The organism is Shewanella sp. MBTL60-112-B2 (assembly GCF_019655055.1).
Classification (GTDB): domain Bacteria; phylum Pseudomonadota; class Gammaproteobacteria; order Enterobacterales; family Shewanellaceae; genus Shewanella.
The window spans coordinates 1-57,671 of record NZ_BPFA01000020.1; the positions used below are offsets into that span (position 1 = coordinate 1).

Genomic DNA, 57,671 nt, shown 5'->3' on the forward strand with positions numbered 1-57,671 from the left:
TATATCTTGAAGCACTACAATACAAAACGGGGTCATAGTTATAATAATTACATGACACCAACAGCGGCCGAAATGGCTGCGTAAATACGCATCCCCTGTTGGTGTACAGTTTTAGTTGACCACATCAAAGGGGCGAAGCGCCACGACGTTAATTGTTAGACGAAGTCTAACTTGATGATGTTAGTCAGGCTCAGCCTTACATGTGCCAACAGCACAAAGAAAAATGTAACCAGCCTTCATTCCAAGGCTGCTACTTCATTGTGACCTTACCACCTATCATCTTAAACGCAGGAGCGCCGCGGATCAGCGTATCGCGTGCAAAAATTTGCTGGCAGCTCGGGCATTGGCAGGGCGTTTGGGTGTAATCATCAACAATGCGTTCCTTAAAGCACTTAACTAGTGCGCCTTTGCCACCTTTTCGGTACTTAAATAGTTGGGCTTTACATTTGGCGCAGAAGATCTCGACTGTTTGGGTCGGTCCTTTCTTATTGGGTTTAGCCATCTTACTCCTAGCATGTCGTAGCTACCTAGATTTAGTAACTGCACTGTTTGTCACAGAAGCTATTTGTAATAGCCGCTCTTAAAGCTGTGCCAGTTGTAACTTAGGTTTATCAGTATTTACTGTGAGGCTTAATACAATTATTAGGGCGCTAGACTAGCACAATCCACTGAATTGCTATGACACGAATATAAAATTCAAATGACTGTTTAACATTTTTGCAACCCAGTTTATGATGCACTAGGTTAAATTTTTAGCGCAGGGACAGCTGAAACGATGCATAAAATAATAAAAATAGCACTCATTGGTACCTCGTCAGTTGCTGTGACAATTGCAGGTGGTTTGTACTTATCCGTATCTTTGAGCCTGCCGGCTCTTGATAAAAACCTAACGAGCGAAAACGTTAAACAACAAGTCACTCTTGAGAGAGATAGACTTGGCACCGCAATTATTAACGCTACTGACCGACAAGATGCAGCCTATGGTCTAGGTTACGCTCATGGTCAGGACAGATTCTTTCAAATGGATCTATTACGGCGCAACTCAGCTGGAGAGCTAGCGGAGATCTTTGGCGAAAAAGCATTAGACTTAGATAAGAGTCGCCGTTTTCATCAACTTCGCAAACGCGCCGAGCGCATAATCACTACACTGGATGCTGCACACTTAAAGGTGCTAATGACTTATGCTCAAGGGGTAAATGACGCACTTGCAGCGCAGACTTTGTCATCGCTTGAGTACATAGTGACTGGAGCCGAGCCTAAGCTTTGGCAGCCTGCAGATAGCTTGCTGGTGATCTATAGCATGTATCTAGATTTGCAGGGCAACACCATTAAGCGTGATTTAGCGCTCACTCAAGTTCAGGCTCTTTTTGGCGAACAGATGGTTGATTTTCTTATTCAGCCAAGCCAGTACCAAGCTTCGCTCGATGGCAGTGAACTAAGCTTAGCGACACAGCCAATCCCTCAACTGACACCAAACTTGCTCGCACAGGCTCAAACCAGAGAAATTGCTGAACCACTGGATATAGGCAGCAACAACTGGGCGGTTACCGGAGAGTTAACTGCCAATGGTAAGGCGATGTTATCCGATGATATGCATCTGTCTTTTGCTGTGCCAATTATTTGGTATCGCGCCCAATTGAATTATCAAAAAGACGATCAAGACGTCCAAGTTACTGGTGTTTCATTACCTGGAGCGCCGGCTATTGTGGTCGGCAGTAATGGGGATGTGGCTTGGGGCTTCACCAATGCCTATATCGATACTGCCGATTGGGTCGCAATCGATAAGCAAACGCCAATCTACTTTGAGCATGAAACCATAGCGTTACCTGATTCTGAGGTCAGCTACACCATAGAAATGTCGCCTTTCGGTCCAGTTAAAGAGGTTGGTGGTAAAAGCTATGCGCTATCTTGGGTTGGTCATAGCGATTATGCGGTGGATATGCAGTTAATTGAGCTAGATACTATCGCCAATGTTGAGCAAGGTATTGTTGTTGCTGAAACAATGGGGATCCCGGTGCAAAACTTGTTACTGGTGGACCGAGATGGAAATGCAGCTTGGAAGCCCGCTGGCGCTTACCCGTCGAGAACCAATCCAAGTGATGTTGCTATGGCAGCAACAGAGTTTCAGAGTGTCAATTGGCTGCATGATAAAGCTGATTTACCACAGGTGATTAATCCGCAAAGTAATCGTTTATGGACTGGGAATTCGCGGGTTGTATCGGTGGAAGAGCATAAGCAACTAGGCGATGGCGGTTATGCATTAGGGGCTCGTAGTATGCAAATACGCGATAGGCTATTCGAATCCGATAGTTTCACTACCAAGGATTTTTATCAGCTACAGCTAGATAATGAGGCTCGCTTTTTGGTGGACTGGCAGCAGTTGCTACTCAAACAATTATATCAGCAGCCTGAGCGCTTTAATGATGATATTGGCTACATAGAGTCATGGCAAGCCTGTGCTTGCAGCGACTCTGTAGGCTATACATTAGTGCGACACTTTAGAAGCATGGTGATTGATACTACCTTTGCACCGATTGAAACTGAGCTGGCAAAATATCAACTTAGTCTGTCGCCGATCAAGCGTTATTTGGAACCAGGGATCTGGCAGCTGATTAATGCACAAGATCGAGATTGGTTACCTATAGATGAAGTGAGTTGGTCCGGACATCTATTGCAGATGTATCTTAATGCAAAACAAATGAGCCTAGAAAAATACAGTGACAATCATGATATGGCTGATCTGGCTTGGGGCAAGGTGAATCAACTTAAGATCCAACATCCTTTTTCTAAACAAATCCCTGCATTGAGCAAGCTGCTCGATATGCCAATAGTTGATGGTTTTGGTGATAGTTTTATGCCAGCGGTACAAGGTGCGTCGTTTGGTGCGTCGCAACGTTTTATTGTGCAGCCGGGCGATGAAGCTAATGCAATCATGACGATACCGGGTGGTCAGTCGGGCAATCCGTTATCAGATTTTTATCGAGCGGGTTTCGATGAGTACGCGACTCAGCAAAGCACCCCGTTTCTGCCAGGTGAGGCTATTTACAGATTGGAGATCTCTCCCGTCACTAATTAGCCATTGAAATATAATTAACAGTATCGGCTATGGTTTAGTTATTAACTGAACGATTAGAGGCGACTATCAGGCGGAGTCGCTTCTAAAGTTGCAATCTCAGCGACTGAAATTGTGACCTTGGCGTATTGATTGCGGCCGGATTTTTTGGCTTGATAAAGCGCATGATCTGCCATTAATGCTGCTTGTTGACCTATGATGTTTGCAGTCCCTTTAAATTCAAACTCTTCGACCGCCTGAACACGGCAGACCCCAAGACTCACTGTGATATGTCCAGCAGAACTAGAGCTTGGATGGGGGAAGGCTAAATCATCGAATGCCTGGATAATACCATCGAGCTTTCTAAGCAATGGCTCATCAGGGATATCTCTAAGTAACATAATAAATTCTTCACCACCGAAGCGTGCGCATATGTCGTCAGCACGGTAAAATTGCTGACTCAGGGTTTCAGCGACTTTAATTAACGCTTCATCACCCGCTAAGTGACCTAGGGTGTCGTTATACTCTTTGAAGTGATCGACATCGGCAATAATCAGCGTAAAACCTATCTGCTGTCTTGCAAGAAGTTGGCAATACGTTTCTAGCCTTTGCTCAAAGCCGCGGCGATTAGGAATGTTGGTCAACTTATCAATATAAACTTGTTCGTTAAGCTGCTTAGTTTGCTCTTGAATCGTGCCCATAAGTGCGTTGAAGTGAGTCGCAACATTTACTAGCTCCGTGATTGGGTAGCGGTGTTTGAGCTTTCTAATCTCTCGGCTCTTATCCATCTCTTCAATATCAATCGCAAGCTTTCTGACTGGTTGTACTAAGAAATACGAATACAAGAAGTAGGCTAAAAATAACAACACAGACATTTCTGCAAGAAGGATATAAATACCGCTACCTAATATTGCAGGCGGCTCTGTATTGGTATGATACAAGGTAAACTTTATCAATGGCTGGCCGTCAATATTACGCACAAGACGTTCTGTTGTTGCCTGCAGTTTGTCTAAATGAATACCTGCGCCTAAATAGGGGATTTGTGTAATATCGTCAGAGGCGGTTACCTGACTCATCTCAACTCCAGCGGCAGTATATTTAGAGAGCTCAGCCATAAACTCTTCATCAATCAGCCGAATAAACACAATGTAGCCCATTATTGGCCCAGCGCGATTAGACTGTAAAATACTACTGGAATTGTATAGGGCTGGCCCGTATTTAGTGGCGATAAGCCCACTTTTTGTCGGTACACTGCTTGGGTGAGTATAAGGCTGCTCCTGAGGCGGAAAAGCGATTTTATTCAAAGGTGATAGCAGCTTATTTTCAGGGGACTTTGCAAAGTCTACCAAATCAAATTGCAGCTTTTCGTTATCACTATTGTGGCGAAAGCCCTTATTAAAGACGATATGGTTTTCATTATCGAAAATAAATACGCCGTCGACCTTCAGACTTTTAAAGGTGTCATCAGGGTATTCGTGCTGCTCATAATATCGCTTAGCCGCCACACTTTTCGATCTCATATAGCTGTAGGTTCGATCCCAAACGGCATAGTCGTAATTGATGGTATGCAGAGGCCTACTCATTTGTTCGAAAGCAAAGTTTAATGCGACTAATTCCTGCTCGGACACTTTTATTAATGAGCGTTCAATAGCGGGAGATTGTACCCAGATCCGGTAGGCAAACACGGCGCTAGCGAATAAGATAAAAATAGCGAGTGAAATCTTAAGTTGCAGCTGATTAAAGGTTTGAGATTTTAGTTGGATGATAATTAGAAACCTTTCAAAACAGAGTATTACTCTAGTAAAGCTTAATAATTGACGACTATCCAGATTTTTACAAGAGGTCGGCTTACTTAAGGGCTTATTATAGAGTGTGTTTATATCGTACACATTGCTTGGTCATCTTTTCCGTGACATGGCAGCGGGTTCTGATAAAGAAAAGTAAAAAAGCCACTAATGAAAATTAGTGGCTTTGTCTGTTTAGTTAGGCAGTTTGTTACGCCATTCTTTGAGTTGGTCTCCAGCGGAGTAGCTCTGTCGGCAGCTTCACACCTTGTGATGTGAGACAGTTAACGCGGTTAAGATATGCAGCGCCATACATTAAGTGTTTGGCGACATCGACGGCGTTACGGTCTTGGTAGCTATCTAAGTAACTGCCTTTAGCCCACTGGTTGAAAGCTCCAAGAGCAGGGCCTGCCCAAATTTGATAATCCATCTCACGGCCTACTTCGCCAGAATTTGACCAGCGGCTTGAAAGGCCTAAATACCAGCGGAAAATCAGTGCCATTTTACGCTTAGGATTACCCTCTGCACGTTCAATTTGCTTAGGATCTCGTTCATTAAAGTGGGCAACAGTCCCGGCCCAGATATCATCAAGGCTTGAACGGAATACTTGCTTCTCAAGTTTTTCACGTTCATCAGCAGGAATTGCTTCAATAGAGTCGTAACGAGTATAGATCTCATAAAGCTTGTTGGCGCGCATAGGGAAAAGCGTACCGCGTTTTACCACCTGCAGTTTAACGCCCATCTCGAACATATCGGCAGCAGGTGCCATGGTCACATCGGCCATTTCAGTACTGGCAAGCAGCTTGCGAGTATGCTCACTGGCGCCCGCTTCAACACAAGCTTGGTTCACTGAGCCGGTAACAATATATGCTGCGCCCATGTTAAAGGTAGCAAGAGCTGCATCTGGCGTTCCTACACCGCCGCCACAACCGACGCGGATTGGGGTCGGGTAGTTGAACTTAGCTTGGATCTCGTCCTTTAGAGCCAAAATAGTCGGCAGCAGTGTCACTAGTGGTCGGTTATCGGTGTGACCACCTGAATCGGCTTCTGCAGTAATGTCATCCGCCATAGGCACAAGTTGCGCTAGCTCCATCTGCTCAGCGGTGATTGAACCATCATCCACAAGTTTTTGTAGCATTTTAGCAGGCGCAGGCATCATGAACTTTTCAGCCACTTCGGTGCGGCTTACTTTAGCAATCACCTTATTACCTATAACCACGTTGCCCTTATTATCTCGGCTTAAGCCGGCAGCGCGGTAATAGACGATTTGCGGCGTTAAGCCTAAGAAAGCCGAGGCTTCAACAGTGCGAACCTTATGCTTTAAAAATAGTTCAACGCTGCCACGCTCTAGTGCTGGCTCGCTTGGGCTATGGATAAGGTTAAACATGTATGGGCCGTTTGGTAGTGCTGATTGAATGCGATTAATCGCTTCTTCCACTCGGCTAGGGATAAGACCTGCTGCCCCAAACGAACATAGAATGCCAGCTTTACCTAGTGCGATAACCAGCTCTTCAGATGAAATACCATTCGCCATAGCGCCGGCGTAATAGGCGTATTTAACGCCGTGGACGCGGCGGAAATTACTGTCGCCTAGGCTTTCAGTGCCAAGGGCAGGCGCAAAGGCGCTAACTGGCAAATCTGTGGTGTTTGCAGCATGCTCAGACACGATGTTTGCAGACTGGGCGATACCAACACCATTCTCGCTGTGATTTACCACGTAGCAGCCGCGGCTAAAGTCTTTTAACTGCTGCTGCATCACTTGTACGTCAAAGCTAATATTTGACTCAGTCACAGCCCATGGCCAAGGTGAAAGCATTTCGCTAGTTGTAGTAGGATTCATTATTTGTAGACCCTTAATTATTTATTCTTTTAGTTCAATGTGAAGCCGTTTATCAGTCTCTTTCACATTAAATAATCTTGAATTCTTGTGCTTATAAGGTAGTTAATGACTAAAGTGTTGTTCTTTAGTCATTAACTTAGGCTTAAAACTTCGTTTTAAGCCTCTTCGATACAGATGGCTATATCGAATACTTCGTATATGCGCAGACCATCTTTACTTAGGCTGGCATTACCTGTGATGACTTTCTTACCGTCTTCATCTTTGACAGAGGTAATGCTCACATCCATAGACATCTGCTTGTTCAGCGGATTAATTTGACCGCGATACTTCCACTTGATGTTAGATAGAATTTGACCAAACTTAGGGTTTTTAAACCCTGCACCTAAGTCTTTTGAAATAGCATAAGTCTGCATGGTTTCAATAATCGCTTCAACACCGAGTGAACCTGGCATTACCGGGTCTTGGTGGAAGTGGAATTGGAAGAACCAATCACTTGGGTCAATGGTGCGCTCAGCGTACAAGTAACCTAGGCCTTCGGTGCCGCCATTATCAACAATTTCAACGCTGTCGATAAAGTTCAGCTGACCACCTGCTAAACGATAATGCGGTTGGTTAGCTGGCGCGTTAAAGTGACGGCCGCTCTTATCAAGCAGGTTCACTTTAGTGGTTGCTGCAACGCCGTTAGCCACATGCCAAGGCTGAGTCACTTTGCCGTTATCTAGACCAAGCTGATCTTTAAGCGCATCACCCTTGAAGTAGCCAAATACCGCCGTACCGCGATAGAAAGGCTCATTATCAACGCTTAGCTCGAAGCTAAAGCTTTGAATGATGTTAGTGCCAGCCATAACGGTTGATAACAAGCGCGAGTCGTTACGAATAGTTTTACCGCGCAAATCAACATCACGCAGTAGCTCACCGCTACCATCTAAGTTACGGAAGAACAGTTCAAGGCCTGGGAAGCCAAGGGTTGTGCCCATGTAACCTGAGATAAAGCCGTTAGGCTGCAGTGAGATCTCCATCAAAATCGAGTATGGCATCACTGCGCCATGGCTGTTTTTGTCGAAATACCATGCATCTGCAGGCACTTCATATTCAGCGATACACGATGATGGCTTTTTAAAGTCGCCGCGCTTACCGTTAACTTCGATAACACGGGTGGTCACCTGTAAGTCACCACATGGTGTACGTGGTGGGATCATGCCGCGATAGATTGAGAACTCAGGGCCGAAGCAGTTTTCGATATTACCGGTGGCAAACTCAAACATGTGATACGGCGTAAACGGTACGGTATCAGGTATGCGGTTGGGGTAGTCCGGCGTAATTGGCGCTTCAACGTGGGAAATCGGAATGACGCCCTTGTTTGGCTCTTTGGTTAGATCAGGGATTTGCGCCATTAATGGAGCGTTTACAGATGCTGGCTGGTATTCTGTATTGCGAGACGCCACAGGCGCTTGAGCAGTCTTTGCTGTCCCTGTTGTGTTAGCCGAGTTGGTCAAAAGCGGATAACGAGTACACTCATCTTCCTCTTTAATCATCACACCTAGGTTTTGGAAATCCACTACCGCTTTGCCGTTGAGCAAAATATCGATGTTAGCTTTAGCATATGGGCGCGGACTGAAACCTATTTCAGTCACTTCCATACGGTAAGTCAGTACGCCAGATTGTGGTAGCACTTGGCCGCGACAACGTACTTGCTGTGAGGCATTTTCATGTGGCTGGAAACGGCCGTTTTTAGTTTGGGTGTGCATACCAAGGTGCAGCATATAGAACTGCAGTAATTGACCACAACCTTCAGCCATTAACGAGCCAGCCATCACTTGGTCGCCCTTGAAATGACACGGGAAGTACCAGTGGTCTGCTTCAAGTTGTTTATGACCTTCGATTAAACCTAGACCCCAAGTACCGCCTGTGCGATCAACCTTGCTGACTTGTTCAATCATCAAGAATTTTTCAGATGCGAAGCAAAGAGACGGCTGGTGGGCGCCGCTGTGGCTTGGGCCGAAACAACCTGCAATATCAGCAGTTAATAGCTTATGAATATCGCCATAGCTAAACTGAGTTTTAGGGCAATCAAGTAGTGGGTTAAAGCGCTGCTTTTGCACTAGGCTGCGAGCTTTAATCTCTTCTTCAGTGCGAATCACACCTTTACCGTCGGCAAGCTCTTCATCAGTGAAGAAGCCAGCGCAGCCGCCATCCATCTTGAGGATCATCTTATCGCCAACAAAACACTCATACGAGAAGAAGAACAACAAGGTTTCGCCATTACGGGCATAGTTGTTGATCTTAATGTCGTAACGCAGTGTGTCGCCGCCACGTGGCAAGTCACCCAAGAAGGTAAGGGTACAATCGAGTAGTCGATAAACCCGCTCGCCTTTGTTCTCAAAGTCGATACCTAGATAGCTAATAAGCATCAAGTCACATTGGCCTGATTCTACTGCTACCGCCCAAGGGATTTGTCCGTCTACTAAGTATGGCGCATCAACAGGGATGTCGTACTCAGTGGTCATTGAGCATGGCTTAAACTGATTTATGGTCGCATCAAGTTTGGTGACGCGCGATACTAGGAGATAGTCTGTGGTTGGTAGACGTACGCGGCGTGAGTAACTGTCGATGATCGCATAATCACTGCCAAATACCTTAGCGATATCGCCCTCTGCGTACTCAACTAAATCGGCGTAGTTCCAGATACACGGTTTTAGTGCAGGCACTGGTGCGATATATGGCGGCACGTTAGCGTGATCTGGCTTTAACTCCACAACACTGCTTTGCACTGGTGCAGCTTGCGTTGGAGTATGAGTTGCAGCAAGTGTTGCAGTTTGAGCATCGATGGCTTGAATATCGACGGCCTGAGTATCGACGGCTTGAATATCGAGGACTTGGCCGGTTACTTGCGCTAGCTGCTGTTTTAGCAGAGCATCAGCCACCTTCATACCTGCATTGCGGCTCTCTAGAAAAGCTAAGTGAGCTTGCTGAGTGAGCTGTTGATTGTGTTGAAAACTGGCGAGATCACCTGAGCCAATTTCGCCAGCAACAGTATTCCCTATAGCAGTATCAAGAGTCTTGTTTGTATTGTTTGCTGTATTAGCAATGGTATTTGTTGTCATTGGTGGGGTACCTAATTCACGTTTGGGTGCCTGAGCGGTGACGCCAATGTTTGCAGTCTGTTGTGCTGCAATTGTTATTTGTGGATCTACTGAGCCAGCCGTTTCGAATGAGCTTGCCGTTTCGACTGCATTAGTGGCCTTAATCGGTTTAACTTGGCTTACCAAGGTCGATGCTGTCGCTTGCGCCAACTTTTGCGTAATCGCTTCAAGGCTTGCAAGTGGCGTATCAACAATATGCTGGTAGATATCGCGGCCACCTAAGGTGACTTGCTTAACCAACTGGTGTTTAGCATCCGATTTAAGCTCACTGCTTAAACGGGCGGTTAATGCTTGTTGCTCGCTAGCGGTTTGGCTAATCAATAGCTGTGATAATTGGTTTTCACTGATATTGTTGATGAGCGCGCAATTGGCTTTATTGGTTTGGGCTACAGCATTTAAGTTAAGTAAACCATGTAATAGGCTTGCCATTCCCGCAGCGGCAAAGCAGTGACCAATACGCTGCTCTGCAGCGGTATGAGTAACCTGCGGTGTAGCCATTGGCGCCAATTGAATTTGGCTTGCAGGTGCAGCCATAGTTTCAATTACTTTAACGGCATTAAAGTCAGTAGCAGTTTGGCTAAGTAATCTGTCGGTGGCCAAAGCGGTTTCGGCAGTTTTAGCAAATCCAAGCGCATCTATTTGGCCGTATGAGCAGCCAGATGTCGCTTCATCTTTGACTAATACGATAGCACCAGCACCTTCACCTACATTCCATGATGTAGAAGTTGAATTGAGATTGGCGTCGAGTTTAGGCTCGATTGCCACTGGTGAAATAGCGTTTTTGAGAATGACTTGCTCAAAGCTACCAGAGAGATCAACCGCTGCAATAACTACTGCATCTAGGTTATCTTCCATGATGAGGTTTTGCGCGACATCAATACAGCGACTCACCGATTGCTCTGCAGCAGAAATAGTGAAGGCTGGGCCATTAAAGTCCCATAATGACGCCACGCGTGACGCCATAATATTACCAATAAAGCTGGTGTACTGATTCAGCTTAGCTGCATCAAGCACACTGTCCATGGCGATAGCTTCAAGCGCTTGGTATTCATCAGTTGATAAACTGACGCCCATGGCTGCAAGGCTTTGAGCTAGCTGAGTATGCAAGTTAACGCGGCCGCGGAACTGATGCAGTTCAAGCTCGGTTTCCATTGCGACTAATACTGCCACTTTCTGCCCAGGCTCTAGCTTGGCATCACGAATGGCTTCGTCTGTCACTCGCATTAACATTAACTGCTGTGAGATCAAACGGTCATCTTCGTTTGGCGGCAGTTTAAAGCGTAAAAAGTCTAACTCGAAGTTATCGACATAGGCACCTTTTGGTGCAGATGCTAATCCAAACTCAGCCAGTAATTCACTGTGCTTTTCAAGGCCTTTCCAACGCTTTTTAGGCAGTTCGATAAAGCCGTTACCGTTTTGAGTCACAGCATTATTAAGCGCATTGATACTGCTAAGCGGACCAAAGTGTGAGGCAAGGCCAACCACTTTTAGCGGCTCAGCTTGACGCGCGGCTTGAGTGGGCTTTGTCTTTACAGTCCCTTTGCCATTGTATGATTCAAGCAATAGGTGAGCATTACAACCACCAAAGCCAAAAACCGATACGCCAGCGTGACGACTTCTCACACCAAAATGATTATTCGATGGTTTATCTGGCCAGCCTTGAACCATGCTAGGCAGGGTTGGTTTACCAAACAGTTTTTTCGGTGAAGAGATTGCATCACTGATATTGATACTTGGCGGCAGGTAACCTTCTTTCATGGCGAAGATCATTTTCATGATCCCCGGCATGCCGGCTGCGGTTAATAGGTGGCCTAAGTTAGACTTGGCTGAACCAATTAACGGTGCATCAGTACCTTGCAGCTTGTCTTCAAAGAAGGTTTCCATTGAAGTGAGCTCAATCTTATCACCCAGCGGCGTACCTGTTGCGTGGCACTCAATCACTTCAATGTCTTTTGGCTCAATATCACTGGCGGCATAGGCACGTTCAAAGGCTTTTACCTGACCTTTAGGGTTCGGGCTTAATACAAACTGGCCTTTACCGTCGTTTGATAGACCTACGCCACTAACAACCGCATAGATCTTGTCATTGTCGCGCTCTGCATCTTCAAGCCGTTTAAGCACTAATACGCCAGCGCCTTCGCCGGCAAACAAGCCTTTACTGCTGCCATCAAACGGCACTGAAATACCATGGTCTGGGTAGGCGTGGAAGATTGAGAATCCCATGTTGATAAAGAAAGGATCTGCGCCAGAGACTGCTCCAGCCAACATGATATCGGCCTTGCCAGTGCTTAAGTAATCACAAGCAAGCTTTAATGAGTAAACCGAACTTGCACAGGCGGCATCAAGGCTTAGCTGTGCGCCGCCAAGACCTAACGCATCGGCAACCACTTTTGAGCTGTTATGGGCAATGGCACCATTGGCTGCGTTTAGGTTGCATTCATTTACCGCTCGCGCGGTATGGGCATTAGTTGGGCTTAACTTAAATGCTTTTGCGCCGAGTTTATCCTGCAGGGCTTTCTCAACCGCGCTGTGATAAATCGGCAAAAACAGATCGTTGGAGCGGGTAGTTGGGAACGATAAAGCGCCCATTACTACACCTGTGCGGCTTAAGTCTGCACAGGTGATATCAATTCCGGCATCCGTTAACGCATTGCGGCTGGTGTCTAGTGCCCAAAGAAAGCTGTCATCTAAACCAGTTAAGCTTTGCTCTGACAGCTTGTAGCCCGCAGGGTTAAATTGAAAGTTTTCAATATAGCCGCCTTTATTACAATAAAAGCGGTCGGACTGACCTTGTACACCTTGATAATCTTGGCTGTTAGCACCGAGTTTTTCGTTGGTTAAGGTGCTGCGAGAGTCGCGTTTATCCAGCAGGTTCTGCCAAAATTCTTGCGGGGTTTTAGCATCTGGATACAGAGTGGCTAAACCGACAATGGCGATTTTGCTTTGTTTACTGGTTTTACTTGCGTTAGTCGCGCCTTTTCCACTTTGGGAAAGAGGGTTAGAAGCATTGTCTGGTAATGACATTAGACTTCCCCTTGAAGTAAATGGTCTTGGTTAGACTCAATCGCAGTTGACTGCTTTGCCGCCGAGTGGGCGATTAATTGGCAATGCGCTAGCTCGCGCTTGAGTCCATCAATAAATGGTTGCAGCGATAACGGCACGTTATGGCTAATTAATTGGCCTATAGCCTTAATCACGCTGGTAATGTCTTGGCTACCCTTAGCGTTCATTGGCACAGTGCAACAAGGCTGATGTTTTGCACTGCTGGCACTATCTTGTTTAGCAATCTTGTCGATCAAGGTGCAGTTTTGTCTATCTGCACCGATTTCAACAAACAGCTTAGCGCCTTGATGTTGGGCGTGATGTACTAGCGCGGTAAAGTCCAAGGTTTGGCAGAAGGTGTCGGCAATAGATTGAGCAACGACTAGGCTGCTAAGTGCTTGCTCACTCACCGTTTGCTTAGCGGTTAAATCTGCGGCGCTGATAAAACCTATTTCACTAGGAAGCTCAGCTTTTAACGGTTGCAGATAAAAATCCATCACATTTTGATGCTCTTGCATCGCAGGTTGCGTATGCATTGCTGTTACGCGATTGGCTGCAATACCGCGTTTGCCCAGTGCAGCAAGCAGTGCTTTGCACTGGGTTTCACAGCCAGCGATTACGCAGGTGTCACCTTGAATAATCGCAAGGTAAGCGTGTGGATAATCTTTTAGTAATGCCTCAAGTGGCGCTGCTTCACTTCTAACCACAAAGCTATTCCACTGGATCTCTGCGGCGGTGTCATCGAGCTGCCAAGCCTGTCTAACAGCGGTTAATTTGCCGGAAATAGCCGAAGTGAAAAGCGGGTCGGTTTGGGTTTTGCTAATCAGCGCATGCGGGTTTTGCCATACGCCTAAGCTTGCCCACATTGATGCTTCACCCATTGAGTAACCTAAAGCAAAATTAGGCTTAATATTAAACTCATTGGTTAGCAGCTGAGTTAACAAGTAGCTGCTACCCACGCCAGCAATGGCTAAGTCACCTAAGCTCATCTTGGCGGCATGTTTAGGGTCAAGATGATAGATATCTTCTGCTTGTAGCATCGACTTTAAATCGCCTTCCCGCTCAAGTTTGGCGTAAAGAGCAGGGAAGTACTGATGCAATTCATTAAGCATATCGGCATAAACCGTACCCACACCTGGATAGACAAAAGCGAGCCCCGCTTGGGCGTCGTTATCGCTATTACCAAGCGGTGTTAGGGTCAAATAACTACCCGCAGGGGTTTTATATTGACTTAAGCTACTATGACTTAAATTAGCGTTTGTTTGCTCAGCAAAAAGCGCTGCTAGTGCATCGTTCAGTGCATTTAATTCTTGTTTAGCTGCGACGAATGAGCTCGCTTGAATAACAGCCTGATAAGCGGGCTTATTATGGCTACTAAACAGTCTCGCAGCGTTAACAAAATTGTCATGCATTGTGCTGAGCAGCACTTGTTGATGCTGTAGAGAAAGCTCATTAGTATCTGCTACCTGCAAGCTGGCTAATTGCTGTATTAGCTTAGCTATCGATGCTGCAATATCTTGCTCACTATTGCCGGGCAAGATAAACATTAATCTTTGGCTGCTTAGCATTGACTTAGGCGCTAACGAGCCTGTGCCTTGGGTTAGCACATAGCTGGTTGCTTGTTGGCCATTAACAAAGTTTATGGCTGCAACACGGTTTTGATGAAATTCGCTAAACCAATAGTGGCTTTTGGCCTGTTTAGCACCCAGTTTTACACCTTGATGAACAGCTTTTCTTACATGGGTGCGGCTAGCAAGTTGCTGAATAAGGGAATAAACCTCTGTGAACTGCTGTTCACTATTGAGGTTTTCAAAACACTCATTCACGCTGACATCAGTTAAGCTACGTTTGGCTTGTATAAGAGACTGGCTTAGCGCATTAGATGGTATTCCATCTTGACTTATTGGCGTCGATTCAGCTTGCTGCATAGCTGCAAGCTGCGCATGAGGATGGATCCGCATTTGCGCCGCTTTTAATGCAGGTAGCATTAACAAAGCGTGAGTTGCTGTAGCAAGCTTGACGATATAGCCATTGTTAATCGCGTTGGTCGCAGCATTTAGCTGCGACTCAAAGCTGTTTGCATCGCTGTCATCTGAGATAGTGATGCTGAGCATTTCAGGTGACGGTGCACTGTTAAGCAGGGCATTTAGCTCTGGCTGCACTGTTTGATAGCTCGCTAAAACCGACTGGTCGACAGTGTTAATATCAAACTGCGGCGTTGGCAGTAAGATAAGTGCGATGCGAAGTGGCATCACACTGGTATTAGGCGTTTGTTCCACTATTTCGCCTCACTGTCGTTTGCTAGCACAGCAGGTAAAAATGCGGGGTTTAAGCTTTTGCTAATAGTGATTTTAGCCGACTTAAACATGGCACTTAACTCGCCGTTAGCTCGGTATAGCGCAACATTGGCTTCAAGTGAGCGTTTGTTATGCTTAATGACTTCAAGCTCAATGATACCGGTTTCACCAAAGGCCATTGGTTGGTTTGAGATAAACTCACCAATGCTTGATGGCAAACTCGCCGCGCCAGTTTTAAGTCTTGCCCAAACGAGCATGGCTTGTAGCAGTAGGTCTTCAGCAAAAGGCTGACTACCACCCACATGAGCTTGCGGCAAGAACTCACCACAATCGCTAAGCTTTACCTGCGGTAATGAAACGTTGGCAATTAATCTTTGCTCATCAAACTGCACCACAGATTGGATCCCTTGTAGACGCGGCCCGTGGAACAAGGTGCCGTTACTATAAAGTTCCTTCGCTGTGGTAATCACCTTAGCTGCGCTTAAGTTAAACTGCTTGCTAGCGTACTCAGTGGTTATGTTACCTACAAGTGTTGCTTGATATTGTGGGCGACCATTACTGCTGATCAACGCATTCAGTGTTGCATCTTCACCTGTTGGCGTTAGCTCAAGAGTTAACTCTTGAGCTGCATCGGTTTCAAATACAATCCCTTTTAGCAGTTTGTAATTTATGACTTTTACCTGAGAGCCGAGCATATCGCTCGCCGCTTCACGCATCCAGTCGATAGCACATACCGTTGGCAGCACGCTGTTACCGCCAATGCGGTGATCTTCAATGAAGACCATGGCACTAGGGGTTAACAGACGCGTTGCAGTGACAGCTTGTAGTGGTGTTTTTTGTGCACCAGCACGCGGATGCGATGTTGTTAGCACCTCACCCGCATTAAGCTTTTTTACAGAAGCAGTCTCAGTTGCTTTTGTGTCGCTTCCGCCTTGCATTGATGTACCAATTAGCAACTGTACGCCTGTTTCACCTAATAGCTGAGTCGCAAATAGCTCTGCACCTGCTTTTAGTGGAATGACGTATACACCACGGTCGGTAAACATCTTTTTAAGCGCAGGGTTAACCATGCCGCCATCCCAAGGGCCCCAGTTAAAGCTCATGACTTTAGCTTGTGGGTTACGTGCAGTGAACTGCAACGCTGCCTTGTTAAGAATGTCGTTTGACATCGCATAATCGCTTTGACCTGTGTTGCCGTAAAAACCTGCAGCAGATGAGAACATAGCAAGTAACTTAATCTTACTTGGCTCAAGTGCCGCGAGTAGCGCTTTTAGGCCGTTAACTTTAGTGCCATAAACACGTGCAAGTTCAGCAAGAGTCTTGTCTTGAATATGCTTGTCTGCTAGTACGCCTGCGCCGTGAATAAGACCGGTGATCTCATTTGAGCGACCGTTAAGTGCTGCTGTGATTGCTGCGCTGTCGGTGACGTCCATGCTCACGTATTCGGCAGATGCTCCAACCTCGCTAAAGGCGGCTAGGGCTGCATTAATCTCAATGCTGCTTTGTACTGGCCACACAGCGGCTTCAACTTGCTTTGGCGTTGGCTTTTGACCTGTAGAGATAATATGAGCGATTGCCGCTGACTTTAGCTCGCTGGTTTGCTTACCTGCAGCCCAGCTTGGCAAAGCTTGTAATTCACTACGGCCAGCTAAGATAAAGTGCGACTGAGTGCGTTTAGCCAGTGCTAGTGCACATTCGAAGGTTACGCCTTTTGCGCCCCCGGTCACCAGTATTTTATCTGTACTGTTAAGCTCAGCTTTTGCTGTTTTGTCTGCAGCTTCTCCGGCAACTAAGGTCACTCGAGTTAGCTCATCTTTTTTACCGAAAGAGATACCCACTTCAGGAAGTTGAGCGTTGCTATCAAATAGTTCGCTAGTGATCGCATCGGCTAAATGAGTTGCATCAACATCTGTTGCAATATCGAGTGCACGACAAAAAACCTGTGGCCATTCATGACTTAGGGTTTTAGTTAACCCTGCTAATGCAGCTTGGTTAAGTTCTGCACCTTTTAGTGCATCAGTATTTAAGTAACCAAAGCCACCGTCGATGCGGCTTACTGTCACAAAACAGCGGCGAGCGTCTGATCCTGCAACTAATTTTGGTTGCAACAATTTAGCCCATAAGAACGCATTACTCACGTGAGTAAAGCTTTGCCCATCGAGGTTTACTGCACTTTGCTGCGCAGCATTCGTTTCTGGTTGCAAGTGGATAAAGCCACCAATAGTGCCAACCTGAGTTTCAATCTGCGCGATAACTGCAGCGATACTTGTCTCTAGCTCAGACTCATCGCTTGAGGTAAGTTCAAAGCTGGCAACGTCACTTGAAAGTGGCGATTGTGGCTGACCAGCAGCAAGACGCACAACGGCAACTTTAAGACCTTGTTTAATTAGTTTCTCAGCTAAAACACCTGCGTTGTGACCATCATCGTTGATCACAACACTTGCGTCTGCGGCGAAACAATTTTCTAGCTTGTCCGCCGCATTAAGCTTTTTTAGCGCTACCTCGCTATGAGGAGGAAGCTCTACACTTGGTTCTGCCGAAATTGCTGCTGGCTTTGAAGCATTTGCAGCACTTTTATCAGCAGAGCCTTCAGCCGCACTTGTATTAGTAGAGCCATCAGCTGCACTTGTAGAAAGTTTAGAGTTCATATAGGCCACGATTTCGCCAAGCGTACGGCACTCTGCTAAATCTTCAGGATTTAGCTCAGGTAGACCCGGTAGCTCATCTTGAACTGTGCCAAGAATTTCTACACGCTTAATTGAATCGATACCTAAATCGGCTTCCATATCCATGCCAAGTTCAAGCATTTCAGTTGGGTAGCCAGTCTTTTCTGCAACTACAGACATCATAGTCGCCTGTACCTTGTCAGCAGAAAGACCATTCGCTGCAGGAGTCGCAGCTGCGGCACTTGTAGATAGCTGATAGTTCATAGAGCCTTCAGCCGGCAGTTTAGAGCCGTCAGTCAGCTTAGAGTTCATGTAGCTAACGATTTCGCCTAGCGTACGACACTCTGCTAGATCTTCTGGATTAAGCTCAGGTAAACCTGGTAGCTCATCTTGTACTGTGCCAAGAATTTCAACGCGTTTAATTGAGTCGATGCCTAAATCGGCTTCCATATCCATGCTAAGTTCTAGCATTTCAGTTGGGTAGCCAGTCTTTTCGGCAACTACTGACATCATAGTAGCCTGTACTTTGTCAGCACTTACACCGTTTGCAGCTGGTGCAATAGCAGCATATGAAAGAGGAGAGCCTTCAGCTGCACTTGTAGACAGCTTTGAGTTCATGTAGCTAACGATTTCGCCCAGTGTACGACACTCAGCTAGATCTTCTGGGTTAAGCTCAGGTAAACCCGGTAGCTCATCTTGTACTGTGCCAAGAATTTCAACGCGCTTGATAGAGTCGATACCCAAATCGGCTTCCATATCCATGCTTAGTTCAAGCATTTCAGTTGGGTAGCCAGTCTTCTCGGCAACTACAGACATCATGGTCGCTTGTACCTTTTGCGCGCTTAGACCGTTTGCAGCTGGTGCAATAGTCGCAGATGAAAGAGCAGAGCCTTCAGCCGCACTTGTAGACAGCTGAGAGTTCATAGAGCCTTCAGCTGGCAGTTTACTGCCCATATAGTCGACGATTTCACCCAGTGTGCGACACTCGGCTAAATCTTCAGGATTAAGCTCAGGTAAACCCGGTAGCTCGTCTTGTACTGTACCTAGAATTTCAACGCGCTTGATAGAATCGATACCTAAATCGGCTTCCATATCCATTTCAAGCTCTAACATTTCAGTTGGGTAGCCAGTCTTTTCGGCAACCACTGACATCATAGTGCTTTGTACTTTTGCTGTGCTCAAGGCTGTACCGCTCGCAGCTGGTGCAGTGGCCAATTGAGACACTTGCGCCGCAGCGGCACTTGTATTAGCAGAGCCGTCAGCTGGTAGTTTACTGCCCATATAGTCGACGATTTCACCAAGCGTACGACACTCAGCCAAATCTTCAGGGCTAAGCTCAGGTAAACCTGGTAGCTCATCTTGTACAGTGCCAAGAATCTCAACGCGTTTAATTGAGTCGATACCTAAATCGGCTTCCATATCCATGCCAAGCTCAAGCATTTCAGTTGGGTAACCGGTTTTTTCAGCAACCACAGACATCATAGTGCTTTGCACTTTTGCAGCGCTCAAGGCTGTTTGCGTGCTCAGGGCTGTTTCAGCGCTCAGACCGTTTGCCGCTGGTGCAACAGTCGCAGCTGCTGTAACAGGTGAAAGCTGAGAGTTCATAGAGCCGTCAGCTGGCAGTTTACTGCCCATATAGTCGACGATTTCGCCTAGTGTACGACACTCAGCTAAATCTTCAGGGCTAAGCTCTGGTAAACCCGGTAGCTCATCTTGTACTGTGCCAAGAATTTCTACACGCTTGATTGAATCGATGCCTAAGTCGGCTTCCATATCCATTTCAAGCTCTAGCATTTCAGTTGGGTAACCGGTTTTCTCGGCAACCACTTCAAGCATGGTGGCTTGGACTTTTGCTGCGCTCAAGGCTGAAGGCATTGTAGTCACAACACTTGTATGAGTTGGAACAACAGTTTGGGCAGGCGCAGCTTGACGAGCAACTTGTACTGGAGCCGTTTGAACAGGAGCTGTTACCGGTGCAGGCTGTGCTTGTGGAGCTTGAGTAGGCTGCACTGGCGTAGTGATAATTGGCGCTGCAATCGCAGCTTGAGCAACAACTTGGCTTTGAACCACTTGACTCTGAATTACTTCGGTTTGAATTCCTTCATTGTGAATGACAGGAGCGTAAGTTGCTTGGCTGCCATTTAGCAGGTTCAATGCGGCAATATTGCTGCCCGCTTGCATTTCAAGGAATTGCGTGTGGCTTTGTAGTGTTTGCGCTTGTAGCTGGTGGAACTGCTCCATTGAGCGTTGTAAGCTCTCTGGGATCGCAATTCCAGAACCTGCCAGCTTAGCTTGCTCTGTCATCAATGTGGTGAACGTCTCACCATATTGCTGTGGAATAGCTAAGAATTGCTGATGTAGCTGAGCTGTTTGCTGCTGGGCGGCAAAAAAGTTGCTGAGTGCATCGCTGCTAATATTATGCGCTGCTGGCTTACTATTTTTAGACACGACTTGATTCTCTTGAGCTGAATGAGCTTCAACTGGGGTTGCATTGGTTGAATGATAAGTGGCTTGCTCGTTACCTGATGTAACTGCTGCAACTTCAACAATCTTTTCGACTTCTACGATTTTTTCTACGAGCTTCTCTACTTCAACCAACTTCTCAACTTCAACGATTTTTTCTTCGATCACATGTTCGATTTGTGAAGTGACGATGCCAGTCTCTAAAGATTTGGCCATCTTAGCGCGAGTCGCTTTGCTGATATGGTTAGCAGCGTTTAGCGAAATACTCATAGGTGACTTTTTAGCTGGAGCGGCAATATCGGCTTGGTATGGGTCGATTTCGCTTAATACAACACCGGTAACGGCCAGTTGCATTGCTGCTTGCTTAAGCTGCAGATCACTATCACCTTTAGGATTAGGGTTTATAGAGATTGTGCAAACTTCATTTTCAGTGTTAGCAAGCGTGCCTTGAACAAGCTTTTGTAAGATGTTCTTCGGACCAAACTCAACAAATACGCGTGCACCGGCGTCATACATAGCTTCTAGCTGGCTAGTAAAGCGGACTGATTGAAGCATATGTTTCTTAAACGAGGCTTTAATCTTTGCAGCAGTGCTTTCATAAAGTCCGCCAGTTGCATTTGAGTAAAGTGCTCGGCTAGCTTTAGTAAACTTGGCTGCATCAATCGCTTTAGCAAATGGCGCTTGGGCGTGACCAACAAGTTCAGTGTGGAATGCACCTGATACTGGCAGGTTAATCGCTTTGTAACCAAGCTCACTTAGCGCCTTAGCCGCATCAGCGGTACTTGCTGTTGGACCTGCAATCACAGATTGAGTTGGCGCGTTATAGTTAGCGACTTTCACCCCATCAAATTTAGCAATGGTTGTTTCAACGGCTTCAAGGTCTGCAGCGCTCTTGGTGATGATTGCATACATGCTACCTGCATCAGCTTCAACGCCATCTTTGGCTTCAGCTTTAGTCGCCATGGCATCGCCACGGGCAAAGGCCAGCTTGTAGTAATCATCAGAGCTGACAACACCTGCCGCGCACAGTGCGCTTAATTCACCAAAACTATGACCGGCTACCATATCGGCATTAAAGCCTGCTGCAGTGAACAGTTCATATTGACCCATTGAAATGGCACCAATTGCGCTTTGAGCATTGGCGGTATTAGTCAAAATGGCTTCTTGAGCCTTTAAGTCATCTTTATTAAATACAGGCTTTGGATACAGAGTTTGAGAAAGCGGTGTCTTATCATTTGCGGCAAATACCTTATCAGCCATCACAAATTGCTGACGCATCTCTGGATAATAACAAGCAAGGTCGCGACCCATATTTAGGTATTGTGAACCTTGGCCAGCAAACAGTGCGGCAACTTTACCGTCGATTGCTGCGGCGCGATAACTTGTGCCGCCAGGTAGTTGCCATGCGTTATCATCGCTTGCAGACAGCTTTGCAATTGCTTGCTTAATTAGGCCTGCTAATTCATCAGCAGTGTTTGCAACTAAACCAATACGTGGCGCTTTTTTATCAAGTTCACGGACAGAGTAGTTTGCCGCTGCATCTTTGAGGATAAATTCTGCTTGGTTTGCAGATGCTGCTAGTGTGTTTAGCTCGTTAATTAACGCAGCTTTATCGTTTGCGCTTATTAGGAAGCTTTGTGCGACTTGGCGTTGACGATATTTGGCTTTTTCGCTGTCAGTACGGCTGTGTTCTTGGTTGTACTCTTCTAGTACAAAGTGGAAGTTAGTACCACCAAAACCAAATGAGCTAATACCCGCGCGGCGTGGCGTACCATCAACACGCGGTAACCATGGACGTGTCTCAGTGTTTAAATAAAATGGTGAGTTTTCAATATCAAGCTTAGGGCTTGGCTGGCTGACGTTAATCGTTGCTGGTAGCACTTTGTGATGCAGTGCAAGGGCCGCTTTGATTAAACCTGCAGTACCCGCTGTTGATTTAGTATGACCAATTTGTGATTTAACCGAGCCAAGTGCGATGTGCTGCTTGGTATCGTTGCCATCAGCAAATACAGAGCAAAGTCCGGCAAATTCTGCAGCATCACCAGCTGCTGTGCCAGTACCGTGAGCTTCAATTAGACCTAAAGTGTGCGGCGCAAAGCCTGCGTCATCATAAGCGCGGTTTAGTGCTTTAGCTTGGCCCGATGGGCGAGGGGCGTAGATAGATTTAAACTTACCATCAGATGATGCACCCACACCTTTAATCACAGAGTAAATGCGGTCGCCATCGCGCTCGGCATCTTCAAGACGCTTGAGCGCCACCATACCGATACCTTCACCAATCATCATGCCTTTAGAATCAATATCAAATGGCTGAATGGTTTCGTTAGTGGTAAAAGCAGGTGTTTTTGAGAAACTCATATACATAGACGGTGAGTTATCGGTACACACACCACCGGTGATCATCATTTCAGAGCGACCTTCGGTTAGCTCTGTCAGTGCCATGCGCATTGCCGCAAGTGATCCTGCACAGGCTGCATCGACCACACAGTTCATGCCACCAAAGTCAAAACGGTTGGCGATACGACCAGCAATCACGTTACCTAAAGATCCCGGGAATGAGTTTTCTTCCCAGTGTACGTATTGGTCTTGGAATTTCTTGATCAGCATTTCGCTGTCGGTGTCGCTAATACCGCTATTGGCGAACACTTTCTTTAGCACTGGGTATTGCAGACGTGCTGTTAGGCTGTGGCTGATTTTTTGACCGCCGCCGACACCTAAAGTAATACCGATTTTATCTCGGTCGTAACCTTCAGGCAGGTTCGCGTCGGCCAATACTTCTTTAGCAACAATCAGTGATAACAGTTGTGATGAATCTGTTAGCTCTAGGATATTTGGCGGCAGGCCAAACTCCATTGGGTTGAAGTCCACATCTGGCAGGAAACCACCACGCTTACAGTAACTCTTATCGGCTACGGTTTTATCGGCGTCGTAATACTCTTCTGGTTGCCAGTGAGTCGATGGTAATTCAGTAATCGCATCGATTTTCTCGCTGATTAAGTCCCAAAACTTATTTAAATAGCGAGAATTTGCAAAGATGCTTGCCATGCCAACGATGGCAATAGGCATATCTTTAAGGCGCTTATTTAAGCGTGAATCAGCTTGTGAGTCTTGTGCTTGCTCAGTCGCTTTAGCTGACTTTGTAGGTTTAGAGGTCTGGCTCATTATGAGTCTCCGCTGGGTGCCTGAGAGTCAGGCGTCTTGTTGTTTGTTGTATGCGTTTCTTTTGAGGTGTGGCGATTTGGCGTCGCACCAGGAAAGCGCTGCAAAAAGGTGTGATAGTTACGCACGAGTAACTTTCGTAAATGGAATGGCCCATGTTTGAGTACGTAGGCCATATATCGATTTGTGGCTTGAGTATTGCCATCTTGATAAATGTCGAGATAGATCCAGTCGCTGTGAGGATCGATGCCGAGCAAAATTGAACTGGGTATTTCTTCGGTCAATTGCGGTGGAATGGTGAGTGAAACCACTTGCACTACGTTGTCGCCGTCGTTGCTTGGCAGGGCTAAGGTCTTAGCCAGTGTTTCATAGTGCAAGGTATAGGTTTGCACATCGCTACCTTGAGTTACCGGGATTTGATTAAAGTAACGCATCGGCACATTAGGGCTTTGTATGTCGCTGACTCGAGATACGCCATATCGCTTTAAGCACCTTGCTAACCCAGAACGTGACACATTTGGATTAATAAACTTTTGTGTTGCTTTTAATAAGGTGTCTAGCGGCATCTTCAATTGGTAACGCAAACCGACCACCACATACTCTTGTAGCGGGGTTAACGTAGTATTGAGGTGATGTGGAGTATTGGGGCAGTTTTCGACAGAGTCGCGTTTGCGCCATTTACGCACGGTGGCTTCACTGATATTTAATATTTTAGAAAGTTGACTGACACTGAGATCCGTCTCTTGTATGAATCGACGCATCTCGGGTGTAGTAGTGGCATTGCGATGCCTAGCTTCATGTTCTATTTGCGTACACTTATTCGAACTAATATTGGCTTCTTCTAAGTGTTCACTATTTGTTTTTGCCATCAGTTTAGCGGGTATCCGTTAATAATCTGTTGGGACTTAATAACGGCAGTGATAAACGCGTGCTTAGCGCTAAGCCACAACCTACCGTTATTTAATCAATGTTATTGAGCTAATGGCAGAGCAGACTACCTGAGCTAGTGAGTCAATACAATCACCTGGGACTGATTAATTACAGATACGACCAGCTTGAGTGAACACTTGTAAGCTAAGTTGGTATTTTTACTGAAGAATCAGTAAGTGAGGTAATATGTGATCTTTGTCGTGCGTTGCTGAGTTTTTGCTGCAAGATTGCCGTTCGGTTATCTAATGGTGGTTTGGTTGTTGCTTTTGGCTGTGCTTAGCAATGCGAGAGTTATAGCTGGCTATTGTAAAAATTGAGGTCTGTAGATAAAAAAATGCAACCTCCTAAGGAGATTGCATTTTTTATTGCATTACTATTTTATAATTTACATAGCCACCTTGATACCTAGGAACGCGCGGCGACCAACTAGGTCATACAGTGCGTCATTTGTATATCCTGGTGGAAGTGCGTCAAACACATTACGTACACCAGCATTAATCATAAAGTTCTCTGTGATGTAGTATGTCGCGCTCAAGTCATGCGTTGTCATTGAGCCGATGTGACCTGGTGATAGATCCTCTGGTGAACCACCGTTTTCAGATACATCGTAAGTCACTACGCTATCAATATAACGCGTGTTCCAGCTAACACTTAGATCATCTAGACGGTAATCGATGCCTAGGCGGAACTGCAGCTCTGGATCGCCGACTTCGCCTTTTTCATCGTTAATCTCATCAGGACGATTTTGGAATTCAAGACGTTCTAGTTCAAGTAATTGGTTTCCTAATAGGTTGAAGCGTAGTTCACCTGGCGCGTTGAAAGACTCAAGATCTAATGAGTATGCTGCTTGAAATTCAATACCTTTGGTATTCAATGCCGCGGCATTTAGATATCCAGAGCGAACAAGTTCGATATCATAGGTCGTTGGGTTACGATCAACTTGATTACAGAAGTCTGTGTCAGGTCCGCCAGTTGAGTCAACACAGTTATCAGCCACAGTTTGGGTGGCTACTGACAAAATGGCATCTTCAATTTGAATATCATAGTAATCAACAGTGAATGATAGATTGTCAGCAAATGTTGGTGTCCAAACAAGGCCGCCTGTAAAGGATGTTGATGTTTCAGGTTTTAGATCTGGATTACCACCAGAGATAGTGTCGACACTGACGTTATCGTTAGCTTGGAACCCAGGTGGGATCCCTAGTGCCGCACAGTTTGATACGCGATCTGGATCGTCATTAATGTTGTCTGCATCACATGGATCAGATACTCGACCAAAACCTGGTGAACGAGGGCTAAAGGCTTCTGCAATGTTTGGTGCTCGTACTGCTTCACCAACCGTACCACGTAGAGCAAGTTGTTCTAATGGTGAGTAGAACATGCCTACTTTCCATGCTTCAGTCTTACCTGCATGTGAGTAATCAGCATTACGGTATGCACCGTCAAAGCTTAACTCATGTGCAAAAGGTAATTCTTTTAGTACTGGAACGTTCACCTCAACAAAATATTCAGTTACATCATATTCACCATATGAGTCAGGTGTCGCTGCACTGGTTAAGAAACCTGCTTTAGTAAATTCATCGGTCGTTGAACCAGACGTTTCTTCACGGTATTCAAAACCTACAACCATAGCGATCGCACCACCTTGAAGCTCAAATAACTCTTCAGAGTCGGTACCGAGAGTACCACCAATCACTTGTTGAGTTATTTTATCTTCACGAGTCACATCGGCAGAAACCCAGTCGCGGGCTTCAGCTGACGCTTGACCCATACCAAATGGGTTATAAGCAACACAGTCGCTACCATTTACAGATGCAGGGTCGGTATAGTCATCGCCTTGAGCGCTTGCTACCTGTGAGCGACATGCCGCTAGGCCTGTATCTGGGTCAATAACAGAGTCAACAGCTGCTACAAAGTTATCTGGGATTAGATCATTTAGTGTTTTACGACGGTTATTGGTTTCGCCATAAACATAGTAAAGGTCGTAATCAAACATGGTTTCGCTGATATCGAAACCACCTTTAAAACCACCAACATAACGGAATAGTTCACGACGGTTTTCTGCTGAGCGGTTACCTAATTCATCGAAGAACTTCGCAAAAGAGGCATTGGTTTGGCCTGCATCGAGCATCTGCTGGCGTAAATCGTCATTTAAAAAGGCGTTATCTTCAACATTGATATTAATGTTGCCAAAACGGAACGAAGGCTGGAACTGTTGCTGAATATCTGATTTTACATATCTAAAGTCAGTATAGAATTGAATGTTATCGGTAAAATCGAAGTTAAATGATGAGCCTACGTTAATTCTATCTACTGCAGGGATATAGTTTTCGTAAGCTTCCGTGTTGAAACATGTGTCACAACCATCAGGGAATGAACCAAATGCAAAGCTGTTAGTCCCGTCACGTTCTTGTTGTGCAATAGGGTTGCCGTTACTGTCAAAGGTTGAGCGACCAATTCCACCACCAAACGCATTGATAACACCGGTAGCATTAATCATTTCAGAATAAACTCGTGGTACACGTAGTCTATCTGGAATGCCATCATCCTCACCACCATCGGCTTCGTTTTTAATTGTTCCCCAAGCGTCGAATTGACGAATATCGGTAGCCATGACTTCTTTTGTACGCTCATAACCTGCGTAGAAAGTCACATTACCACGGCCATCTGCAACGTTTGCACCACCAAGAACATCAAATGAATGCTCTTTTGTACCAACACTTTCAGTCGAACCGCTAGTACGTGCGTTAAACTCAAAACCTTCAAAGTCTTCTTTAAGGATAACGTTGATAACACCCGATACAGCGTCTGAACCATAAATTGCTGAAGCACCACCGGTTACAATTTCAACGCGCGAAATCATGCTAGTTGGGATAGTTGATAAATCAACCTGAGCAGAGCCCGGTTGGCCGGCAACGTAGCGCTTACCGTTGACTAATACTAAGGTTCTGTTAGCACCTAGACGACGCAAGTCAGCAGAGCTAACACCTGCGCTTGAGTTGCTATTGTTATTTCCAATAATGGTATTTGTTGCGCCGATAGCAGGTAACTCAGATAGGATGCTACCTAAATCTTGATTACCAAATTTTGCTAGCTCTTCAGCTGAAAGGCTGACGACTGGAGCTGGTTGAGTTAGTTCTGCTTTAGCGATTCGCGATCCTGTTACTGCGACTCTTTCTATTTGTTCTTCAGCAGCAGTTTCTTCTGCAAATACAGGCATAGCCAGTGATGCGGTCAAACCTACTGACATAGCCAGTTTTACTGAGCGTGCGAGTTTAGAATTCGAAAACATATTATTCCCTTAAAATAAAACGTTGATACAAATTGCAACAGCAGACTAACCCGCTATGACTTGGGTGTGATACGTAAGTTGTATTTTTGTTAACTTATGGGTATATCTTTTCAAGTTGATAACAGTTGTAAGGGCTGCAAATCTCTAGATGTGTAGTTTATGTTGCTAGGTGGTTGTTTTTTGGTGGTGGATTGCGCTGCAAGTGGTTTTGCTGGTAAATTCGTTTAGATTGAATTATGTATACATTATTATGTATTACATTATTTATTATGTTGATTTTTAAGGTTTTTATTTTGTCTTTGCTTGTGTTGTATTTTAAGTCACGCGGGCTTTGGAGGAACAATTTTAGATTTGTAACTTTTAATTTACGCAGTGAATTATCTTTTTACTTGTTTAGCTGTTGGCAAATAGCATTAATGGTGTTTATGGCCGGGAAATAACAGACAATTGCACCTAGATAGCAGATATTATTTGTCTGATTTTCTATGAGTATAAAAGAAAATAACTTAATACTGTGAATACTCAGACTTGGGCAAGTCGTAAAAGTTCAAATAAACAAAAGCCCATGTAGAACACAAGCCTGCAGGTTGCTAATCGTGCTGTCAGTAGGACTATTTATTTATAGCTAAACAAGCCACAATAGTGCATCCACTCACGCTTTGAATTTGAGAGCCTCTTGCTAGAACGTCCACAGATCACTTTATATTTTTGCCACTTGATTGAGGCCGAACTGACTGAAGCAACAAAAGCTATTCTCCAGTCATGGTTACCGCAAGATGAAACCGATAAGGTTAATCGCTACATAAAGCAAAGTGCAAAAGAACAAGGCTTGCTCGTTAGAGGCTTCCTGCGTGCACTATTATCAAAACAAGTTTCACATCTGTTATCGCAACAGGCTAATTTACAGCCCGATGAATGGCGCTTCAAATACGGTGAGAAGGGAAAGCCTAGATTAAGCGATGAGCAGTTTTTGCAAACGGGTCTTCACTTTAATTTGAGCCATAGTGGTGATTGGTTAGTCGTTGGGATCTGTGAGCTGCAAGGTTTAGCTGCGCACTCGTTAGAGTTTGGGGTAGATATTGAGCGTTGCCGCAGCAGCACCAATATTCATTCGATTCTTAGTCATTACTTCTCAGAGCCTGAACAGGCCGCTCTTTTAGCTCTGCCACAAGAGTTGCAACGGGCACGGTTCTTTGATTTATGGGCGCTTAAAGAATCTTATATTAAAGCAAAGGGCTCAGGTTTGGCTCTATCACTCAAATCATTCGCCTTTGATTTTTCTTCTTTAATTGAAACGTCCATCGAACTTGATGTGACCCAAAGCCTTAATTATACAGCGGCAAGTAAAGGTAGATCCGATATTCAGCAGCTTCCTTGTAAACACAATATCGGTCTTTCGCTACAACAAGCGAGTGATGATAAACAAGCTGGAAATGATCCGCTGCCACAATTAATGCGGCCTGCTAAGGATTGGCATTGCTGGCTTGGGGATCTGGATGACAGTTATCGTTTTGCGGTAAGTGTTGGTCAGTGTCAGCAAGCAAGTATCAAAGCTAAGCTGATAAACCTGCCGAGTTTGTTAGCAAGCTTATAGCCTTTCACTATAGAGCAGCAAAGTAATAGTTTAAGCTCTCGTTAAAGTGCGCGTTAAAGAACGGGTTAATACCGTCATCTTCAGCAGCAGTATAAATGAGGCGCTAATGCGCCTCATTTTTGTTTACTGAGATTTAGCGTTAGCTAGTTGACTGGAGTTGGGACAATCTCAAAGTCTGGCTCAAACTCGACCATGCTATCGGCAATTTTACTAAAGGCCGTTTTATCTCCTGTGAGCTTGGCATCGCCGCTTGCTAGCAGCTCTTTTAAGGTTACCTGTCCGAGTAGAATGCGGTTGACATCAGCTTTGTTGACTATAAGGTTCGCATCTGCCTGTTGCTCTTTATCGACCACAGCATTGCTTAAGTTACCGTTACTCAGCTCTATGTAGAGGATGTCTTTAGTATCAGGCGTAATGACGTTCATCTTCACTAAGCCGTGCTTAGCTGCTAGTTGGCTGTCAATTTTAACCGCTAGGAAGTCAAACAGTGTTGGCATATCCATTTCACTGATAACATCTGCAGATGCTGTTTTGGGCGCGCCCGCTTGAATACCCACTCTGAGCTCTTGTGCACCAGTCAGATAGATGTTTCTCCAGCCAGCACCTTCAGATTGGTAGCCAAGCTGCTCATAAGTGTCTGCTAGTAATTGACGCGCTTCATCATTTTCTGGTTCGGCCATTACTACCTTGTTTAATGCTGTCGCTACAAAGCGATATTCACCCTGTGCGTAGTCATTCTTAGCGCGTTTAACCGCTGCATCGGCACCGCCCATGTATTCCACAAACTTGGCAGATTCAAGCTTGGTAGGCAGCGGATTAAGGTTGGCAGGGTTCATATCAAAGTAACCTAAGTACTTGTTGTACACCGCCTTGGCGTTATGGCTATATGTGCCGTGGTAACCGTTGGTGTGCCATGTCTTATAGATAGACTCTGGGATGGTATCTTGAATAGCATCGCCAATATCTTGAATGCCTACGCCATCATTTGCCAGCCTCAAGGTCTGGTTGTGCACTAAGCCATAGTTGTCACGTTGGAGACGTAGGAACTCATTGATTTCTTGGTTGCCCCAAACCGGCGCCGAGTGCGAGGCAAACAGCACTTCTGCATCTTGGCCGAAGGCATTAATCATCTCATTTATGTCTTTCGACCATTTCAGCGCATCACGTACTTTGGCGCCGCGCAAAGTGTAGATATTATGCATGCCTTGGTAAGTCAGCTCTCCTGTCCAAAGTGCCTTTTTAGAGGGAATATAGGTGATCATTTCAGATTCAGCTTCTGTACCCGAAGCATCCATAAACACCATTTCTAGACCATCAATCGTTAGAGTTTCCCACTTACCTTCACCATTTAAGGTGTAGTCAGGAGCAACGTAGGTAATTTCACCTTTTGATAAGCCTTTGCCTAACGCGGCATCGACAATACCGTGGTCATGCTTACCCAGTGTTGCACCATATTGATAAGCGGCGCGGCGGCTCATGGCGTTACCGGCAAGCACGTTCTCATCAACAATCTCTTTGGTGATGTTATCTGAGCCGTAGACTTTGACGTTAGGAAACATCTCTTGAATACCCCGAGAGCCGCCAAAATGATCGGCGTGGCTATGGGAGTAAATCATAGCTACAACGGGCAAGTCGCCATCTTGCGGCAGATTTTTTAATGCAAATTGAAGTGATGCTTTAGCCGCTTCCTTGGTTAATAGCACATCGTAAGCTATCCAACCATTGTCACTGCGGATAAGCGTTAGATTAGATAAGTCGGTACCGCGCACTTGGTAAATACCGTCGCTGACTTTATACAAGCCATTAGGCACCATATTGAGCTGAGCTTGACGATAGAGTGAAGGATTCACCGAGTCAGGTGTCTTATCGCTGATAAAGGCAAACTCGGCCCTTAAAATATCGGCTGTGGCTTTATCAAACTTGGCAACGAGGTTCTTGGAAGATTGCTCGAATGCGCGGGTATCGGCAAAATTAAGGGTGTCCGCTACGGCCTGATTGTGAGCAATCGTGTGCTCGGTGGCATCTTTACCTTGGTAATGGACCGTGATGTGATCATGTTCATGCTGGGCCGCTAGTGTATTGAATGAAAAAAGCGACATGATTGAGATAGCGATTAGAGTCTGTTTCATAATGTACCCTCGTAAGATTAAATCGGTTCAAAGCCTTATGTCTCAATATTGCAATTAGTGCTTAGCTCACTAGTGAGACATCTACTTAATTGAAGCCAGTATAGGTAACTTGAACTGATTAATAATTAAGGCTAACTTAGTTCTTATTATTTATATTATGAATATTTAAGCGGGCGGACCAAAAGATAGGGCTAATGAGTAGAGTCGTCTGTTTTGCTAATAGGAGTAGTTGGGTTTATGTCACAGCAAAAAGCATTTGATCTTAATTTATTTAGGGTCTTTACCGCCGTTTACCGAACCTCTTCATTTAGCCGAGCAGCAGAAGAGCTCGACTTAACCCAGTCATCGGTAAGCAATGCGGTTGCCAGATTAAAGACTGTCGTTGGGCAGGAGTTATTTATTCGAGTGGGCAGGGGAGTTAAGCCCACGGCGAGTGCAATGGATCTTTATCAACAACTTGCACCCGCTATGTCAACGATAGAGCAAGTGGCCACGAGTTTTGAAGCATTCGACGCGGCCTCGAGTGAGCGTACTTTTTATGTGTATGCCAGTGAGTCAGCAATACAACTTCTACAAGGCCAAGTTGAGCAAGTGCTGCAAGGGTTAGCAATCAATATTGTATTTCGTGAGCCGCCGTTAATAGAAGAAGAGTTGCAGATGGACCTGCAATTGGAGAAAGTCGATTTAGCCTTGGATATTTGGTTGCCTGAGTCGACTTCATTTAAAAGTCAAAAGGTGATGCAGGATAAATTAGTGTGTGTGGCTAGAAATGCTCACCCGAGGATCCAGGGTGTGTTAACTCAAGAGCAATACTTTAATGAAAAGCATATTATTTTTAAAATGCGCCGATACAACCTAAGTGTTGCCGACCTGCTCACTAAGCAGGTTTTACCCGCGAGGCAGATGCACAGTGAACAATCGTCGATCCTAAGCATGATGTCAGTCGCTGCCAAAAGTGATGCTTTAGCTATTGCGTCTAAATCTTACACCGATGAATATGCTGAGTTGTTTGGACTACAGGTGTTTGAGCTGCCTTTTGCGGCTGAGCCAATTGAATATTATATGGTTTGGAGCCAAAAGCTTGAACAAAACCCTGCCAATATCTGGTTAAGAGATTTACTTAATCAAGCGATAGCGAAACGCTAAAAAGTGAGTTAAAGATGCAGATAAACGAAAAAGACCTGTAATTGGTTACAGGTCTTTTTTTGGAGTTATTGTCTCGCTAGACGTTGATTCTCTGCCGGGTTCTCAAAGTCGCTACGATAAGGGTTGATATCTAAGCCGCCACGACGGGTATAACGTGCGTAAACTGTGAGTTTTGCACATTGGCAGAAACGTTTAAGGTCAACGAAAATACGCTCAACACATTGCTCGTGAAACTCATTGTGTTGTCTAAATGAGATTAAATATCTCAGTAGCTTTTCACGGTCAATCTTAGGCCCTTGATAGCGGATCATCACAGTGCCCCAATCTGGCTGCGAGGTAATTAAGCAGTTTGATTTAAGCAGGTTTGATGTCAGAGTTTCGGCAACAATTGCTTTGTTATCGACGCTATCAACTAAATAGTCAGGGTTGAAACTATAATCATCGACTTCAATGTCTAAATCATCAATGCAAGTGCCTGGCATTTCAACTACGCGTAGGTGGTGAAACTGCTTAGGTTCGATAACTTTTACTGTGACTTCACCTTCTGCACACAGGCTTAGATCTTGAGTTAAGCGCTCTTGTACATCGAGTAGGCTATCAAATCGAGTCTGGTTATAGCTATTTAAGTACAGCTTGAAAGACTTAGATTCGATGAGGTTTTTACTGTCAAAACTTAGGCTAAACTCGGCGATGGCAACCATAGGCTTGCCCTTGGCATTTAGCCAAGAGAGCTCATAGCCTGTCCAGATATCGCAGCCATGAAATGGTAGATCTTGAGTAAGGCCAATTGCATCACGGTTTAACTTACGCGGTACGCCTTGAAGTAAAGATGCATCATACTGCTCTTGATAACCTGTCGACTTTCCTAATGTTAACTCTGAAAGTTCGGGTGCGTTACTATAGGGATCATGATGTTGTGTCATCAATACGGTTTCCATGTCAAAATAGACCCCCATTATAACTGATTTGGAACTGTCTTCAGTGTCTTCTTTACCCGCTTTAGATCTTTTTTTATCTAAATATCAACAAGCCTACATAGATCAACTGGGTGAACGCCCTCGATATTATGCCCAAGAGCAAGAGTCTGACTGCATTGTAGGTGAGATGGACAGTGACGGTGCCGTATTTTGGCAAGGGGTTGTACGCCAACCACTAGGTCAATTCGATAATGTTGAAACAGCGCTTGAGTTGAGTTTGCAAGCGGATATAAATGCATTTTATGGTCGTCATTTTTCAGCGCCACTGTTTTTTGAATCACAATGGGGCAGTGGTGAGCTTATTCAGGTGTGGAATCAAACCGACTTTGAATACCTGCAACAGAACATCATCGGTCATTTAATGATGAAGAAGAAGCTGAAGCAGCAAGCGACTTGGTTTATTGGTGTGCTAGACGATGAAGACAAGATGCTAACGGTAAATAATGCCGACGGTAGTGTCTGGGTTGAGATCCCTGGCGAGGTTCAAAGCACTAAGCTTGCTGAGTCATTGGATGAATTTATTAGCTTACTTACACCTAGAGTCACGCCGCCAGTGAAGCCGATAGAGGAGTCAATGCCAGAGCTAGACCATCCCGGTATTTGGCAGCGTATGAAGCTGATGTGGAATAATTTACGCGGCAAGTAATCGCTAGATAGACTTGATAACAAAAATGGCTCAATACAGATTGAGCCATTTTTTTTAGGTTAGCGATTATTATAAGTGATCCCATGAGATATTAGACACGATACGGCAAGTGTCGCAGCGAAAATGGAACATATCTAACAAAGGTTCGTCGAGTAACCACTCTTTACTGCCACACTTTGGGCAAGGGCGCTGCTTTTCTACAGCCAGACTTTCGCCGCCTACACGATACAAATAGTAATAAGTCGGAATGTTAGTTAAATATTCGACTCTTCCACGTAAATCCCAGCCGCGCCTAAACAGATCGCTCTGATGGCTAGTTAACTCCTCCAATGCTGCAAATTCTGCTTTTGTCGCCGCAGCCATCTGAAGTTCATCACAGGCTTGCCATTCCGTTTGCCAGCGGATCATACGTTTATGATCGCCATTGGCTGTTGCCGGAATTTGATACAGTGGAATAGGCTGCAATGTGTCACCGTTTCGCAGTGGTGAGCACATATGAACGTAGCTAGTATAAAGTAGTTGCCAGCTTGGAGTGTCTTGGCTCGAGACCTCAGAGTTAATGTCTTGGCCGATATATTTTTCTCGTGGTGCGAGTAATTTTGCTTCGGTTAATTCTTCTAGTGCACTATTTACCCATGGGCTATTGAAGCGCTTTGATAAGCTGCTTTTTTCAGGCGTTAACATACGCGCTTTAAACTCACCTTCATTAAAGGCGACGGCGAATTCGCGTCCTAACACTTGGCCATTAGCGCGATAGGCTTCAAGTAGGCCGTTTATCGCTTTTTCAGCTGCGCTGATGGTCGTGTCATCAAAGCATTCAAATCTTAACTCAACCACATGCATCAGTTGTCGTATCCTTTAGTCTCTACCAATCGACTTTCTAATTGGCTAAATTGTGTTTTTAGTAAACTGAATTCGAGTCTTAGCTCTGCAAGCTCCTGTTCGAGCTTTTCGATTTTTTGAGTTTGTCCTAATGCTATTTTTTCTGGCTCACTGTCCACTTCAGTTATTGAAAGCTGCGCAGAAAGCGCTGCTATATCTTCTGCGTTCATGGATTTAAATTGCTGTAACCCTTGGATTAAGACCCGCATTGGAATACTCGTACCGAGCTTTGTTTTAATGAGTGCGAGTGTCGGAGCTCTGCCTTCATCACTGATCCTTTTGGCAGCTGCAAGCACTTGGTCTAATGGACTCATGGTTAGTCAAATTCCTTACTCATTTAGTATGTTCATTACTTTAATCGTTAAAAAAGCCAGTCTAAAAACCAATAAACCCAAGTAAAACAGTGGGTTGAAACTTGGTATGTTAATTGCTTTTAACATAAAACTAAAAACAATATTAATACAGGACGTTAAAGTGAAAAATAAATTATTAGGTTTAGCATTTTTTGGGATTGCAAGCTTAGGGCTAACAGGCTGCGTGGTCAATGTTGGTGATGGAGAATCTGATTGGGATAACAATGGATCGTGGGAAAAGGTTCAAGATAGCAACCGTAAAAACCTGTCAAAGGTTGCTTTAGGTATGTCGAAAGCTCAAGTGACAACCTTGATGGGGACCGCTGATTTTAACGAAGCATATATTCAACAAGATAAAGAAGTTTATGTACTTTTCTATCGTACGCAACGTACCCATAGCGACGGTAAAACCACAAAAGATGAATGCACACCTGTCGTCATTAGTAATAATGCCGTAGTTGGCTGGGGCGAAATGGCTTACAGCAAGATCTAGAAAAGATTATTTTCTCAGCAAGGTGTCCAAGTGATCGATTACTTCCGACCATTGGGCATCTTGTGCTAGTGATTCAATTAAGAAATGCTTTTGAGCTGTATTCCAAAATGGTGCCTCATATAGCTTCACCGAATCAGGAAGGTGATGATCGTTAATAAACTTCTCTATTGCTGCCTCATCGTTTTCAAGCCCTAGCTGCAAAAACAAGTTGGTAAAGTTTTCTGTAGTCATATCCATCTTCATTCCTGCAAGTTTTGTTGCTTTCAGTAAGTATGGTCGAAATAGCAGAATTGGCTGCAATATTCTCGACTGCTTGTATCTGTAAAATTATCGGCATTAGTACTTTTAGTTGATTATTAATTGCACTTTCTCAACAGCTTGATACATTGGGTGAGTGTGATCTAGATCAAGGAACTTGCAATGGAAAATCAAGCCATGGAAGAATGCCGCGCTGTATATTTAACTGCAGAAGATTTACGTATTGCGGCCTCCATTCTTTATAACGCCTACCACGATGACCCTTTCTTTATTGAAACCCTTTTTACCGGTGACCAAGCACAGTATGAACAAAAACTGCGTGGTGCAATCAGAGAAGAGCTGAATGAACTGTGGCAACAGGAGCAAGCGCTGATAGGTATGTTTGACGGGGAGCGATTGGTAGGAGTGGCTTGTATTGTGACTCAACAAGTTCCTTTAGGTGAAGCTCGTTATTGGCATTGGCGGTTAAAAATGCTTTTGAGTACAGGTTGGCAATCAACCCAAGCCCTGATTAATAAAGAAAACCAAATAATAGAAAACTTGCCCAGTAAGCAGTGCGGTATTTTGCAATTTATCGCGATAGCCAATAATGAGCAAGGTAAGGGCTATGGCGGTCTGCTGGTGAATGCGGTACTGAGTTGGTGCGATGAACAACCTCACCTTGATGGTGTAGGAGTGTTTGCCAATCACTCCGCTCATATTAAGTTATTTACACAGCATGGTTTCGAAATGATAGAGCCTATTAGTATAGGTAAAGTGCGCGGGGAGCTACTGTTCTATAGGGGGCTGGTAAATGAATAAGCGTTATTCCTCTTTTACAGAGTTCTATCCGTTTTACTTGTCACAACATCAAGATAAAACATGCCGAGCGCTTCATTACATAGGCAGTAGTTTGGTGATCCTAACGTTCATTTATAGTGTGGTGAGTGCGCAATGGGCCATGCTGTTGCTATTACCAGTTATAGGTTATGGCTTTGCATGGGTTGGGCATTTTGTATTTGAAAAAAATAGACCGGCGACCTTTGAGTACCCTTTATATAGCTTTATGGCTGATTGGCTAATGCTGTATAGAGCGCTAAGTCACAGAAAGTAATCATATATTCGTTTTGGGATAGTTTTTATGTGCGAGATCTCTCACCTTATTGTGGGAGATAAGTTAGCCAAGGTGGAGGTTAAAGTCAGGGGAGAATATAAAAAGCAGTTATATCAGCGACTTAACTGTTTGCTTTTGTGTTGCTATTTGGTTGCAATATTGTTCTTTCGCTGTGTTGGCAGAAAAAAACTATGGTTATGAGTAAACTTATCATCAGAAAGAGACGAGTACTAAGGATAGTATTTAACTCTTTCTCGTTGTTTAGTAGAAAGTTCGATTATTTTTACCTAAAGGTATGCTGATAAAGCTTTTTTAGTTGAAAATAATGGTTTTGCAGGATGCAAGAAGGACAACCTCAGGAAGAGGAATTTAGCTTAGGATAAGCTAATGAAAGGAATCAGTACGTAAGTACAAGGATATAAATGGATTTACAAGGAAGATGCAGGAAGCAAGTTAACCAAGGATGATGCAGGGAATGCACATTAATAGCGGGAAAGCTAAAATAAAGTAGTGCTAGGGCGTACCGAAAGGTACGCCCTTTCTTTCTTTGTTTAGTGTTTAGTCCTTAGTGAGGACTATTAGGCGGTTTGCTGTGAGATATCTCTTACAAGTTCGTGAGAAATTAGTCCTAAATATGGCTGTTTGTACTTAAGTTTTAAACATAAATTGATTAAATACAGTTGTTTAGGGTATATGGAAATACTAGTGGTTTATAACAGTCATGTTAAATAAATGTTTAACCGCTTTATTTGGTTAGTTTTTGGAATTAATATTTAGATGTGCAAGGAAGCATGTTATCTCAAAGATTAAGGATGATCTGGTGTTAAGGAATGACACCTAAAGGATGCGACCAAGGAGCGGCTAAACACTCCAGGAAGGAAGGTTTACTACCTAGGAAGGTAGAATGCTAAGGATAGTACTTGAATGGACTCTCAAGGATGACCATTGGACACGCTCAGGATAGAGCAAGCTTGGTAAATGGAATACCGAGAAAAATGGACATGTACCCTAAGGTACAAGGATGAGAAAGATTCATGGACGATGCAGGAGCAAGGTTACGCATGGATGGTGCAGGGAGCACTCATATAGCAGGATGAGCTTACACAAAAATAGAAAAGGCACGTCTCCTCTGGGGCCGTGCCTTTACTTCATTTAGGGCTTGAGTTGCGAAGGTTTATTTACAACGACCTGAATTACAACCACCTCGAGAGCGTCCACCACCACAACCACCACCTAGTGAACCCTTAGCTTCTGGTGCTTCACTCCACTCAGGCTCAGGGAAGATTGGCCATTGTATTTTTTGTATCTTCTTACCGTGCATCCATAAATTGCCACGATACTGGTTGATACCATCGGTGCTAAATTCGAATAGGTATTTGACTTTCCAGGTCAATCCGCTGCTGCCGCCAAGGCTAGGCTTTGCGGACTCTTGCGCGATCGCAAGCAGTTGAACTTTTTGCTTTTGGCACTCTTTATTAGTAAAAACTCTGCTTATTTCAGCCATTTGCCTTAATTGCCAAAAAAAAGCAGCAACCATTACTACTGCGGCAATAATCAAAAAATCTGTCATCATCCTTTCGTTACCTTGAACAAACCGCCAATTGCAGTTGCAAGCTCTGAGCTACGATTTGGGTTGCGTAGTTGAGCGAGTAGCTGCGTGCGAATTAATGGAATAGCCACAATATCAGCAAAAATCTGGTTAAAGAAGTGTTGTTGCTGTTTTGCTAAGGCTTCTAAGTAGATAGTGAGAGTTTGCTCATCTTTTAATGCCGACCAGTTTCGCGCGGCGATGGTAATAAGCATCTCGGCAGATAATGCGTTTGCGACATTTAAGCTAGCAATAGCTTGCTGGCTTAGTGTCGGGTGAGATGCTAAAGCACGCAGGAAATAGGCCTTATCGTTTTCTTCTGCACTATCTAACTTATTGAATACTTTTAGCGCGAGCGTTTCATCAATATTTAAGTGTTCTAAGCATTGGCACACCGCGACTTGAACCTCTGTAGCCCAATTATCAAAACCCTGTGTCAGCTGAGCCAGATGATCCAGTTCGTTGGCTCTGACGCATACATCTGCAATACCTTGTAAGCCGATATTTTGCCACTGCTCAGATGGATACTGTCCAGATATGTATTGATAAGCAAACTCATATTGTGGGGATGCTTTTTGTGCTAGTTGCTTACGGACTAAGGCGTTAAATACTGCCAGCTTTTCTTGGCTAGGTTTAAAATTAAATGGGTGGTTAGCCAACTGTTCTTGCTGCTGCTCGGTTAATGGCTGAGTAGGATCTCGTCCCAGAGCTTCGACTATCATTTTGATGAATTGCGTTCGTGGTGCAGGAGACAATAATCCACGCTCATCGAGAGGCAGTTTAATAAACCATATATAGTGCTGCTGGCTGGCATCCCAAAACACAATGGCAAATTGCGCGTGCCCTTGGATTGGCGAAGGGTAGGGGCAATGTAGTTCTTCTATCTGATGAAATGCCATCATATCGATATGTTGTACTCGACGGCCCATGTCATAAACTTGGAATTGAGTATTAGCCGTTTTTAAAAAATCATTGAGGGTCGTTATTTGAGTCATATCGTTATCGAGTGTAGGTTAATTAGCGCATATTATAGGGATAAGTGTGTCTAGATGGTATCATCTCGCGCTAATTTTCCAGTGTTGAAAAGATTAAATTGATGACAGTGAGAGGGGCTAATTGATTACTTTAATTGTAAGGGAGAAGCTATTAGCTTTAGAAACAGAGTTAGCCAAGCACAGCTTATTGAGTACAGCTGTGCCAACAGAGCAAGCATTGGCGAGCACCGCTCCTTTTGCATGCGACGTTATGCCATTTGAGCAATGGTTACAGTTTATATTCTTACCGAAAATGCATTACTTGATAGATAATCAAATACCGCTTCCTACAGCGATATCGATAGCGCCAATGGCAGAACATGTGTGGGCCGCTAACATTGAGTATAAGCGAATCATTCAATTGCTCACAGAGCTTGATGCACTGCTGACTCAAGCACCATAACGGTATTACAAGAGATACGTACAATGAGTGATAACACTAAAAAGACTCCCCAAAGCGAACAACTTGATGAAAGCTTGCTTGAACAAGACTTAAGTCAAGATGCAGAGCAAGAGATAGCACCGCACATCGAAGTGCTATTTGAAGATGATGATATTGTTGTGATCCACAAGCCTGCAGGCTTGTTAGTACATCGCAGCTATCTGGCGAGACGTGAGCGTTTTTTTGCTATGCAACTGACCCGGGATCTTGTTGGCTGCCATGTATTCCCTGTACACAGACTAGATAGACCTACGTCAGGTATTTTACTGTTTGCTAAAAGTAGTGAAATGGCGAATGTCCTATGCGAGCAGTTTGCTGCTCATACCGTTGAGAAAGAATATTTAGCGATTGTTCGTGGCAATATGCATGAGGCTGCAACGCTAGACTATGCCCTCAAAGAGGAACTCGATGAGCTAGGGGATAAAGATGTTGATCCTAATAAGGCTGCGCAAGATGCAGTAACTAGCTATCAGCCTTTATTAAATAGTGAGATCCCATTTTCATCTGGTCGTTATGCAACGAGTCGTTTCGCCTTGGTACAGCTTTCTCCACACACTGGCCGTAAACATCAATTAAGACGTCATATGGCCCATTTACGTCACCCTATTCTTGGTGATACAACTCATGGTGACGGTAAACAGAATAAGTTCTTCCGTAGCCACTTTGGCATTAATCGATTGTGGTTAATCGCGAAGAAGCTGAGTTTTAACCATCCGAGAAGCGGTGAGCGCATGAGTGTTGAAACTGAGCTGGAGGCGGAGTGGTTAACCTTATTTGAAGGTCTAGGTTGGCATGAGGAGACACTATCTGTGGATCCCCTGCCGATTATCATAGCTTGATACCTTAGAGGCAATCGATAATCGGCATTGCGTTTAGCGTTGTTAGCTACAAAAGATTGATTTAGCTCTATGCTTTATCTCTCTATTGATTCTAGGTTTTTTGTTGAGTTTTCTCTTTGCTTGAGTCGAGTTCAAGGTTACTAATCGGACTCATACTTAATTTGAAGCACTGAACCGTATGGAAGTAGCACATCCTGCGAACGTGGGCACTACGTTGAAGATGTTTTCGGTGTCTTTGTCTGCAAGAGTGTCTCATTGAGGTGGATCCTTGTTAGCATTCACTTCTTGATTGCGACAACGCTTGCCGCGACGTTTATCAGTATGGTAAGGATATAACTAAATGGCTTTTAGGCGAAGTAAAACATGAAAAAAGTGAATCTAGTTTTTGGAACAGTTTACGGCGGTGCTCAGTATGTCGCAGAAACATTGCAAGGTGCATTACTCGAATTAGGTCGAGAAGTAAATCTGTATCAACCTGAACAGCTTATGGGCTTTGTGCCACCAGAGAATGAATTATTATTGCTAGTATGTTCCACAACTGGGCAGGGTGATATTCCCGATGATATTCAACCTTGGTTTAATGAGATGAAGTCGAAGGCACCATACTTACCCAACCTTAGATTTGGCTTAATTGCGCTGGGTGACTCAAGCTATGAGACATACTGCGGAGCGGGTGAACAGTTCTTAAGTTTATTTGAAGAACTCGGGGCTAAACCACTTGGTGAATTTTTAAAAATTGACGCGGGTGAAACAATGGAACCAGAAGTAGAGGCATTAGATTGGCTACCTCATTGGAATAAGCTTATTGATACTGAGCTTGCAGCTTAAAACATTAATGATTGAAATTTAATCTTGTTATCATGAGCTGACAATAAAAGAGGTTTAAGCCTCTTTTATTGTTTATATCAAAACCTTATTCATAGTTGACGGCGTAAATCTCTGCATCGTATTCAGTCATTGCGATATCTTTAATGGTTACTGTTCCTTGGTTGTATGGGGCAATTCTCTTAGCCGTTTTGTCGGCTCCAGCACTGACAGCGAAGTTATAAAAACTTTCACCATTACACACTAAGCGCGGAAAAACTCTACGCTTATTGATGCGGTTTTCTTTCATAGTTCTGTTGAATTGGAAAACACTATTACTTGCTCCAGCCTTACAAACGGCGATAAGTGTGTTTTCTAATTGAGGTGACATAGCTGCCGAAGCGCCAAATGACATTGCTAGCGCGGCTCCTGCTAAAACGTACGTTTTAATCATGTCTTGCTCCTTCACTCTCATTGGGGTTCACATTTGAGTAAAGCTTAATGTCCTATATTCACCTCATTAACTGTGAAAGAGTTGTATCAAAATGTTGAGAATGGCACAGAGTGTGTCTATAGGTGTCAAAGTGTGTCAATTGTGAAAGAATAAGAAAAAACCCGCCATAGGCGGGTTTTTTCGTTTTATAGCGATAAGCTATAAGGGCTTAATCTACGATACGTAATAGCTCGTTGATCCCCACTTTACCTCGAGTCTTCTCATCAACTTTCTTAACGATGATGGCAGCATATAGGCTGTAAGTGCCACACTTCGAAGGTAGGTTACCAGCAACAACCACCGAACCAGCAGGAACACGGCCGTAATGAACTTCACCAGTTTCACGGTCGAAAATACGCGTGCTTTGGCCGATGTATACGCCCATTGAAATCACGCTACCTTCTTCAACGATAACGCCCTCAACAATTTCAGAACGCGCACCAATGAAGCAGTTGTCTTCAATAATGGTTGGGCCTGCTTGTAATGGCTCTAAAACACCACCGATACCGACACCACCAGACAAGTGAACATTCTTACCAATTTGTGCACAAGAGCCTACGGTAGCCCATGTATCAACCATAGAGCCTTCATCAACATAAGCACCTAGGTTAACATAAGATGGCATTAGAACTGTGTTCTTACCAATAAATGAGCCCTTGCGAACCGCAGCTGGTGGTACAACACGAATAGCTTCTTTACGGAAACGAGCTTCGTCATAATCGGCAAATTTCATTGGCACTTTGTCGAAGTATTTGGTTTCTGCGCCATCGATTACTTGGTTATCGAAAATGCGGAAAGAAAGCAAAACCGCTTTCTTTAACCATTGATGCACGTGCCACTCACCATCAATCTTTTCAGCAACTCTGGCTTCGCCAGTGTCTAGCATTGCAATGGCTTTCTCAACATCAGCGCGAACACTCGGTTCAACAGTTGCTGGTGTGATCTCTGCGCGCGCTTCAAAAGCCGCCTCAATACGTTGGCGTAAAGCCTCCATTTACTTCTCCCAATATTTTGTTTTAAAAAATCTATAAAGCACTGATCAGTGCTTCACGTAATTTAGCTTGTTGCATAGCGTCGAGTTGTTGTCCGTCAGCGCTTTGCAATAAAAAGAAATCTTCTGCACGTTCACCAATAGTGGTGATCTTTGCAGCAAGCAGGGTAATTTCGCAGCGATATAGTATTTCACCGACTCTTGCGAGTAATCCTGGTGAGTCGAGTGCGATGAGTTCCATCATACTTTTACCATGGCTTCGGGTTGTAGGGAAACTCACTTGGGTTGCAACTTTAAAAGGTTTCATCTTTCTTGATAGATTTCTAAACTTTGGCAACTTAGGTGTTTCATTACTTAAGGCTTTTATTAACGTCTTTTTGATCCCTTGGATCCGAGAAAGCTGCGATACAGGCTCGCCATCTTGTTCCAAAATAACAAAAGAGTCTAGCGCGTAGTTGTCTTTGGAAGTCATGATACTCGCGTCATGAACGGTAATATTTTTATTGTCTAATATTGCCATCACGGTGGCAAATAACTTGGGTTTGTCTTTACCGTAAACAAACAGCTCGGTACCACCGCGTGTCACATGTTTAGAGATGAGAACTAAGGTTTCATCTTGTTTATGCTTGATGATGGCTTCTGCGTGCCAAGCAATTTGATTAGGTTGGCTACGCAGAAAGTAATCGGCTTTAAAACGTTGCCACAGCGCATCCAAATCTTTTTCTTTGATGCCGCGGCGCAGTAATTCTTTCTTCGCTTTAGCTTGATGTTCACGTACTCGGGCACGAATATCGACGGGCTTTTCTTTGCCTCGGGAAAGAACGCGCTGGGTTGAAAAATAGAGATCACGCAGTAGTGAGCCTTTCCAGCTGTTCCAAGTTTTCTCATTGGTGGCACAGATATCAGCCACTGTTAGGCAATACAGGTAACTTAAATGCACTGCATCGCGTACACGTTCAGCGAAATCAGCAACCACATCAGGGTCTGAAATATCGCGGCGCTGGGCAGTAACAGACATAACGAGATGATTTTCAACTAGCCAACTGACTAGGCGTCCATCATGATCATTCATGCCATGTAGCTTACAAAAATCTAAAGCATCGGTAGCGCCAAGTTTACTATGATCGCCACCTCGACCCTTGGCGATATCGTGAAAAATTGCAGCTAACACCAATAAGCCCTTTTTAGGTAACTGGTTTATTAGTACTGAACCAAGAGGGAACTCCTCTTTTTGTTCGGGCTGAGAAAAACTCTCGATATTGAGTAGTAATCTATGGGTATGTTCGTCAACGGTATAAGCATGGAATAGGTCAAATTGCATTTGACCTTCGATGGCCCGCCAAGCAGGGAGATACGCCGACAGTACGCCGTGTTTATGCATCAATGAAAGAGCCACTATGCCTCGTGGGTGACGCAGGATCTGCATAAACAGTTGACGGCAGGATTCATGATACATAAGAGCTTGAGGCTGTGCGCGCCTGGCTCGACGCAAGCTGCGTAGCGTTGCAGCATAAATGGATTTGATATTAGAGTTCTTAGCGACCCATAAAAACAGTTTTAGGATATTTTCTGGGCTATCGAATAGATCGTAGCTCAAGCTCTCAATAAATTTGCCCCGACGCTGAAACTGTTCATCAATTGGCACCACTTCTAAGGCTTTGATATGGCCTAGCGTTGCTCGCTTGAACAGCTGAAGTAGCATCTGATTGAGCTCCATTACACGCCTAACGGTGCGGTAGTAGTTCTTCATCATTTGCTCGACAGCTAATTGGGTATTGTCTTCGTAACCCATCAACTTAGCAACTTGAGGTTGCAGGTCGAATAATAAACGGTTTTCGTCACGCCCAGATATAAGGTGTAATGAACATCGCAATTGCCATAAAAAGTCTTGCGCTTCGAGTAATTCATCAAGCTCAATAGGTTCTAAAAACCCATGAAATACGAGTTCTTCAAACTTTTCAGCATTGAAGTGGCGCATGGCTACCCAAGCGACGGTTTGAATGTCTCTAAGTCCACCTGGACAGCTTTTTAGATTTGGCTCTAAGTCAAACGCATTAGCACGGCTATGACGGGCGGCCTGCTCATCGCGTTTAGCGACATAAAAATCACTACTTGGCCAAAAGTCATCTTGGCGAATATTGCGATAAAGCAGAGTAAAGAGGGCCTGAGGACCACATAAAAGGCGTGACTCGAGTAGGTTGGTCGCAACGGTAATGTCAGCCCGTCCTTGCTCTAATGTCTCTTCGATACTGCGAACGCTATGGCCAACTTCGAGTCCGGCATCCCAAATAAAGGCGATGAATGCACTTAATGCCTGTTCGGCGTCATATGATAACTCGCCTTCGGTTAAAAAGAGCAGGTCTACATCGGATTGAGGGTGTAATGCTCCACGGCCATAGCCGCCCACAGCAATGAGAGCTATGGGGTATTGTTGTAGATTGTGTGCACTCCATTGCTGCTGAAGTAACTTATCGACATGCTGACAGCGAGTACTCACGATCGAGCGAATATCTGATTTCGCGTTAAAGCTTTCCAGTATCGTTTGGTTTAAGTCGATTAAAGCGTTTTTGGCAGATTGTGCACTATTCATCAAATCTCTTCTTCGAGAACGGATCCGTTGACAACGATTATCTATGCAAAAACCACGAATTTAAAGGGCTTTATGGTGATTAATGACGAGTAGGCTAAGAATAATGAAACTTGCTTTATTTTGGTGCGGATTTTCCAGCCTAATTCGGACGTGAGGTGACAGAATCTCGATTTGTATGGTGAATAGTGGCGCTGTTCTTGAGGGAGCTAAAAACAAAAAGCGTGCTTAAGCACGCTTTTTAGACATTAATTTGGACTAAATTATTAGTGATTTATTACGCGAGGTAAGTCAGTCTCTTCTTCACGCAGGGTCAACACTTCTACACCAGTCTTAGTCACTAAAAGAGTGTGTTCCCACTGTGCAGAGTTTTTACCATCAGAAGTGGTAACCGTCCAGTTGTCCTTCTTATCTAACACACTGGTATGACGGCCCGCGTTAATCATTGGCTCGATAGTAAAACACATACCGGCTTTAAGAACGGTTTTGTCATTATTTTTATAATGCATAACTTGTGGCTCTTCATGGAAGCCAGCGCCAATACCATGACCGCAGTAATCGGTCACAATGCTGTACTTCTCTAGGCCAGTCTTCTTCGACTTGATGAATTTTTCAATCAAGGTACCGATCTCACCTAGTTTCATGCCCGGTTTTACTTTTTTAATGCTGGCATAAAGTGCTTCTTGAGCGATGCGACATAGACGGACGTTCTTCGGGTTTACATCACCAATAAGGAACATTTTAGACGTGTCACCGTGGTAGCCATCTTTAATCACTGTGATATCAAGATTAACGATATCACCATCAACCAGTGGGCGGTCACTTGGAATACCATGACAGATCACATCATTGATTGAAGTACAAATTGATTTTGGGAAGCCATGGTAATCAAGTGGAGCAGAAATAGCGTCATGCTCTTCGGTATACTTAGCGCAAATATCGTTAAGCTCGTTTGTAGTTACACCCGCTTTTACGTGTGGAGCAATCATCTCTAGCACTTGAGCGGCTAGCTTACCCGCGGCACGCATCTTTTCAATCTCTTCAGCAGTCTTAATTACTATACTCATTCTAATGTCTCTCAATGTCTAAATTAGTCGTCTTTCGATATGACGAATTTGCCCAAAAACGACGTAAATATTTGTGCTTTTTTTCAAATTATGGTATAAAGCGCGCCGTTATGTTTGACTCTTGTCGATCCCACCTCAAGGTGGTTCGCCCGAGTTAAGATGGCGGCCATTATACATGGCTATTGATAAATACTAAATCACACACATATCGACACGTTCTTCGGGGTGCCCTTATCGGGTCGAAGATATGGGATATGTGGAGGTCTAACCCCTAATTTATTTAAGGTAAATAAAATGACTACAGTTTCAATGCGCGACATGCTACAAGCCGGTGTTCACTTCGGTCACCAGACACGTTACTGGAACCCAAAGATGAAGCCATTCATCTTCGGCGCTCGTAACGGTGTACACATCATCAACCTAGAGCACACTGTACCAATGTTCAACGAAGCACTTGCTTTCATCAGCAACGTTGCATCTAAGAAAGGTAAAGTTCTTTTTGTTGGTACTAAGCGTGCTGCAAGCGAAGCTATCAAAGAAGCTGCTGTTTCTTGTGACCAGTACTATGTTGATCACCGTTGGTTAGGTGGTATGTTGACTAACTGGAAAACAGTTCGTCAATCAATCAAGCGTCTTAAAGACCTTGAAAGCCAGTCTGTAGACGGTACTTTCGACAAGCTGACTAAGAAAGAAGCGCTAATGCGTACTCGTGAACTTGATAAGCTAGAGAAGTCTCTAGGTGGTATCAAGAACATGGCTGGCCTACCAGACGTAATTTTCGTTATCGGTGCTGACCACGAGCATATCGCTATTAAAGAAGCTAACAACCTAGGTATTCCTGTTGTTGCTGTTGTTGATACAAACTCTTCTCCAGACGGTATCAACTACATCATTCCTGGTAATGATGATGCTATGCGTTCTATCCGTCTATACACTCAGTCTGTTGCTGCTGCTGCGAAAGCTGGCCGTGGTCAAGACTTAGCTGTTCAAGCTGAACAAGACGGTTTCGTAGAAGCTGAATAATAACGGTCGATGAATTTTCATCACCCTTATTAACCAAGATACATGATTGGTGAACAGGGGCACTTTCATTCAAAATGATTGGCCCCTGTTTCTTATCTATTGAATTTGAAAAATTATCTGTAGAGGATTTAGCAATGGCAATTACTGCTGCCCAAGTTAAAGAACTTCGTGACCGCACTGGCGCTGGCATGATGGACTGTAAAAAAGCACTGACTGAAACTAACGGTGACATCGAGTTAGCAATTGATAACATGCGTAAGAGCGGTGCTGCTAAGGCTGCTAAAAAAGCGGGTAACATCGCTGCTGAAGGTACTATCCTTATCAAGCAAGGCGAAGGTTACGCTGCTCTACTAGAAGTTAACTGTCAAACAGACTTCGTTGCAAAAGATTCTAACTTCCTAGGCTTCGCTAACGAAGTACTAGAAGTTGCTGCTGCATCTAAAGTAACTATCGAAGCACTTAAAGAGCAGTTTGAAGAAACTCGTGTTGCTCTAGTTGCTAAAATCGGTGAAAACATCAACGTACGTCGCGTTGAGTACATCGATGGTGCTAACCTAGCTGAATACCGTCACGGCGAGCGTATCGGTGTTGTTGTTGCTGGTGAAGCTGACGAAGAGACTCTAAAGCACATCGCAATGCACGTTGCTGCTTCTAAGCCTGAATACGTTAACCCTTCAGACGTTCCTGCGGAAGTTGTTGAGAAAGAAAAAGCTCTTCAAATCGAAATCGCAATGAACGAAGGCAAGCCTGCTGAAATCGCTGAGAAAATGGTTATCGGTCGTATGAAGAAGTTCACTGGTGAGGTTTCTCTTACTGGTCAAGCTTTCATCATGGAACCAAAGAAAACTGTTGCCGAAATTCTTAAAGAGAAAGGCGCTTCAGTAACTAACTTCATTCGTTTAGAAGTTGGTGAAGGTATTGAAAGAAAAGAAGAAGATTTCGCTGCAGAAGTTGCTGCACAAATCGCTGCTACTAACAAAGGTTAATTTCCTTTCTTAGTACACATAAGACCGTAGCAATTGCTGCGGTCTTATCGTATATAATCAACTGGTTTTTTGTTTAGTTAGATAAAACGCTAATAAATCAGTTGAGTGTATAACCCCCTATCGCCATAATCAGGACTAATAAATATGAGTACCAATCCTAAACCTGCTTTTCGTCGTGTTCTTTTAAAACTAAGTGGTGAAGCCCTAATGGGTGAAGAAGGCTTCGGCATTGATCCTAAAGTTCTCGATCGTATGGGACAAGAGATCAAAGAGCTTGTTGAACTCGGTATTCAAGTGGGTGTTGTCATTGGCGGTGGTAACTTGTTCCGTGGTGAAGGTCTGGCTAACGCGGGTATGAACCGTGTAGTGGGTGACCACATGGGCATGTTGGCAACAGTGATGAACGGCTTAGCAATGCGTGATTCATTGCACCGTGCATATGTAAATGCACGTTTAATGTCAGCCATTCCGCTAAAAGGCGTGTGTGATGACTACAACTGGGCTGAAGCAATTAGTTTGCTAAAATCAGGCCGTGTTGTTATTTTTGCTGCTGGTACAGGTAACCCATTCTGTACGACTGACTCTGCTGCGTGTTTACGTGGTATTGAGATTGAAGCAGAAGTTGTGATTAAAGGCACAAAAGTTGACGGCGTATATTCAGATGATCCGGTTAAAAACCCAGATGCCGTCAAGTATGATGTGATGGGGTACAATGAAGTACTCGACAAAGAATTGAAAGTAATGGATTTGGCTGCATTCACTATGGCCAGAGACCATAACATGCCATTGCTAGTATTTAACATGAATAAGCCTGGTGCACTGCGCCGCGTCATCATGGGCGAGCAAGAAGGCACAATGATTAAAGCTGATTAAGCTATATTTAGTGACTTAAAAGGACATATAACGTGATTAACGAAATTAAGAGCGATGCGCAAATTCGTATGGACAAGTGTGTTGAGTCAACCAAAACTCAAATGGCTAAAGTTCGTACTGGCCGTGCACACCCAAGCTTATTGGATACTATCCAAGTACCTTACTACGGTTCGCTGACTCCGCTTAAGCAAGTTGCAAGTGTATCTATTGGCGATGCGCGTACATTAACTGTATCAGTATTTGACCGTACTATGATTGCAGCTGTAGAAAAAGCAATCATGAGTTCAGATCTTGGTCTAAACCCAATGTCTGCGGGTGCAACTATCCGTATTCCATTGCCTGCATTGACTGAAGAACGTCGTAAAGACCTAATCAAGGTTGTTCGTGCCGAAGCTGAAAACGGCCGTATCGCGATTCGTAACGTACGTCGTGACGCTAACTCAAATGTTAAAGAGTTAGAGAAAGAAAAAGAGTGTACAGAAGATGATGTTCGTCGTAGTGAAGATGACGTACAGAAGTTAACTGATACACACATTAAGCTGATCGATGAAATTTTGGCAGCTAAAGAAAAGGAACTGATGGAGTTCTAAATAGAGCTCTTCAGTAAAGGGATGTTTTCCGTTTGAGTTGGTTTTTAATACGCTTTTGAGTGTTTCTTGCTTTTTTAGTGAGAGATAGCGAACTTTTCGCCTAGCTTATTAAGCTTCATAGCTCACGCCTTGTAATAAAAGCGCTGAGCTTGAACAAAAATTAAACTCGAATAGTCAACATGCCCTAGAGTTAAGACGCCGTGTAGAGGTATACTACACGGCGTTTGTCTATTTTTAAGGGTTGTAATAGATGTCAATCGATTCCCAGTCTGACACTGAAGTGACACAGACCTTACCAAGCGAAATATCCGCCTTGGTAAAACAGTCGATCCCTAAACATGTTGCTATCATCATGGATGGTAACGGGCGTTGGGCACAGGCTCAGGGAAAGCCACGAGTTATTGGCCATAAAGCCGGTGTTAAGGCTGTAAGGCGAGCAGTAAGCACGGCACGTAGTTTAGGCGTTGAATCATTAACCTTGTTTGCTTTTTCCAGTGAAAACTGGCGCAGACCTGACAAAGAAGTCAGCTTGTTGATGGAACTATTTTTTACCGTGCTGCAGCGCGAACTTAAGTTGCTGCACAACAATGGGGTTCGCCTCAATATTATTGGTGATATCAGTCGATTCTCTCCTCGCTTGCAAAAGCAAATTGCTGCTGCAGAAGAGAAAACAGCTGACAATAAAGATTTAGTGCTTAACGTGGCAGCTAACTATGGTGGCCGTTGGGACATTATGCAAGCCGCACAAAAATTGGCCGCTAAAGTTGAATCTGGTGAAATGAGCAGCACTCAGTTTACCGAGGAGGCCTTAAGTGAGCATTTATGCATGCAAAATCAAGCTGAAGTTGATTTAATGATCCGCACTGGTGGTGACTATCGCATAAGTAACTTTGTGCTGTGGCAGGCAGCTTATGCTGAGTTAGTCTTTACTGACACTTTGTGGCCAGATTTTGATGAGGATGCGTTTAAAGACGCGATTGCTATTTTTGCCAATCGTCAACGTCGATTCGGTTTGACAGGAACTCAAATCGATACCATCCGATCTTTGTAATAATTTATGAGGGAAGTTTTTTGCTAAAACAACGAATAATAACAGCAATTTGGTTAATCCCCTTAGTTTTTGGTGCCATCTTCGGTTTACCTACTGAGTATTTTTCTTGGGCACTATTGGGAGTCTTTTTAATCGCTGCTAAGGAATGGGGGCGTATTATCGACAGTGAGTGTGAAATGACTCAATGGAGTTTCACTGTCACTATTGGTGTCTTATTAACTGCGCTGAATATCTTAGTTCCAACTGATGAGATCTGGCTACGAGGCATGATGCACCCTATATTCTTAGGTGTTATCCTCATTGGTGGCTTCTGGTGGTTCATCTCGTTTATCATGGTGTTGTCCTTCCCTAAAAGCGCTCGCTTCTGGGAAAAAAGCCACATGTTCAAATCTATGTTTGGACAATTAACCCTGATCCCATGTTTTGTGTCGCTTATCTCTCTTAAGGCTCTGAGTACTCAAGCTTCGCCGTATTACGGCGGGACCTTGGTCTTCTTGGTGATGTTGGTTGTTTGGGCTACAGACTCTGGTGCCTATTTTGCGGGGAAAAAGTTTGGTAAGCGTAAGCTGATGCCAAATGTGAGCCCTGCTAAAACGATTGAAGGCCTGCTCGGTGGCTTGTTGACCACTATGGTTGTGGTTGCAGGTGTGATGTATTTCTCACCTGAACAGGAACTTGGATTAATTATCGGTGTGACACTCTTTATCGCCTTAGCCTCTGCTGTTGGCGATCTATCTGAGAGTATGTTTAAGCGTGTGGCAAAAATTAAAGACTCAGGCACGATCCTACCGGGTCACGGTGGCGTATTAGATAGAATCGATAGCCTAACGGCTGCTCTACCTGTATTCACATTAATCTATATAGCTTTTTGGATGTAACTAAATGCAAAATATGGTGATTTTAGGCGCAACAGGCTCAATTGGAGCCAGCACATTAAGTGTGGTTGCGTGTAATCCAGAGCAATACAAAGTATATGCTTTAGTGGCAAATACCAATGTCGCAAAGATGCTAGAGATTTGTACTTTACATCAACCTAAAATTGCCCATATGGTCGATGCTACAGCAGCGCAAGCGCTTAGGCAGCAACTTCCAAGTCATCTAAATATAGAAGTGACCACTGGCGAAGATGAGCTGTTATCGTTAGTAAGCAGTAGTCAGGTAGATACTGTTATGGCGGCCATTGTTGGCGCTGCGGGTCTTCCTTCTACGCTAGCCGCAGTTAATGCGGGTAAACGCGTATTGCTGGCTAACAAAGAGTCGTTGGTCATGTCTGGTCAGTTGTTTATCGAAGCAATGCAAAACTCAGGCGCGCAAGTTTTGCCGGTCGATAGTGAGCACAATGCTATTTTCCAATGCTTGTCTGAACGCTCGCAGTTAGAGATTGGCCGTTGTGACTTAACGGGGGCTGGTGTATCGCATATTTTGCTTACTGGCTCAGGTGGTCCGTTTTTAACCTCGGATTTATCCACGCTATCAAGCATGACACCAGATCAAGCTTGTAAGCATCCGAACTGGTCGATGGGGCGTAAAATCTCGGTTGATTCAGCGACCATGATGAATAAAGGTCTTGAGTACATTGAGGCACGTTGGTTGTTTAACGCCAGCCCTGAGCAGCTAAAGGTTGTGATCCACCCTCAAAGTGTGATTCATTCTATGGTGCAGTATCGTGACGGCTCAGTGTTAGCACAATTAGGTAACCCTGATATGCGTACACCAATTGCTCATTGTATGTCGTTTCCACAAAGAATTAGCTCGGGAGTTGAACCTTTAGACTTTTTCAAAGTCGGACAGTTAAGCTTCTTAGAACCAGACTTTAATCGTTTTCCTTGTTTAGCATTGGCAATAGAGGCTTGCAAACAAGGGCAAGAAGCGACAACAGTATTAAATGCTGCCAATGAAATTTCCGTCCAGGCATTTTTAGATGGCAGAATTCGCTTTACCGATATAGCAAAAATAAACGAACAGAGCTTAATGAATACGGCAACGCATCCATTAAATAATATTGACGATATCATGGCGCTAGATGCACAAAGCCGCCGATATACGTTAGATGCCATCAGTAAGCTGAATTAGTTCAGAGGAAAGGAATGATCGATTTTTTATGGAACTTAGGTTCCTTTATTGTTGCTTTAGGGATTTTAATTGCTGCCCATGAATATGGGCACTTTTGGGTAGCTCGTCGCTGTGGCGTCAAGGTCGAACGCTTTTCAATTGGGTTTGGAAAAGCGATTTGGCGCAAGACAGGCAAAGACGGCACTGAGTATGTCATCGCGATGATCCCACTTGGTGGTTACGTCAAAATGCTTGATGAGCGTGTTGACGAAGTGCCTGAAGAATTAAAAGATCAAGCTTTTAACCGTAAATCTGTCTGGCAACGAATCGCAATTGTCAGTGCAGGCCCCATCGCTAACTTCCTCTTCGCTATTGTAGCTCTGTATGCCATGTACCTTATTGGCGTACCAGCAGTGAAACCTGTAATAGACTCAACCCTTGCTGGCACTCCTGCGGCGCAGATAATTGTTAAAGAGCCAATGCAAGTTATGGCTGTTGGCAGCCAAAAGGTGAGAGATTGGGAAGAGGTAAATCTTGCTTTAGCTGGGCATATTGGTGACAGTAAAGTTGATATCACAGTTGCACCATTGTCTCGTCTAGAAGGCGCTTCAGGCGATGAAACAACTTATTCTCTGGATACCGAAAACTGGAAATTTAATCCTGAGAAAGAGTTACCTATTACGGCTATTGGCCTAGGCATGTATCGCCCTGCTATTTTACCAACGCTTGGGTTAGTTAGTGATGACGGTGCAGCTGGTCTTGCTGGAATAAAGGTCGGCGATATCTTAGTTGCAATTGACGGTGAGACCTATAAAGATTGGCCTCGCTTTGTGGAGATAATTCAAGGCTCCGCCAATAAGCCCGTTACCATTACTGTGCGTCGTGACGGTGAGCAGTTTGCAATTAAAGTCACACCGAAATCACGAGAAAATGCCGAAGGTAAAGTCGAAGGTGTTATCGGTGTTGCACCGACTTCAGAGCCTTGGCCTGAGAATATGAAAGTGCAATTGGAATACGGATTTTTAGATTCATTTCCGGTTGCGGTTGATAAAACATGGCAACTTGTCTCTGTCAGCATTAAGATGATTGGCAAGTTACTTACTGGTGACGTTTCAGTTAAAAACTTGAGTGGTCCTATTTCTATTGCACAAGGTGCAGGAAATAGTGCAAACGTCGGGCTGGTATATTTTTTAGGATTCCTCGCATTGATTAGCGTCAACTTAGGCATTATTAACTTATTGCCTTTGCCAGTGCTCGATGGGGGACACCTTTTGTATTACTTCGTTGAGGTAATTACAGGCAGGCCTGTACCGGAGAAGGTGCAGGAAATTGGATTCAGAATTGGGGCAGCTATGCTGTTGATGTTGATGAGTGTTGCGCTCTTCAATGACTTTTCCCGACTCTGAGCAAGGACAGACAAATAATTAGAAGTGCTCTATGAGATTGAATAAACTTTTTGCCTCGATGTTATTAGTCGGAGCGTCTTTTTCAGGGAACGGTTGGGCAGAGACATTCCAACCTTTTGAAGTAGCTGATATCCAAGTTGAAGGTTTACAGCGAGTGGCACTCGGTGCGGCTTTGCTAAACTTGCCTGTGAAGGTAGGGGATACTGTTGATCAATTAAAATTGCAACAGGCGATTAAGAGCTTGTATGCGTCAACTAACTTCGAAAAAATTGAAGTGCTCCGAGACGGAAACGTACTCGTAGTTAAAGTCACCGAGCGTCCTACTATTAGCTCTGTTACCTTCGAAGGTAACAAAGATATTAAAGATGAGCAGCTGCAAGAAAGTTTAGATGGCTCCGGCGTAAAAGTCGGTGAGTCGCTAGACCGCACTATGCTATCTGGTATCGAAAAAGGCTTACAAGATTTCTATTACGGCGTGGGTAAATACGGCGCTAAAGTGAAAGCTGAAATTATTAACTTACCTCGTAACCGAGTTGAGCTAAAGTTTAGCTTCACCGAAGGTCTAGCCGCCGAAATTCGCCAAATTAACGTAGTGGGTAATACAGAGTTCAGTGATGCAGAGTTAATTGGCATGCTAGAGCTTAAAGACTATGTCGCTTGGTGGGATCTGTTTGGTGAGCGTCGCTATCAAAAGCAAAAGCTGCAAGCCGATCTTGAAACGATTAAGACTTACTATCAAAACCGTGGTTATATCCGTTTCGATGTGACATCGACGCAGGTAGCAATGACGCCAGATCGTAAAGGGCTTTATATTACCATCAACGTTGACGAAGGTGAGCAGTACAAAGTCAAAGACGTGAACTTAACCGGTGATTTAATGGGCAAGGAAGAGGTGTTAGAAGCCATCTTGCCATTGAAAGCTGGAGACATGTATAACGGTGGCGATGTGACCTTTACCGAAGAGATGTACGGTAAATACCTAGGTCGATTCGGTTATGCTTATCCTGAAGTTAAAACCTACCCAGAAATAGATGATGAGACTAAAGAAGTTAATCTTAATATCAACATCCAACCGGGTAAGCGCGTTTATGTTCGAAACATCAGCTTCACAGGTAACACGGTTACTAAAGATGAAGTGATGCGTCGTCAGTTACGTCAGATGGAAGGTGCATGGCTTAACTCAGCGCAAGTAGAGTTGTCAAAATCGAACCTAAACCGTCTTGGTTACTTTGAAACCGTTGATACTGAAACCGTGCAAGTACCAGGTACTGATGATTTAGTCGATGTGGCATTTAATGTTAAAGAGCAGCCATCAGGATCATTTAACGCCGGTGTTGGTTACGGTACTGAATCGGGGCTTAGCCTACAGTTTGGTGTACAGCAGAGTAACTTCTTAGGTACGGGTAACCAAGCGGGTGTTAACTTAAACACTAACAAGTATTCGAAGAACGTTAATATCAACTACACCGACCCTTACTTTACTAAAGATGGTGTCAGTCTAGGTGGTAGCATCTACTGGAGTGAGTTTGATGCTGACGAGGCAAACCTTGAGGCCTATAAGAACAGTTCATACGGTATTTCGTTAAATTCAGGTTTCCCTATTAACGAATATAATCGTATTAACGGTGGTATCGGTTATCGTCATAACGAAATCTCTGAAATTTCGGCCTATGAGCAGGCGATTCGCTTCTACGACATTTATCGTGATAGTGATGATCCAAATGCAGGTTTAAGTTTTGATAACTTCGAGCTGAGTTTAGGTTGGTCTCGTAGCAACTTGAACCGCGGTACTTTCCCATCTGATGGTTCATCTCAACGCTTGAACGGTAAGATGACGGTACCAGGCTCAGATCTGCAATACTTTAAAGCAGATTTTGACACAAACTTCTATTTCCCGATCGATCGTAAGCACAGTTTTGTTGTGCTAGCACGTGGCCGTTTAGGTTACGGTAATGGTTATGGTCAGTTTAATGATAATGACCAAATCTTGCCATTCTGGGAAAACTATTACTCAGGTGGTAGTAGCTCACTTCGTGGTTTTAAGTCTAACTCTGTTGGCCCACGTTCTTTCTACCTATATCGTGGAAGTGAGCCATGTGCACCGGATCCATCTGGTGAAGGTTGTAGCTTGCCGGGTGATCCTAACCAGATTCAGGTTAGCTCTGGTCGCTCAATTGGTGGTAACGCCATTGCAACTGCAAGTCTAGAGTTAATTGTGCCAACTCCGTTCTTGGATGAGGCTTATACAAATTCTGTACGTACTAGTTTCTTTGTCGATGCCGGTAACGTATGGGACACTGAGTTTGACTACGATTCATATCGTTATCTTCCAGTTGAAGAGTTTGATAGACTGCAAGATTATAGCGATCCGAGCCGTATTCGTGCCTCTTGGGGTATGAGCGTGCAGTGGTTATCACCGATGGGACCTATGGTATTTAGCCTGGCATGGCCAATCAAGGAATACGAGGATGATGAAACAGAGATCTTCTCGTTTAATATTGGTAAAACTTTCTAAAATCAATTTAAAAAAATCGGCAAGTTTTGCTGAGATAAAGGAGTATGTTTTGAATAAGATGTTGAATCGCGCAGTAATGGTTATGGTTCTT

Annotated in this window: 39 protein-coding genes (1 of these 39 running past the window's edge); 20 read left to right on the forward strand and 19 right to left on the reverse strand. The window is 44.3% G+C overall.

Annotated elements, in window-relative coordinates:
• Positions 1-250: 250 nt before the first annotated feature.
• Positions 251-502, reverse strand: a complete 252-nt coding sequence (locus K5Q73_RS13150; protein WP_220763597.1) for a hypothetical protein — start codon at positions 500-502, stop codon at positions 251-253.
• Positions 503-775: 273 nt separating this feature from the next.
• Here K5Q73_RS13150 and K5Q73_RS13155 point away from each other — a divergent pair, with 273 nt between their 5' ends.
• Positions 776-3,076, forward strand: coding sequence for a penicillin acylase family protein (locus K5Q73_RS13155; RefSeq protein WP_220763599.1), 2,301 nt, complete (start codon positions 776-778; stop codon positions 3,074-3,076).
• A 53-nt stretch (positions 3,077-3,129) separates the two neighbouring features.
• On the opposite strand, the gene K5Q73_RS13160 is transcribed toward K5Q73_RS13155, so the two are convergent.
• From K5Q73_RS13160 to K5Q73_RS13190, 7 genes are all read right to left on the reverse strand, one after another.
• A complete protein-coding gene (locus tag K5Q73_RS13160) occupies positions 3,130-4,737 on the reverse strand; it encodes a diguanylate cyclase (RefSeq protein ID WP_259650800.1) in 1,608 nt (535 codons plus the stop codon).
• Positions 4,738-5,047: 310 nt separating this feature from the next.
• Positions 5,048-6,676, reverse strand: a complete 1,629-nt coding sequence (pfaD, locus tag K5Q73_RS13165; protein WP_220763601.1) for a PfaD family polyunsaturated fatty acid/polyketide biosynthesis protein — start codon at positions 6,674-6,676, stop codon at positions 5,048-5,050.
• A gap of 155 nt (positions 6,677-6,831) precedes the next feature.
• Entirely contained in the window at positions 6,832-12,843 is a 6,012-nt protein-coding gene (pfaC, locus tag K5Q73_RS13170) for a beta-ketoacyl synthase N-terminal-like domain-containing protein (RefSeq protein WP_220763610.1), read from the reverse strand.
• Positions 12,843-15,140: a PfaB family protein gene (gene pfaB, locus K5Q73_RS13175; RefSeq protein ID WP_220763612.1), complete on the reverse strand. Its 2,298-nt coding sequence runs from the start codon at positions 15,138-15,140 to the stop codon at positions 12,843-12,845. The genes pfaC and pfaB overlap by 1 nt, the downstream gene beginning before the upstream one ends.
• The gene (locus tag K5Q73_RS13180; protein ID WP_220763614.1) at positions 15,140-23,449 is read right to left on the reverse strand and encodes a type I polyketide synthase; all 8,310 of its coding nucleotides are present in this window, start codon (positions 23,447-23,449) and stop codon (positions 15,140-15,142) included. Before K5Q73_RS13180 ends, pfaB begins: the two co-directional genes overlap by 1 nt.
• On the reverse strand, positions 23,449-24,315 hold the full coding sequence (locus K5Q73_RS13185; RefSeq protein WP_220763616.1) for a transcriptional regulator: 867 nt from the start codon (positions 24,313-24,315) through the stop codon (positions 23,449-23,451). The genes K5Q73_RS13180 and K5Q73_RS13185 overlap by 1 nt, the downstream gene beginning before the upstream one ends.
• A 446-nt stretch (positions 24,316-24,761) precedes the next feature.
• Positions 24,762-27,668, reverse strand: a complete 2,907-nt coding sequence (locus K5Q73_RS13190; protein WP_220763618.1) for a TonB-dependent receptor domain-containing protein — start codon at positions 27,666-27,668, stop codon at positions 24,762-24,764.
• Between the two features lie 676 nt (positions 27,669-28,344).
• Here K5Q73_RS13190 and K5Q73_RS13195 point away from each other — a divergent pair.
• The gene (locus K5Q73_RS13195; protein ID WP_220763620.1) at positions 28,345-29,262 is read left to right on the forward strand and encodes a 4'-phosphopantetheinyl transferase superfamily protein; all 918 of its coding nucleotides are present in this window, start codon (positions 28,345-28,347) and stop codon (positions 29,260-29,262) included.
• Positions 29,263-29,405: 143 nt separating this feature from the next.
• On the opposite strand, the gene K5Q73_RS13200 is transcribed toward K5Q73_RS13195, so the two are convergent.
• The gene (locus K5Q73_RS13200; protein ID WP_220763637.1) at positions 29,406-31,391 is read right to left on the reverse strand and encodes an alkyl/aryl-sulfatase; all 1,986 of its coding nucleotides are present in this window, start codon (positions 31,389-31,391) and stop codon (positions 29,406-29,408) included.
• 237 nt (positions 31,392-31,628) lie between these two features.
• On the opposite strand from K5Q73_RS13200, the gene K5Q73_RS13205 reads away from it, so the two are divergent.
• Complete coding sequence (locus K5Q73_RS13205) at positions 31,629-32,537, forward strand: LysR family transcriptional regulator (RefSeq protein ID WP_220763639.1); 909 nt, start codon at positions 31,629-31,631, stop codon at positions 32,535-32,537.
• A gap of 65 nt (positions 32,538-32,602) precedes the next feature.
• On the opposite strand, the gene queF is transcribed toward K5Q73_RS13205, so the two are convergent.
• Positions 32,603-33,460 (reverse strand): NADPH-dependent 7-cyano-7-deazaguanine reductase QueF, encoded by an 858-nt coding sequence (queF, locus tag K5Q73_RS13210; RefSeq protein WP_220763648.1) that lies wholly within the window; start codon positions 33,458-33,460, stop codon positions 32,603-32,605.
• 58 nt (positions 33,461-33,518) lie between these two features.
• Between queF and syd the strand changes: the two genes are divergently transcribed.
• Complete coding sequence (gene syd / locus K5Q73_RS13215; protein WP_220763650.1) at positions 33,519-34,160, forward strand: SecY-interacting protein; 642 nt, start codon at positions 33,519-33,521, stop codon at positions 34,158-34,160.
• A gap of 69 nt (positions 34,161-34,229) precedes the next feature.
• Here syd and K5Q73_RS13220 read toward each other — a convergent pair whose 3' ends face one another.
• Together K5Q73_RS13220 and K5Q73_RS13225 are read right to left on the reverse strand one after the other, a co-directional pair.
• On the reverse strand, positions 34,230-35,003 hold the full coding sequence (locus K5Q73_RS13220) for a Zn-ribbon-containing protein (protein ID WP_220763653.1): 774 nt from the start codon (positions 35,001-35,003) through the stop codon (positions 34,230-34,232).
• Positions 35,003-35,356 (reverse strand): hypothetical protein, encoded by a 354-nt coding sequence (locus tag K5Q73_RS13225; RefSeq protein WP_220763655.1) that lies wholly within the window; start codon positions 35,354-35,356, stop codon positions 35,003-35,005. Before K5Q73_RS13225 ends, K5Q73_RS13220 begins: the two co-directional genes overlap by 1 nt.
• A gap of 106 nt (positions 35,357-35,462) precedes the next feature.
• Between K5Q73_RS13225 and K5Q73_RS13230 the strand changes: the two genes are divergently transcribed.
• Positions 35,463-35,888 (forward strand): DUF3192 domain-containing protein, encoded by a 426-nt coding sequence (locus tag K5Q73_RS13230; protein ID WP_374706851.1) that lies wholly within the window; start codon positions 35,463-35,465, stop codon positions 35,886-35,888.
• Positions 35,889-35,894: 6 nt separating this feature from the next.
• Here K5Q73_RS13230 and K5Q73_RS13235 read toward each other — a convergent pair whose 3' ends face one another.
• Complete coding sequence (locus K5Q73_RS13235) at positions 35,895-36,125, reverse strand: DUF2789 domain-containing protein (RefSeq protein WP_220763657.1); 231 nt, start codon at positions 36,123-36,125, stop codon at positions 35,895-35,897.
• Between the two features lie 183 nt (positions 36,126-36,308).
• Here K5Q73_RS13235 and K5Q73_RS13240 point away from each other — a divergent pair, with 183 nt between their 5' ends.
• Positions 36,309-36,947 (forward strand): GNAT family N-acetyltransferase, encoded by a 639-nt coding sequence (locus K5Q73_RS13240; RefSeq protein ID WP_220763664.1) that lies wholly within the window; start codon positions 36,309-36,311, stop codon positions 36,945-36,947.
• A complete protein-coding gene (locus K5Q73_RS13245) occupies positions 36,940-37,239 on the forward strand; it encodes a DUF962 domain-containing protein (protein ID WP_220763666.1) in 300 nt (99 codons plus the stop codon). Before K5Q73_RS13240 ends, K5Q73_RS13245 begins: the two co-directional genes overlap by 8 nt.
• Positions 37,240-38,413: 1,174 nt before the next feature.
• Here the strand turns inward: K5Q73_RS13245 and K5Q73_RS13250 are convergent.
• Positions 38,414-38,812: a DUF3301 domain-containing protein gene (locus tag K5Q73_RS13250; protein WP_220763669.1), complete on the reverse strand. Its 399-nt coding sequence runs from the start codon at positions 38,810-38,812 to the stop codon at positions 38,414-38,416.
• Positions 38,809-39,822 (reverse strand): DUF3549 family protein, encoded by a 1,014-nt coding sequence (locus K5Q73_RS13255; protein ID WP_220763671.1) that lies wholly within the window; start codon positions 39,820-39,822, stop codon positions 38,809-38,811. The genes K5Q73_RS13250 and K5Q73_RS13255 overlap by 4 nt, the downstream gene beginning before the upstream one ends.
• Positions 39,823-39,943: 121 nt before the next feature.
• On the opposite strand from K5Q73_RS13255, the gene K5Q73_RS13260 reads away from it, so the two are divergent.
• The 3 genes from K5Q73_RS13260 (at position 39,944) to K5Q73_RS13270 (ending at position 41,970) form a co-directional block, all read left to right on the forward strand.
• Positions 39,944-40,264 carry a YqcC family protein gene (locus K5Q73_RS13260; protein ID WP_220763673.1) on the forward strand — a complete coding sequence of 107 codons (321 nt, stop codon included), beginning with the start codon at positions 39,944-39,946 and terminating at the stop codon, positions 40,262-40,264.
• A 23-nt stretch (positions 40,265-40,287) separates the two neighbouring features.
• Positions 40,288-41,142: a tRNA pseudouridine(65) synthase TruC gene (gene truC / locus K5Q73_RS13265; protein WP_220763675.1), complete on the forward strand. Its 855-nt coding sequence runs from the start codon at positions 40,288-40,290 to the stop codon at positions 41,140-41,142.
• Positions 41,143-41,505: 363 nt separating this feature from the next.
• Positions 41,506-41,970 (forward strand): flavodoxin, encoded by a 465-nt coding sequence (locus tag K5Q73_RS13270; RefSeq protein WP_220763677.1) that lies wholly within the window; start codon positions 41,506-41,508, stop codon positions 41,968-41,970.
• 85 nt (positions 41,971-42,055) lie between these two features.
• Here the strand turns inward: K5Q73_RS13270 and K5Q73_RS13275 are convergent, their stop codons facing one another.
• The 4 genes from K5Q73_RS13275 to map form a co-directional block, all read right to left on the reverse strand.
• Positions 42,056-42,400, reverse strand: a complete 345-nt coding sequence (locus K5Q73_RS13275; protein WP_220763679.1) for a DUF3718 domain-containing protein — start codon at positions 42,398-42,400, stop codon at positions 42,056-42,058.
• 208 nt (positions 42,401-42,608) lie between these two features.
• The gene (dapD, locus tag K5Q73_RS13280) at positions 42,609-43,433 is read right to left on the reverse strand and encodes a 2,3,4,5-tetrahydropyridine-2,6-dicarboxylate N-succinyltransferase (protein WP_220763681.1); all 825 of its coding nucleotides are present in this window, start codon (positions 43,431-43,433) and stop codon (positions 42,609-42,611) included.
• A 31-nt stretch (positions 43,434-43,464) separates the two neighbouring features.
• Positions 43,465-46,020, reverse strand: a complete 2,556-nt coding sequence (gene glnD / locus K5Q73_RS13285) for a bifunctional uridylyltransferase/uridylyl-removing protein GlnD (protein WP_220763683.1) — start codon at positions 46,018-46,020, stop codon at positions 43,465-43,467.
• A gap of 263 nt (positions 46,021-46,283) precedes the next feature.
• On the reverse strand, positions 46,284-47,084 hold the full coding sequence (gene map / locus K5Q73_RS13290; RefSeq protein WP_220763693.1) for a type I methionyl aminopeptidase: 801 nt from the start codon (positions 47,082-47,084) through the stop codon (positions 46,284-46,286).
• A gap of 294 nt (positions 47,085-47,378) precedes the next feature.
• Here map and rpsB point away from each other — a divergent pair, with 294 nt between their 5' ends.
• The 10 genes from rpsB to K5Q73_RS13340 form a co-directional block, all read left to right on the forward strand.
• Positions 47,379-48,107, forward strand: a complete 729-nt coding sequence (rpsB, locus tag K5Q73_RS13295) for a 30S ribosomal protein S2 (RefSeq protein ID WP_012156108.1) — start codon at positions 47,379-47,381, stop codon at positions 48,105-48,107.
• A 134-nt stretch (positions 48,108-48,241) separates the two neighbouring features.
• A complete protein-coding gene (gene tsf / locus K5Q73_RS13300) occupies positions 48,242-49,093 on the forward strand; it encodes a translation elongation factor Ts (RefSeq protein ID WP_220763695.1) in 852 nt (283 codons plus the stop codon).
• 144 nt (positions 49,094-49,237) lie between these two features.
• Positions 49,238-49,966, forward strand: coding sequence for a UMP kinase (gene pyrH / locus K5Q73_RS13305; RefSeq protein ID WP_220763697.1), 729 nt, complete (start codon positions 49,238-49,240; stop codon positions 49,964-49,966).
• 32 nt (positions 49,967-49,998) lie between these two features.
• Complete coding sequence (gene frr, locus K5Q73_RS13310; protein WP_220763699.1) at positions 49,999-50,556, forward strand: ribosome recycling factor; 558 nt, start codon at positions 49,999-50,001, stop codon at positions 50,554-50,556.
• A gap of 250 nt (positions 50,557-50,806) precedes the next feature.
• A complete protein-coding gene (gene uppS, locus K5Q73_RS13315) occupies positions 50,807-51,607 on the forward strand; it encodes a polyprenyl diphosphate synthase (RefSeq protein WP_220763701.1) in 801 nt (266 codons plus the stop codon).
• A 20-nt stretch (positions 51,608-51,627) separates the two neighbouring features.
• Positions 51,628-52,485 carry a phosphatidate cytidylyltransferase gene (locus K5Q73_RS13320; RefSeq protein ID WP_220763703.1) on the forward strand — a complete coding sequence of 286 codons (858 nt, stop codon included), beginning with the start codon at positions 51,628-51,630 and terminating at the stop codon, positions 52,483-52,485.
• 4 nt (positions 52,486-52,489) lie between these two features.
• Complete coding sequence (ispC, locus tag K5Q73_RS13325) at positions 52,490-53,680, forward strand: 1-deoxy-D-xylulose-5-phosphate reductoisomerase (RefSeq protein ID WP_220763705.1); 1,191 nt, start codon at positions 52,490-52,492, stop codon at positions 53,678-53,680.
• Positions 53,681-53,694: 14 nt separating this feature from the next.
• Positions 53,695-55,065: a sigma E protease regulator RseP gene (rseP, locus tag K5Q73_RS13330; protein WP_220763708.1), complete on the forward strand. Its 1,371-nt coding sequence runs from the start codon at positions 53,695-53,697 to the stop codon at positions 55,063-55,065.
• Positions 55,066-55,096: 31 nt separating this feature from the next.
• Positions 55,097-57,580, forward strand: coding sequence for an outer membrane protein assembly factor BamA (gene bamA / locus K5Q73_RS13335; RefSeq protein WP_220763710.1), 2,484 nt, complete (start codon positions 55,097-55,099; stop codon positions 57,578-57,580).
• A gap of 58 nt (positions 57,581-57,638) precedes the next feature.
• A protein-coding gene (locus K5Q73_RS13340) for an OmpH family outer membrane protein (RefSeq protein ID WP_220763790.1) crosses the window boundary here: on the forward strand, positions 57,639-57,671 show its 5' portion. Its footprint extends 465 nt past the window's final position; only the first 33 of its 498 coding nucleotides appear in the window; it begins with the start codon at positions 57,639-57,641; its stop codon lies beyond the right edge, outside the window.

Bases quoted from the DNA above. Each gene is read 5' to 3' on its own strand.
- K5Q73_RS13150 (WP_220763597.1), bottom strand. From the start codon at position 502: ATGGCTAAACCCAATAAGAAAGGACCGACCCAAACAGTCGAGATCTTC.
- K5Q73_RS13155 (WP_220763599.1), top strand. From the start codon at position 776: ATGCATAAAATAATAAAAATAGCACTCATTGGTACCTCGTCAGTTGCT.
- pfaD (WP_220763601.1), bottom strand. From the start codon at position 6,676: ATGAATCCTACTACAACTAGCGAAATGCTTTCACCTTGGCCATGGGCT.
- pfaC (WP_220763610.1), bottom strand. From the start codon at position 12,843: ATGTCATTACCAGACAATGCTTCTAACCCTCTTTCCCAAAGTGGAAAA.
- K5Q73_RS13180 (WP_220763614.1), bottom strand. From the start codon at position 23,449: ATGAGCCAGACCTCTAAACCTACAAAGTCAGCTAAAGCGACTGAGCAA.
- K5Q73_RS13185 (WP_220763616.1), bottom strand. From the start codon at position 24,315: ATGGCAAAAACAAATAGTGAACACTTAGAAGAAGCCAATATTAGTTCG.
- K5Q73_RS13190 (WP_220763618.1), bottom strand. From the start codon at position 27,668: ATGTTTTCGAATTCTAAACTCGCACGCTCAGTAAAACTGGCTATGTCA.
- K5Q73_RS13200 (WP_220763637.1), bottom strand. From the start codon at position 31,391: ATGAAACAGACTCTAATCGCTATCTCAATCATGTCGCTTTTTTCATTC.
- K5Q73_RS13205 (WP_220763639.1), top strand. From the start codon at position 31,629: ATGTCACAGCAAAAAGCATTTGATCTTAATTTATTTAGGGTCTTTACC.
- queF (WP_220763648.1), bottom strand. From the start codon at position 33,460: ATGACACAACATCATGATCCCTATAGTAACGCACCCGAACTTTCAGAG.
- K5Q73_RS13220 (WP_220763653.1), bottom strand. From the start codon at position 35,003: ATGCATGTGGTTGAGTTAAGATTTGAATGCTTTGATGACACGACCATC.
- K5Q73_RS13225 (WP_220763655.1), bottom strand. From the start codon at position 35,356: ATGAGTCCATTAGACCAAGTGCTTGCAGCTGCCAAAAGGATCAGTGAT.
- K5Q73_RS13230 (WP_374706851.1), top strand. From the start codon at position 35,463: ATGTTAATTGCTTTTAACATAAAACTAAAAACAATATTAATACAGGAC.
- K5Q73_RS13235 (WP_220763657.1), bottom strand. From the start codon at position 36,125: ATGGATATGACTACAGAAAACTTTACCAACTTGTTTTTGCAGCTAGGG.
- K5Q73_RS13240 (WP_220763664.1), top strand. From the start codon at position 36,309: ATGGAAAATCAAGCCATGGAAGAATGCCGCGCTGTATATTTAACTGCA.
- K5Q73_RS13245 (WP_220763666.1), top strand. From the start codon at position 36,940: ATGAATAAGCGTTATTCCTCTTTTACAGAGTTCTATCCGTTTTACTTG.
- K5Q73_RS13250 (WP_220763669.1), bottom strand. From the start codon at position 38,812: ATGATGACAGATTTTTTGATTATTGCCGCAGTAGTAATGGTTGCTGCT.
- K5Q73_RS13255 (WP_220763671.1), bottom strand. From the start codon at position 39,822: ATGACTCAAATAACGACCCTCAATGATTTTTTAAAAACGGCTAATACT.
- truC (WP_220763675.1), top strand. From the start codon at position 40,288: ATGAGTGATAACACTAAAAAGACTCCCCAAAGCGAACAACTTGATGAA.
- K5Q73_RS13270 (WP_220763677.1), top strand. From the start codon at position 41,506: ATGAAAAAAGTGAATCTAGTTTTTGGAACAGTTTACGGCGGTGCTCAG.
- K5Q73_RS13275 (WP_220763679.1), bottom strand. From the start codon at position 42,400: ATGATTAAAACGTACGTTTTAGCAGGAGCCGCGCTAGCAATGTCATTT.
- dapD (WP_220763681.1), bottom strand. From the start codon at position 43,433: ATGGAGGCTTTACGCCAACGTATTGAGGCGGCTTTTGAAGCGCGCGCA.
- glnD (WP_220763683.1), bottom strand. From the start codon at position 46,020: ATGAATAGTGCACAATCTGCCAAAAACGCTTTAATCGACTTAAACCAA.
- map (WP_220763693.1), bottom strand. From the start codon at position 47,084: ATGAGTATAGTAATTAAGACTGCTGAAGAGATTGAAAAGATGCGTGCC.
- rpsB (WP_012156108.1), top strand. From the start codon at position 47,379: ATGACTACAGTTTCAATGCGCGACATGCTACAAGCCGGTGTTCACTTC.
- tsf (WP_220763695.1), top strand. From the start codon at position 48,242: ATGGCAATTACTGCTGCCCAAGTTAAAGAACTTCGTGACCGCACTGGC.
- pyrH (WP_220763697.1), top strand. From the start codon at position 49,238: ATGAGTACCAATCCTAAACCTGCTTTTCGTCGTGTTCTTTTAAAACTA.
- uppS (WP_220763701.1), top strand. From the start codon at position 50,807: ATGTCAATCGATTCCCAGTCTGACACTGAAGTGACACAGACCTTACCA.
- ispC (WP_220763705.1), top strand. From the start codon at position 52,490: ATGCAAAATATGGTGATTTTAGGCGCAACAGGCTCAATTGGAGCCAGC.
- rseP (WP_220763708.1), top strand. From the start codon at position 53,695: ATGATCGATTTTTTATGGAACTTAGGTTCCTTTATTGTTGCTTTAGGG.
- bamA (WP_220763710.1), top strand. From the start codon at position 55,097: ATGAGATTGAATAAACTTTTTGCCTCGATGTTATTAGTCGGAGCGTCT.